Raw genomic sequence first — 57,671 nt, 5'->3', positions numbered from 1 at the left:
TGATTGGTTCTCCTTGTACCCATTTATGGACTTTATTGAAGAAGCGTATGTCGGGAAAGGAGATACTCACATTGGCGATGGCGCCTGGCTCGGTATGCGATCCATGATAATGCCGGGTGTGACTATCGGAGAAGGAGCAATCGTTGCGGCAAACAGCGTGGTGACGAAAGATGTTGAGCCTTACAGCATGGTTGCAGGCTCACCAGCTAAGCATGTCAAATATCGCTTTTCTCGCGAGACGATAGACGAACTGCTCGCCCTTAAAATATATGATTGGCCTGATAAGAAAATCGACAGCCTGAAGAGATTGTTATGTTCAGACGATTTAGAAGGGCTGAAAAAGGCAAGCGCTGAATACGATAGAAATCATTCAGTAGAGTGACGATGTCACTATTTTAAAAAACAGAAGAGGCTCATTATAGAGCCTCTTTTTAGTGTGATGGATATCTGCAACCACCACACTTCCTTATCAACTCATCATTCAGCAAGTCGCCAACTAGAATCGGAAACCTTTTAGTTTCATCTTTGCAGGAAAGGTTACCTCAATAGTTGGCTCTTTCAATTGTTAGCAGAGACGCTCATAACTGTTTTGTTTGAGTAATTCGGTTAAGTCGCCTTGACCATATTTTAGAGTTGCTTGGTGTTTTTGATGTCGAATGACCTGATCAAAAGTAGGTCGAGTCACTGAACGAAAAACGCCCACGGATACGGGAAAGTCTGGATAGCTCAAGTTAGCAAGCGCATAAGCATAGTATGACTCCTCGCATTGACTGGAGTGGAGCAAAAGGTTCGGGGCCTCTGATTCGACAATCTCGAAACCAAACCCTCTATTGATCAACGCTTTTGAGTGTGTTTTACCAAACAATAACGGTTCATTATCTGAGAGATAAAGTAGATGTTCGCTTCTATTAGCAGGGCCGTTGTAAGGTTCGTGCACTTTATCGTTAAAAATGACGCAGTTTTGTAGGATTTCAACCACAGCAGTGCCCGAATGCGCGGCGGCAGCCTCTAACACCATCGTCATGTGTGTAGGATCATTGTCTGATGTTCGTGCTATGAACGTAGCACCTGCGGATGCTGCCAATGCCAAAGGTTTAAGCGCTTGATCGGGAGAGCCTTCAGGGCTCGACTTAGAAATGAAGCCCTGTTCGCTTGTCGGAGAAAATTGGCCTTTGGTCAGTCCATAGACAGCATTATTAAAAAGCAAAATTTTAATGTCTTGGTTGCGTCTAATCGCGTGAATAAAGTGATTACCGCCAATACTCAGTGCGTCACCATCGCCAGTTACAACCCAAACATCTAAATCTGGGTTGCTAGCTTTTACACCAGTAGCGATGGCAGGGGCACGGCCGTGAATTGTATGAAATCCATAAGTATCGAGATAATAAGGAAAACGAGATGAGCAGCCGATCCCTGAGATGAATACGGTGTTCTCTTTAGTTCGACCTAATCGTGCTAGAACGGATTGCATCGTTTTTAACACGTTAAAATCACCACAGCCTCGACACCATTTGACTTCAACATCAGAAGCGAAATCTTTGCGGTTGAGTACCTTAGTCGTCATTTTTCATATCCTTCAGGTGGTGGTTAATAGACTCAATGACCTCGTGAACTTTGAATGGTAACCCCTTAACTTGGGTTACGGAGCGTGCAGAAATGGCATATTGTGAGCGAATCACTTTGACGAGTTGTTGGTTATTCAACTCAAAAACAAGCACATGTTTGAATTGGCTAATGATCTCTTCCAAATTGATTGGAAACGGGTTTAGATACTTAATATGGGCGTGAGCAACCGATGCGCCTTGCTTTCTCAGATGCTCAATTGCGGTCGACACAGAACCTTGCGTGCCTCCCCAACTTAGCACTAGCAGTGAGTCTTGAGTACTGCCTGTTAGCGTTTGTTTAGGGATGAAATGGCAGATGTTATTTATTTTTTTTGCTCTTTCATCAGTCATGCGCTGGTGGTTTTCAGGATCATGAGAAGGGTTGCCTGTAATCGCTTGCTTTTCCAATCCTCCAATGCGGTGCATTTTCTCTTTTGTACCAGGCGTGACCCACTCTCTGCTGTAATACACGTCATCACGGGCATAGGGATAAAACGGGCTTATGTTTGCTTTTGCTGCCTCGGCAGTGAGCTTAATCTCATCAGGGTTGGGCACGAGCCAAGATTCGGAGCCGTTTGCTAAGTAGCCGTCACTCAATAAGATCACTGGCGTCATAAATGTAGTAGCAATTCGACAGGCCTCGATTGCCATGTCAAAGCAGTCTGCGGGAGAAGCAGGAGCCAACACTGGGAGTGGTGAATCCCCATTTCTACCATACAAAGACAAAAGCAAGTCTGATTGCTCTGTTTTAGTCGGTAGGCCAGTTGAGGGGCCTCCACGTTGTACGTTGATAACAACCATTGGCAACTCCGCCATCACGGCAAGGTTAATGGTCTCTGCTTTCAAACATAATCCAGGGCCAGACGTTGATGTGACTCCTAAACCGCCAGCATAAGATGCGCCTAAAGCTGAACAAGCAGCTGCAATCTCATCTTCTGCTTGGAATGTCGTGACCCCAAAGTGTTGATAGGTTGATAGCGTGTGTAGAATATCTGAGGCGGGTGTTATGGGGTACGAGCCCAAAAATAGCTGGCGTTGGAGTTTTTCTGCTGCGCATATTAACCCAAGCGATAATGCTTCGTTCCCTGAAACAGTACGATACAAGCCAGTTTTATCTGCTACGGGAGCAACCTGAAAACAGTCGCTGAATATTTCGGTTGTTTCAGCATAATTAAATCCCGACTTTATGGCTAAAGTGTTTGCCTCTCTCACTTGCGAATTGTCAGTGAATTTATTATTTAGCCATTCAATGGTCGGTTCTAGCGGACGGCTGTAAATCCATAAAACAATACCAAGCATAAAAAAGTTTTTGCTTCGCTTCACTACTTTAGGCGCTATGTTTAACTCAGAAAGAGATTGAACGGTTAAACGCGTAAAACTGTCACTAATCACTCGATAATCTGCGAGGCTACCATCGCTCAATGGGTTCGATTCATAGCCAGCAAGCTCAAGGTTTTTTTTATTAAAACCATCGAGATCAATAAGCACCAAACCGCCTTCAACGAGTTGTGAGATTTTGGTTTTTAATGCAGCGGCATTCAAAGCGATTAAGACTGAAAAATCGTCGCCAGGAGTATAAATCTCTGTTGAGGCAAATTGCATCTGAAAAGCCGATACTCCAGATGTGGTTCCTGCCGGAGCCCGTATCTCAGCTGGATAATCAGGTAACGTCATGACATCGTTTCCTTGTTTCGACGAGTTGTCTGAAAAGCGTTCTCCAAGTAATTGGATACCATCTCCAGAATCTCCAGCAAAACAGATCACTTCGCGTTTAAGTTGAATTATTGTCATTAAAACCTCTTACCGTGTTAGAGCAAGTTCAGTATGTTTCATTGCACTTAATGAGATGCAATGGAATTAAAGGTTGGAGAAAATGCCGTAAGCACGAGCATTTTGAGTGTAGAGTTAATGGTGTTGGCTTTATTTGTCGTCTCTGAGGTCAGTAGAAATATCCATAGCTAGGTATGCTTTTCCGAAATACTAGAAAAGTTTGCATGACACAAAAATACTTTTTCTGTCATATTAGATGTGATTATTTTTCATTAATTGTGAGCGTTATGGATAAGCTGTCATTAATAAAGTTGTTTGTATCTGTTGTGGACTTAGGGAACTTTACAGCAGTCGCGAATCAATTAGGGCAGTCGCCTTCTACTGTTAGTAAAGCGATTGCTCGCCTAGAACAGGATTTGGGTGTTCGTTTAGTTCACCGTACAACACGTCAACTCCAGCTCACTGAAGCGGGGTTTAACTACCTTGAGACGGCAAGAGAAGTGATCAACTTGCTCAAAAGTAGTGAAGAGCAGCTTCATCAAAGTATTGCATCTCCGTTTGGTACACTTCGTGTCAGCCTTCCTTTATCGTTCGGGCAAAACTATATAACTCCGCTGATTCCAGAGTTTTGCGAACGTTACCCTGAAGTGAAGTTGGATCTTAGCTTTTCCGATGAATACACCAGTATATTGGAGAGTGGGATGGACGTTGCTATTCGAAGCGGGAGACTAAATGACAGCAACCTGATTGCGAGGCGATTATGTCCTATTGATATGGGTATGTTTGCCAGTCCGGAGTACATAAAGAAGTTTGGTCGGCCTCAGAGTGTTGAAGCGCTTAACCAGCACAAATGGATAATGTACCGCTATAAACAATCGGGGCGCTTGCTTACCTTGACGATGCCTTTAGATGGGCAATTAGTAGAATTTAGTCCTACACATCAAGTGATAGTAGACAATGGTTATGCGATGGCCTCTTTAGCGAGTTTAGGAGCAGGGATTGCACTGATGCCCCAATATCTTGCTCGAGACTTAGTACAGCAAGGTAAACTGATGTTGGTTTCTGAACCTCAAAGAACCGATGGTCAAGGTGTCTATATATACTATCCAAGTCGTAAGTTTGTACCCGCGAAAGTAAAAGTATTTATCGACTATATTATTCATAAACTGGATGAGCAGGGAGAGGCGATCAACAGCAGTTGGATGCTGAACCATTAAAGCTCTTACTGGAGGATGATAGCTTTTTATGAAGTCTAAGCGTGTTACGTGCCAACAAGTTTGCTACATTCAGTTGTGCCCACAAAAATATTAACTCATGGGTCTGTAAACAAAGATTCGTATCATTAAGAGCCGCATATAGCGGCTCTTTTTATTCTCGATGTATATAATAGTGACTTGGCTGAAACAGTCATAATATAAAATCGGTAATATCACTTGATGATAATGACCAAGCCGTAACTAAAATCCTAGGTAGGGTTCACATATCTCTGGGATCATAGGTTTTCCTAGAGTGTACAAGTGCTTAGTTCCAGATTCTCTTGGGTCAACTAAGCGAGATGAAGTGGACCATAAAATTCCTTTTCCATTACCGTATACTAATGCATCACCTGCAGAGGTGGCACTCTCACCAGTAATTTGTGATATACTTACTTGAGTTATTTTTTCATTAACACGGTCATAATAATACACTTGAGGTCCATAGCCACCAGCAGTGTTATATTCTCTATTTTTTGATGAGAAAGCGATACTTTCAGCATTATTTGATATAGTAGGACTAGAAATGCTATGAATAAGTTTATTGTTTGGTCCTTTTACATATTCAGACATTCCAGTATCTATGTTATAAATTGATAGATAAATGTTTTGGGTAAAGTCTTTATCATTTTCTGTATTTGCTGGTTTTCTAGCTGGATATATTAAGAACTTTCCATCAGGGCTAATTGATGAGTAAAAAGTGCTAGGCTGATGGCTTAAGTCTATCCTAGTTGACTTTATTTTTACCGAACTACTTTTTATTCTATCATATAAATATATTGCAACTTCAGTATCTTGCCCATCATAGACATTGTTTATGTCCATTTGCTCTGTAGAAGTGTATGTCAAATAACGACCATCACTAGAAATGATTCTTGATGGAGATAACCATATATTACCCAAGTTGCCATCTATGTCGATATTTATTACTCTAGATTCTTTATTCTGTATGTCAGTTATTCCAACTACTTTTTCTGTATGGTTTTTTAAACTACTTCCAGTAGAGCAAGGGTATTCGTAGTATGAATATTTTTCATTTATAGGGTAAACGTTAAAATGAGTATGCTTATTTGTGCATTTTCCTTCCATCTCGTCAGGGTATTTTGCAGTAAGTAATTTGTCTTCTAATCTATCCCATATTACTCCACTGTAATCTATCGAGTTGTCAGTATATGTAAAACCAATATATCTCCCGCTTGAGGATATAGCGGGATTTATCATTTTTATATAATTATCTAGACTTGATGGACGCCCTAATCGAGTTGTTTGATTTGTTTCAGTATTTTTTAGGAAATAACCACCATCCATATTGTCATCGGCAAGCGGTATTTTAGGTAATGTGTTGTGAAAAAGTACGTATTTTCCACTATCAGTAATTGACATGCTATGAGGTTTCACGTAGTAGGCTCCGTGACCAGCCGGATTCATATTAGAATCAGAGTTAATGATATACGGAGAAAGTTTTTCCTCATTTTTGATATAGGAGTTCTCGATATTAAAATCAGAAGCATAGGATTGAAAAGCAGAAAAAAATAATAGGGATATTGATAATTGACGCATCGTAGTTCCTCTGTAGTAAACGATCATGTTTATTTGCGACGCATTTTACTTTAAAATTTAAAAATTTATGGTTTATTATATACTCTATAGTTATTCCACTCCTTCATCAGTTCTGCTTTTTCTTTTCTCGCTGCAATCAGCATTTCTATATTAACGTCAGTGTTTGGGTGCTTTTGAATGTATCGCTCGTAATCAACCGGAATACCATTAATGTGCAGTTCAAGGTGTAAATGCGGCCCTGTTGTTCTTCCTGTGTTACCCGTTTTTCCTATCACTTGTCCTCGGCTGATCTTTTCGCCAACGTGGACGTGGCGTTGAGATAAGTGTAGGTAGCGTGATACAGAGCCATTTGTGTGGCGGATATTAATGTAGTTGCCCGCAAAACGGTTGTAACGAGACTTTAAAACGATACCATCAGCAATACTACGAATCGTTGTGCCTACTGGTGTTGCATAGTCAGTGCCTAAGTGTGGAGTCGTTATATTGGTTACTGGGTGTGTTCGTTTTAAGTCATAGCCAGAGCTTACTCTGTAGCTTTTATCAAAGGGATCTGAAAATCGGAGTTTATTTTTTATTGACACGCCATGCTCATCAAATATGTTGCCTTGCCCATCATTGATAATAAATAAATCGGTTTTACTACCTAAATAGTAAAAAGAACTAATATAGGTTTCATTTCTACTATTTAACTTAGTTCTTAAGATAAAATGGTCATCTCTCTTAACTGAATCAATAATATTAAAGTTACTTTTAATGAGGGCCAATAGCAAATTAATCTCTTTTTGACTTATCCCTGATTTTAACAATGAAGCGACAAATGAGTACTCAACCACACCTATGGTGATTTTTTGTCTAAGAGTCCCCTCCTCAAAAGGTGCTTGAACTCCCTCATTCTTGAACTCCAAAGGCTTAACGGTAGGCAGTCTATCCATGGGAGTGAGGATGTGGTGAGAAAGCGACACGCTAATAAAAATGAGTAAGGCAATGGTGAGAAGGGTTGCGGTAGGAGTTCGCACACTCCTTTTTATTATTAAAATAGTCATTAGTTTTGGTGCTTTATCAAGGCTGACAGTTGTGCGTAGAGTATAATATTTTAAATAAAACCTAGCATTAAAGTATGGCTAATTCCTCCGTTTTAACTAAGTGAATAATTATAGGTGATGATTTTAATTTGATAATTTAGTAAAAGTGACGGTTGGTCTGGTGTTTTTGGCTTTTTAAGTGGTGTTATTGTCACGTTGAGAAAATATTTTACAATAATATAATCTCGGCAAAATATATTTTGCCAAATTACTATGTTCGCTAAAAATACGCTGAAATTAACATTAGGTCTTACGCTTACATCTCTTTTGTTGAGTGCATGTGGTGGTGGTGATGGAGGAGACAACACACCTCCAGCTAGAAGCAAAGGAAGCATTTCCGGTATGGTTTTTGACGCCCCTGTAAATGGCGCAAAGATTGAGGTTTTCGAATTCAAAAATGGAAACTTAGGCCGGAAGTTGGCTAACACGACGTCTGATGCGTTCGGAAACTATCTGCTAGAGTTTGAATCGTCTTCAATGCCTCTTTTTGTTGTTGCAAAAGAGGGGAGTTATACCGACCCGTTTACGAATGAAACGGTATCAGTGAGCAATGCGAAGACACTTAAATTTGAAGGTGTTGTGAACTTTAAAGAGGGGAGTGAGCAAAAGTTAATGCTTACTCCGCTGTCGAACTTGGCAGCAGGCTTGGCAAAGTACAAAATTTCTCAAGGATCCACAGATGAGAGTGCCTTTTCAACCGCTTTGGATAGTATCAATAGCATGTATGGGTTTGACGTAAATGAGACCAAACCTATTGATATAACCAAAGGTGGGCAAAGCAGTTTTGCTAGTGCTGGGCATCAATACGGCGCTTTATTAACTGCATACTCGTCTTACTCTTACGATCTTATAAAAAAATACGGCAACAGCGATAACGTCTACACTTCAATGCATTTCGCTGACATCCAATATCGGGATGTTATTGCAGATGGTGTTCTTGATGGTCTTGAAGTGAGCCAGACTTCAGGAGCAGTGACTCCCCTCAGCTTTGGACAGAAAAAGATAAATAGCGACATTTATACACGTGATTTATCTCAGCATGTTCTGATCGTGGTAAACGATCCAAGTGTCAATATCTCTGGTACTGATGCCGCAGACTATGTCGACTTTAGTAAGAAGCTTAATGACCTAGGTACATATGGCAGTACTGATGGCGTCATTCCGCCGCGAGATGGTACGGATATCGATACAGATGCGCCAATAGTTATTCGTACGGACAGTGATGTGCTCGCTGGCACCGATAAAGTTGATCTAAAGATTGTTGATGATATCGGTGTAGAAGACGTATCTGCCTTTATTCAGTATCAGGTCAATGGCTCTTGGTCTGGTGAATTTCAATGTAACGACATACAAGATTTTGGAAGCACATTCTGTTCGGTTGAATTTGATGATTTTGAAGTTGGCCTTCGAGAGACCAACGTTAAAGTTAACATTAATACCAAAGAGATCGATAGTGTGGATATGAACCCTGCCACAGGGCTCTCAAACGTAACAGCAGCACGATTAGTCTTATATACAGCGGATGTACTGGGTAATGAGCTAATTTTAGGTAGCCATTCGGGTCTTCATATCGATTTTGAGTGGGATAACGATGCGCCTGTTATCGATATTACATCGGCGAGTGCAATTAATAACCAACTTAAAGAATACGTTCTGAAAGGGGTTGTAAAAGAAAGCTCGCAAGAGATAAGTTCGGTCAGTATTTCATTTAAAGATGGCTTACATGAGGACGTCACATGTTCTCCTGTCACTGTAGAGTCTGGAAATGCTTGTGAGTTTAGTAAGGCTTACCCAACTGATGAATTCCTATCTACGACGGTATTTGAGGTTCGAGCGAAGGATAGCAAAGGCAATACGGGTGCCGCTCAGCATGCAGTAAGTCGTGACGATCAAGCGCCAGCACAAACGATTACTTATCCTGAAGGTGCGTCAATGACGTACGTAAATGTCGGTTTAGATGGTGAACGAACCACTTACGATGGTATCTACTCTCAAGATACGTATACCCCAGACAATGTTCAAGCGAGCCGCGATTTCTTGAAGATTGACTATGCGTACGCAAGTATAGGGATTCAGAATTCATTAAAAGGGGTAGATTTTAGTAACTTCAACGCTAACTTGTTGAAAGAGAATAAAATCCCTTATGTTCGTGTGAAAGTATCAGACGTAAATACCGATACGGTTTTAGGCTCCAACGCCAATAAACTGAAGCTCGTCGTCAAGTATTATGTCAGCCAAAATAACGATAATAATTACTCACTTCAGCAGGTTATTGATACAACCGCATCGGATGACGACTACATCGCAAAAATTCCGCACGAAACGCTGTTAGACAGCAATGGGCGTGTAGAAGATGTCATCTATTACATTCCATTTGTAAGAGATATTTTGGGTGACAGCTTTAAATCGGTATCAGAAAACAGTAGTCAAAAGCTAGTCATTCAAACCGTCGATGAGTCTGATAACGAAAGCACTCCAAGAGAAGTATATTTTAGAAGTAGCTTTGATCTGCCAACTATAAAAGTGGTGACACCATTTATTGGTGCGCGAGCGCAACTTGAAGGGTTGAGTCCAAATGGTGAATTCACTTCACTTGCGAGTTGTACCACTATCCAACAATTGGAAAGTGATCAATCAATGGCTCTTGACGTCGCGAGTTGTGAAACCACAACTGATGTTGTGAATTATGACTTCATGCGTGTTCGTTTAATTGGTATCGAGGGCAGCGAGCCATACTACTATCAATGGAAAAGAGATCCAGGAACCAAAAAAGTAACGGTTGATTTAAACAAGGCCAATATTGGCGTGTACTTTAAGCTCAATGGCTCTCAAACTTACTATATTACTGAACTATCGACATATCAGACTAGCTTGTTTGATTTCCAGTGGGATCAAGTCACTGCCGGAGAGAAAACTTCTGAGCGTGCGATTCAAATTCTTGATGAGGTGCGCTACGCGTTATCAGGTACGAACAACAATTCATTCTTTGGGTTTGATCCAACGGTTGTGCCTTATGCAACGAACGAAATGCTTGCTACCAAAGCGATTCCAGAAAAGCCATCAAACGATTATCTACACCGATTTCTTGTCGAAGCCATCGATAGTATTGCTCAAGTAATGCCGAGAAATAACTCATTAGATTTTGCCTCCGCTATTTACGATGATTTGAGCTTTGATGGAAAAGCGAATGGTATTGGTGTTGGTGGACGTCAGGTTATGCTCGATTCTTATCAATTCGGTTCCGATACTTATCGAAAGGATTTAGCGCAATCGTATTACGAAATCATGGCGAGCAAATACGGTATTGAGACCAATATCGCGCAGCTCTATGCTGATGATATTTCGATGGCTAATCCTAACTTAAATGGTAAGAACATTTTTGATACAGAGGGTAGCAGTATCGATATCTTGCCTCCACAGCCAAAATTAACGATTGAAAGCGGTCGAGAGACGATGGTTGGCAATAAGCTTTATATTGCTGGTGAAGTTGTTTCTAAAATTGTCCTAGACGATCCTTCTGGTATTGTAGAAACCGACGCTTATGGTCCGAAGTTTAGCACGATGTGGTATCAAGCCAGTGAGCCAAACATTGAAATACCGCTGGACATCAACATTGTAGAGAACCCTGGCAACAGCAATGCTTATCGAAAAGAGTACCTCTTTACCCTTAACTCTCAGTCTAGTGAACTAAAAGATATTGTAGAGTTTGCTGTGGAAACCAGTGCCATGGACCCACATGGTAATGCGTATGGTTACGATGGCAAAGCTCCGTTTATAGAAACGGTATTTATTGATAATGATTTCCCTAAAACGAGTTACTTCCCACCTAATGATGTCGATGGTAAACCTGTAGAAGACGGTATTTATTTAAATGCCAAAAATACCCATGAATTGACCTTCAAGGTTGAAGACGTTGTGGGTGACAAGCTTTCTTCAAGAGGTCTTGTTTTCTACCAGCAAACGGGTGAAAAAGTCACATACACACCAGAGGACTTTGCGAATAACTCGAAAGACGCCTTTAAAGTCAAATTATGTACGGGGGGGCTTTGTTCAAATCAAGGCGCGACGATTTACCCGGGTGATGGTGATTGGTTAGTCGTTGCAGCGGCAGAGGATAATTTAGGTAACTCCGTTTCAGAGTTAACTAGCACGGCTCCGAGATTCAATATTCGTATCGACTCTGAAGCTCCTATTGTAAAAAGTGAGCAGGTTCAAAGTCGTTTAGGCGGTAACAACCAATGGACACCTGTTATTGATTGGGGGACGTTAAGCCCCGGCAATAATGTAAAAATAGATCTTCGCCGAGGATCTGGTCAGGCACTGACATTAGAAAGCTGTGACCCTCTAACAGAGACGTGTGACGTACCATACCTAGTCGGTGAACAACCTGACGTCAAAGTCCAACTGGTTTCAAAAGCATTTGATTACGATGAATGGAATGAATTTTATGTCACTGCGACGGACAATGCTTACCCTGCCAATGTTAGTACAACAGGGAAATTCACATTCCAAGTCGATAACAAAGGCCCAGAAATCATCCTAAATACGCCTTGGGTTGAAGACACATTGTCCAAAGAGAACTATGTTGTCGGGCGTGAGTTCAACGTGCGATTTAAATCTGTAATAGACGATTCAGACATTGAGCAAGTCTCTCTATATCAGAATGGTAAAGATTCGCCAATTAAGACAATTGTGCCAACGGATTCATCTAAAGAGTTTGTAATGTCTCTCATTAAGAGTGACACAGATAAAATAGACATTTCTGAAGATGAAAAAAACACGTCACTGTATGTAAAAGCAACCGATATTTACGGTTTTGAATCTAGTTCTAACACGAGCAAGGTTATTCTTGATCGTGATGGGCCAACATTAGGGTTAAGTGGTTTCAATGCGAATGACTACTACTTAGGAAACTATGTCTTTGACCTAACGGCGCTAGACCTAAATGCAAACGGTGATGTTTCAATTAATGGCGTAAATAGAGAAAGCCTAGAGTATTGGACGTTTAGCGATCTGGAGCCATTACCTGGCTCTCCAGGTAAAAAAATCAATGAAGATCTCAAAGTGAGCCTTGGTGATTTAGGTACGGGTACACACAAGGTTCGTTTAAAAGGGTCTGATGTTCGTGGCAACACAACCTTAACCAGTGGTGAGCAAGATTTTACCGTTAAAGTGTACAATTCCATCCCGCAGGTGACGCTGGCGATGAGTTACACGGATGGAACGCCAATTACAAACAACACCATCTATCAAGATGGGAATATCGTACTTACGCTTGATATTGTTGATGATAGTGGCGTTGATCGAATTGACTCAACGTATAGATTTTCTGGAGAGCAAAACGGGACTAACTTTACGTTCTCAGAAACCGCAGATGGCACTTGGACGGCAACGCTGCTTTCTACACAAATTGCCAAAGATGGTAACTATGAACTTGATATAAAGGTTTACAACAAAGTTCGTTACCTTGACGAAAAAGACAGAAAGGTTGGAAAAGTAAACCAAACCTTTAGCGTACAGCGTGAAGGCGTGGTTCTCTCGGTTGCAAGTCCGCTGGACTTCCAAAACTACTTATCTGATGGTGTTCTTGATGTCACCTTTACTACATTGAGTGCGGTCAAAGCCAAAACGTTAGAGTGTTGGGTTCGTGAAGAGTACAACTCTCTAGATGCACCACCAACTAATGAGCAACCAACTTCTGGTGTTATCAACGTATCGCAAGAACCTTACAGTTGTAGTGTCAATGTTGGGCAAAACATGACAAAGGCACCTGTCACTTTGATCACTAAAACCTTGGGTACAAATGGGCGTGAAACGATCAACAAGTTCAATTTTTCGATGGTGGATATTGATGCACCAACAGTCGTTGATGGTAACTCATACAGTTTTAAAGGAAGTGATGTTTGGTTTGATGAAGCTTTGAAGAAGAAGATGCTGACATTTGAGCTCTCTTTCAATGATGCTTTATCAGGCGTAAATACTGAAAGTTCAGATAAATATCCAAAGTTGGTTCGTAATCTTGGCAACAAAGCTTATACACCAACGACCTGTGCCAAAGGTGTTGGAAATATCAAGTGTACGTACTCTGAATCCTACGCCGATATTATTGATGGTCTGAGTACAACTCAAGAATACAAAATCAAGAACGTATCTGATTTAGCAGGAAACTTGACGCCAGAGCATGATCTACTGCTTGAATTACCTAAAGGTTCGGTAGTCGTTGAAATTACTGATCCGGTCGGAAACACAACCATTAATGGCCAGCAGCTTGTCGCTAAATTCAGAATTAAGTTGTATGAAAACTCTAGGCTAGACAATGTGATGGCCAGATTTGGAACGGAATCCTACAACTATAAAGATAATCCGGAGAAGTTTGCGCAATTGGAAGTGTGTGCAGATGACCCAACCTACAAGTGTTCAACATTTACGAGTGAACTTCCTAGCGATGCTGATGGAAAAACGATCAGGACAATTATTACCGCAACGGATGTGTGGTCGAGAGTCGGTGAAGCGACCGTTGATATTAAAGTTGACAACACACCTCCAAGTGTTGGCGATGAGATTATCGTAACTGAATCGCCAACAAATCCAGATAATGTTCGTTTTCGTTTCGACATAACGGACACTGGTAGCAGCCTCGCAAAAGTAAACTACTCGGTTTTAAACCCGAGTTATCAAGAAGAAAGAGTAGAGGATGGGAATGGTTCATCTACGTACTTTGAACTACCGAAATCTCAGTTAGAGGGGCGTGGTTCAATCACAGTAGACATCAAAGCGACAGATAGCGTCGGACTGTATTCTGATATCAGAAAAGTCATTGATATTAGTGTTCCTAAAGTCACGGTTGATTTCGATGGAATTACGAGTTTGCAGGGTGGGAAACTGTTTTTAACCAAGGCGAGCCAGCCGTTTACGCTATCTACGGTGGAAGGAGAAAGAGTGAAAGCTTCACAATATTCTGTGGAGCTTATTCCAAGCCTCGGTGATTCCTTGCGTTACTCAGGTGATGTTATCTCATCTAGTGGTAATGGAATGATGAACTTTGCCGTCGATAACCAAGGGATATATACCCTTAAGGTGACGGTGACGGACTCAGTTGGAAGAGAGAATACAAGCTTTGAATTACTAGGCAAAAGTTATGATGGACAAGTTATCGAGTCTATTGTTGATTATGACGTTCCAAGTATTTCTGGCTTAAGTGCTAATCAAATCTCTAAGATACCGACAAACGATAAGTATCAGCTGGAAATTAGTGCATACATTACAGATAAAAATTTAAATCTCGTCACTTCAAAAGCGGTGAGTGGTGGCAGCACTGTGGCGCCTCAAGCGATTACTGAGCCGACAACCGAAGCGGGGCCTTATGTCATAAGCTATTTGTTACCTAAAGGCGATCATACGATCACGGTGGCAGCAACAGACAAGGTGGATAACAAGAGTGAAAGTTCTATTGACGCACATGTGGAAGCGGCAACCGTTCCCGGGCTAAGTATCTCTACCGCCTCAAGCGCCCCTCTTTTTGGGGGCGAAGAGATTACACTTACGTTTAACTTTACAGAAGAAGTTACTAACTTTGATATCTCAGATGTCCACCTTCTCGCCAGTGATAACGGCGCAACAGGAACGTTAAAACAAGATACTTGGTCGACTTCAGACAATATTACGTGGACGGTTAATTACATCAGCCCAGAAAAACAAGATAAAAATATCACTATTCAGGTAGAAGACAATAGCTACCAAAGTACCAACACCATTCCAGGAAAGGGAAGCAGCTTAAGTATCGCGGTTGAAGGAACCTTACCAAAACTGACCAATGTGACATTTAACCCCGAGCATCAGATCGTGGGGCAAAGCGTGAGTGTCTCGCTTGAGTTTGATAAAGAGCTCCAAGAGGCGACCGCTACGCTTGGCGGCAATCGCATTAGTTCTCTGTCAGCAACGGCAGATAAAAAGGTCTGGGTTGGTGATGTACAAGTTCCGAGCACCGAGCTGTTAAGTGTCGACTTGGTTGTTAGTCAGTTTAAAGATTTGACTGGCAACATAGGTGAGGATAACACCGCTCACGAATTACCGATCACACCGACCTTAGCTATTACGCCAGTGGGCAGTGTGGATGAAACGCATGCCGCCACGTTACAATTCGAAGGTACGTCGACACGCTTTGACGGTCAGTCCCTTCGTCTTGAAGTGAAAGCACAAGGCAGCGCGACGGTATTGAAAAGCAGCAGTGCAACGGTACAAGCTGGTGGCACTTGGAGCAGTGACGCAATGGACATGAGTCACCAAACCAATGGCACTTACATCGTGATGGTGACGGGGACGAACTCAGCGGGCATTGAAGTGAGTGAAAGTCAGAGCTTTACATTGGCGCAGTCTTTGCCAACGCTGACTAACGTGACGTTTACGCCTGAGCACCAAGCCATCGGCCAAAGCGTGACGGTGACGCTGGAATTCGATAAAGATCTGCAATCCGCCGCAGCGGAGTTAGGCGGTACGATGATCACTTCATTAGTCGCAACATCGGATCCGAGTGTTTGGACTGGTGATGTGGTGGTACCAAGTGCGTCAGAGCTCAATGTGGCGTTACTGGTTCGTGACTACCAAGACTTGTCAGGGAATACAGGTAGCCAGAACACGGCTTACTCCATGCCGATCACGCCGACCTTAGCTATTACGCCAGTCGGCAATGTGGATGAAACGCATGCCGCCACGCTACAATTCGAAGGCACGTCGACACGTTTTGATGGACAGTCCCTGCATCTTGAAGTGAAAGCCCAAGGCAGCGCGACGGTATTGAAAAGCAGCAGTGCGACGGTACAAGCCGGTGGCACTTGGACCAGTGACGTAATTGATATGAGTCACCAAACCAATGGCACTTATACCGTGATTGTGACGGGGACGAACTCTGCGGGTATTGAAGTGAGTGAAAGCCAGAGCTTTACTCTCGCGCAATCCTTGCCAACACTGACTAACGTGACGTTTACGCCTGAGCATCAAGCCATCGGCCAAAGCGTGACGGTAACGCTGGAATTCGATAAAGATCTGCAATCCGCAGCGGCGGAGTTAGGCGGTACGACGATCACCTCATTAGTGGCAACATCGGATCCGAGCGTTTGGACCGGTGATGTGGTAGTACTAGGCTCGTCAGAACTCAATGTGGCGTTACTGGTTCGTGACTACCAAGACTTGTCAGGGAATACAGGTAGCCAGAACACGGCTTACTCCATGCCGATCACGCCGACCTTAGCCATCACTCCAGTTGGCAGTGTAGATGAAACGCAAGCCGCCACGCTACAATTCGAAGGCACGTCGACACGTTTTGACGGTCAGTCCCTGCGTCTTGAAGTAAAAGCCCAAGGCAGCGCGACGGTATTGAAAAGCAGCAGTGCGACGGTACAAGCCGGTGGCACTTGGACCAGTGACGCAATGGATATGAGTCACCAAACCAATGGCACTTATACCGTGATTGTGACGGGGACGAACTCAGTGGGTATTGAAGTGAGTGAAAGCCAGAGCTTTACTCTCGCGCAATCCTTGCCAACACTGACTAACGTGACGTTTACTCCTGAGCATCAAGCCATCGGCCAAAGCGTGACGGTAACGCTGGAATTCGATAAAGATCTGCAATCCGCAGCGGCGGAGTTAGGCGGTACGACGATCACCTCATTAGTGGCAACCGCGGACCCAAGCGTTTGGACTGGTGATGTGGTGGTACCAAGCACGTCAGAGCTCAATGTGGCGTTGCTTGTTCGTGACTTCCAAGACTTGTCAGGGAATACAGGTAGCCAGAACACGGCTTACTCCATGCCGATCACGCCGACCTTAGCTATTACGCCAGTGGGCAATGTGGATGAAACGCATGCCGCCACGCTACAATTTGAAGGCACGTCGAAACGTTTTGATGGACAGTCCCTGCGTCTTGAAGTGAAAGCCCAAGGCAGCGCGACGGTATTGAAAAGCAGCAGTGCGACGGTACAAGCCGGTGGCACTTGGGCCAGTGACGTAATTGATATGAGTCACCAAACCAATGGCACTTATACCGTGATGGTGACAGGGACGAACTCAGTGGGTATTGAAGTGAGTGAAAGCCAGAGCTTTACTCTCGCGCAATCCTTGCCAACACTGACTAACGTGACGTTTACTCCTGAGCATCAAGCCATCGGCCAAAGCGTGACGGTAACGCTGGAATTCGATAAAGATATGCAATCCGCAGCGGCGGAGTTAGGCGGTACGACGATCACCTCATTAGTGGCAACATCGGATCCGAGTGTTTGGACTGGTGATGTGGTGGTACCAGGCTCGTCAGAACTCAATGTGGCGTTACTGGTTCGTGACTACCAAGACTTGTCAGGGAATATCGGTAGCCAGAACACGGCTTACTCCATGCCAATTACACCAACAATACATCTAGATGCTATCAACGATGTTGCTGGAGTGGAAAGCGTGACAGTAAGTGGTAGCAGTGAACGGTTTGAAGATGGTGAGTATATAGATATCAAAGCAGTCGACGCTGATGGTACAGAAGCCACAGGCATGGCTACCGTGTTTTCAGACTCATGGACAACTGATTTAGATCTTTCAGGACTGAAGGACGGAGCCGTAACGATTTATGTGAATGGTACCAACAAGCTGTCTGCCTCTGCCGAAGAGGTCCAAGCAACATTGAACTATGATCGTTTCGCAAGTACAGCCTCCTTAGGTGCTGTCTACAACCGATATTTTAGTGAGAACAAAACTTTAAAAAATGCGGCATAAATAAAGCGAGCGTTTAGCTCGCTTTATTTATTTGGGACTTTTTGTGATATTTATCAAAATAATTGCCTTTATTGATAAGTTACTCGAATTAATGAATCGTCTTAATACAAGGCTGAATAACTATAATAACTAGGCCAATGTTGCTTTTAGGTGTGTATGACGTGATTGTGATGGGCGCTCGGTAGGTGCTGTGGTGAATGTGTCGCGTTGAAAATCTTTTTAAATATTATATATTTACGCTCGTTTCTATACTCTGAGTATAGTGTTCTGCATGAGGTCGATGGGTAATACCTCGCCTCTTTAACTCGCGATGAAGCAAATTTAATCCTAGCAAGCTTCAGAGCAGTTACTTTTGTGAGTGCGTAATGCGCTCACCTTTTTATTTAAACTTCCTCAGTAACAGTCAATTTGTTGTTTGTTGCTGAGGAGGGCACCTCATAAACTTCTGAATTTCCTCGTGCTTACCTGAAGCGCACGTTACTACGATTTTTGTTAACTTCAGTCCATAAATTAAATTTTTTTAGATAGTAAGATTTTACCATTTTGACAGAGTGGGTGATGTTACTGGCTTTTATTGTGGTTAAATCGCATGTTTTGATAGTAAAAATTACCATTTTTTTGGTGTTTTTGATTTCGGGCGATTTTTCTATCTCGTTGAAAATAAATGGCTAAGTAAGTAGGATACGCAGACCAAATCGTACTTGTAAGCCTTATCAGCTTAATTGTCACCGCAGCCATATTTACGATGTTGGTTGTGGAGAATTCAAATGCATTTAGTTTGCAAATTTATACCTAGCTCGAAGCTATCCTCCAACGAGCTATCTTATGTTCTTACACCGGACGAGTGTATAGGACAGCTTTCGCGTTTGCGAAATTCAGATGACATCCTTAGAAACCTCCCTAAAGAATTGGCGCAAAAGATTTCCATCTCTGCCAAAAAAACGACCAGCGCATTGCTAGCTGCTATAAGAATCGAATTGGGAAAAGGCAATTGGGTGTCATTATCTACCGTTGCTCGTCGGTCGCCATTGACGGACTCTCAGCTGCAAAGCTTCCCTAGACTTAAAACACTCGTTGACTCTGTATCTGCTTCGAATGAAAGCAAAGCTTTTAAAGCAGGATACAAGCAGGTTACCGAAGATGTTGCTTTAGTTCGTAGTTACACGCATGTCCCCTCTGAGCCAAGTCCAGATCAAAAAATCGTTGTCGAGTTTGCAGGGCAGTGGTCTAGCAACGCGGCATGTTTGATGTTGGGAAAAACCGAAGCTCAAAAAGAAAAAGTCACAGTAGGCAAGGCTGATACAGAAAACAAACACCGCAGCCTCGCGACATTTAAAGATCTCGAAGCTGAGGGCAAAACGCTTTACATCAAAATCCCTTGCACTGACCAGCCTCAGCCAATTTTGCTTAAACTCGCCGAAGACCTGCAACCCGTTGATAAAGAAACTCAGATGGATGAGTGGGATAACGTGTTGGTGCCTGTGGTTCCGCTGCACTTCCCTAGTAGCGATAAATCAGATGAAGCTGCAGAAGTGTTTACATCAGGCTACGTGTATGTTGTTTGGAACAATAAAATTTGGCGCGAAGTGGCAATTACGGAAAATGGTTACTTTTCAGATACGGACATTAATAGTGTTCGTGAAGGCTCTAGACGCAAAAGGCACGCCGATATCTATATGACCAATCCTGAAACAGGCGGTGTTTTCGCTTATGAGCCTTTCCAAATCGTGCAGAACGGCAAGGTGGTAAGTGAAGGCTCTTTGAATGGTTCTGGAGAGGCTCGAGTGTTCAACTTAGTTGAGGAAGAAGTTGAGATAGTCATGACCGGCTATGAGCCACAAATCAAAGAAAAGATTGAAACAAATTTGAGCCCTATTAATGCTTCTAGCCCAGTGAAGCGGAGCGCGCAAGGTTACCCTCTCCCGCATATATGGCTTCCTTACAAGATTAAAGGTGAGCCTCAAGAAGTATATTTGGCTTATAACAGTAAACGATTGAGCGAGAGTGAACTATCTGAACTAGAGAGTGATCCCGGAACCAAGGCCATAAAAGTCACTGCTCTTAACACTTACAGCAGTGAGAAAAGCTTTAAAATTGGAGACGGTTCTGTTCGCCTGCTCTCAGTATTACCAAGTGCTGCGACCTCAAAACCTGAAAAATACGCAATGTTACGAAGCCAGGTAAATAAAAATGTAGCGGTCGTGTATTTACTTAAATCTGTCGAGATAGTTTTCGAATATCCGGGCTATACGACGCTGGACGAGTCAGATGATTACTTTGAGTTAAGGCAAAGCGATGGTGATTGGTCGCAGCGAGTGTGCTTGCGCCAATGTATAAAAAAAGAGAATGGTTCTAGGTTGATTCGTTTTACTGGTTGGCCTGCAGAGGTTAAAGAAGTGGATCTTCTCCGTGGTTATCAGGGCAATAGTCATCACGGAAGAGATAATAAAACGGTCATTTTTGCTCAAACACCCATTGCGGATTTACTGGCTTATAAGAAAAAAGATCAGACAAGTTAACAAAACAACTTATTCGGGTTGCGTTGTCACACCATTAAACGCGATCGAGAAAGATAACGAAGAGAATATAAGATGAATCTACGTCATACATTATGCTTGATTACTTTAGCGGTCTTATCTGGCTGTAATCAAGAATCGGCCAAGGAACCTGAACAACACGCGCCAAAACCTCAGACGGTTCAAGACCGAATCGCAGAAAAAAATGCTCAACAGTGGGAAGATGGTCGTGTTTATATCACAGAAAACAATTACGTTATTTATGACAAAGAGACGGGTAAACCTAAACACTTTATTTTTAAAGCTAAAGAATGGCCACGTGAAGATCTCACCAATGAAGGCTCTTATGATTTACCACGTGTAGTGTTTCGTTGGGATAACGCCCGAAATGAAGCGAAAGACCACTATGATCAAAGGGATAAAGTGTGGAGTATCAAAACGGATGGGACAGACTTACGTCTGGTCGCAGATGAGTTTGTTGGCAAAGTTCGTCTAATGCGTGTCTCTCCAAATAATCGCTACTTGGCTTTGGCCTATTCGGCCTCAGAAGGGATGTTTAAAGTAATTAAAGATCTTAAGACGGGTGAGTATATTGAACTAGGTCGTTCACGTGGCTACCCAGAGTTTCTATGGGCAGAAGACAGCAGCTATCTTTACTACGTAGACAAGTTTAAAGACTGGAAGTACACCTTAGCGACAGGCGACAAACAGCAAGTAGACACAGAGTTTAATGAGTACTCCGTGATTTATGATGGCAAGCGTTATATGGTCGATGAATATGGGGTTGGTGTCTTTGATGAGCGCACGGGAAAGGAGCTTTACTCGATAGTGCCGGATAGTTCACGTTCTGCAGATGAAGCCCGTTTTCGTAAGAAATCAATTAGCCCAACGGGGCGCTATTCTTGGGCCGAAACTAGAACGCACCGTTATCTTATTGATACCCAAAGTAGAACCTTCCAATCAGAAGAAATCGTACCGCGAGCGGTAGGTAAACTGCGCTATTTTGAGATTTTGAGTAAAGATGCGAATTATGCTCGGGATGGAGCGGCACGGGCCATCCTCAGTAAACTAAAAGAAAATAAAGAATTTGGTTCTTATTTAAAATGGGAGCAAATAGGGACGGGCCACAGTGCCAGTAATTCTTCTCTTTACAATGCCTTTGCCAACAATGGTGATTTTGTTAAAGGGGATGAACTGTGAGCACTCATGATACCTGTAACGCGATACCTTTGCGTGCCAATTACTATTTGTTTGGTGCTTATTTTCCTGCTACTCAGGAGGGTAGAAAAAACGTCTATCCAACTTGGCACGAAGAGCCTAGCTTGCTTAAAAATAAAGACGTGACTAATCTTCGCCCTTTAGCGAAAGTGCCGATGCTTAACGTCACCGATAGCGATAGGCCTAAGCTTTGGGCTACCGACCATAAATTTAAGTTATGTTCACTGGGTAATGGAAAGCCCGATCAATATGGGACTTTTGAGGTTCTGACACCAGAGCACACAATTCATGCTTTAGGTAGGGATCTACCCAAAGAGGGTGAGCAGACCTTCACTTTCCGCTTTCCGCCCTTGCCTTTAATAGCTTCACTTTCTGAGTTAAACCCCAAAGAGTTAGCTACAAAAGTTGCAGAGTTGAGTAGCCAGTTGGAAAACAGCGAAGCAAAACTGACCTTGACAGAGATCAGCATTGAACAATTGGCTAAGCCTTACGAACCAGCTGCGAACGGGGGGCTCAGCGAAGAACAGGCAGAATATAACAAGTGGTATGAAGATGTAAGTGAATCGGGAGAGACACTAAAAGGCTTCGTTTTACCTGTTGTGGCGAGTTGCGCTGTAGTTTTTTCTGATCAAGGTTATGAAAGTGCGACGGTTACTTTGCAAAAATTTGACTCAACCAAAGAAGGTGGGGAATACAAAACAATAGGTTCTTCAGTACAAGCAGCATTACCTGAAGATGAGCATTCAGAAGAAAATGCTAAGCAATACCCATGCGCGATGTTTCACGTTGATCCTGCTGATTTTAAAGAAGGCTTATACAGTATCCGTGTTGAATTTATTCCAAGCCAGATGAAAAATGGCGTTCCACAGTTCATTAAAGACGCTCATATTCAGCAATTTTCTGAAGGCTTAGATACAGTCTACACTTACGAGCTACGTGAACAGATTACCTTTTCTTCAAGCACTCCGTTAGGGAAATTTGCTATTGTCAGTGGCGATATGATCTCCCTTGAGGAATCCTTGATTTATCAATACCCTCAGTACTTTGGAAATATGAAACATTACCTTCACGGTAATGTACAAGGTGCAACTGCCAATACGCCAGCTTCAAGAAGTATTGCGTTACTCAAGAATATCCGAGATGTGTCTGCTCAGCTAGGAGCAGGGCTGCTGAGCGGTAGCTTGCAAGACACTTTAGACCGTGATGGCCGCCAAGCGGTGTTTAATAACGTCTCGAAACTGTATTGGGATGCAGTTAAGTCCGAGATGCCGCCTGCGATGAAAGCGGCGGGCGAATTGTATTACGGTATTTACAGTACGAAAGAAGCGCTTGATAAATTGCAGGAACTCCACAATCCAGCTATCGCGGGTATTGGTTGGAAGGCGCTATTTCACGATAAGGTTTTTAACACCAATGAAGCTCGGGCAAGCGCACTAGCACTTTCTTTAGAATCACGTCTGGGTAACCGACGTGTGGTTGCCGGGCGAGTTGCGGAAGCTTGGCTTTCTGGTGGTAAAACCGTTGGTTTTAATGGCTTCGGAACGGGATTGACAGCACTTAGTTTGTATAAAAAAGCTAAACAGCTGGTTAATCAAAATAAAAAGGTTGATAAAGCAGAGCAAGGAACAGAAGAAGTTACAAAAGACTACCTTGCTCAAATTCCAGTTTGGAAGACAGCTAACCATATCCAGGAAGAAAAACTAGAACAGGCTTTAAAAGATGCGCGTGATCAATCTGGCAATCAGATTGACGCCATTCTCGTAAATAGCTCTAGAGGCGCAGGAATAAAAATAGAATTTGCCTTTAACTCGCGTGAAAAAGAGTTAAAGGATCATGCATCTATATTTAAACAGCTTGCTGCTTCTCTTGCCAACGTTTTAGAGAATGAGCCAAACCTTAGAGTAGAGATAGAAGGGCATGCTTGCCAAGTCGGTACCGAGAAAGCAAATATGCAGGTCTCGGCAGAGCGCGCAGAATATGCGAAAAAACTGCTCATGAAGGAGTTCCCTGTTTTTGAAGGTCGTGTTTCGGTAGCCGCTTTTGGTGAAAGTAAACCTGTCTATGTTCCCAAACAAGGTGAAAAAGTCGACCGCAACAACCCTAATCTAAGACAAAACCGTCGGGTTGTAATCCGTATTTACCTGCAATCCCTGAACATATTCTTTCATCCCAGTCGCTATGGCTCGCATGCAATGGAACGCTCTAGGCTTGCTCTAGAAGCTGAGATGGTTGCGCAAGATAAAGCAGAAGTCGCACTGCGAATGGCGATTTTTGACAGTGTCGTTGACGTCGCTTCCTATATTCCTGCTATAGCTCCTGCGGCAAGAGGGTTTATGCTTGCCATAGAGGGGTCAAAGACAGCAATATCTGCGGTGAAAGTGATTGATAGTTTAATGTTGGACTCCTTCCTAGAAGAGTTAAAGCAAAGCCATGAGGTTGTCAGTGAGCTTGAAAGGCTAGCAAAAATACATATCGAGTTACTTAACGATTTGCGACGCAGTAAGGTAGATGTAGGTATTGAATGTAGGTCTTATCAGGAACTCATTACTCACCTTGAGAGCGAAGAAGTTCGTAAGGAGGTGTTAAAACGCTACCAACTACGAGCGCTTGCTATTAATGGCTTAGTGTTATTACTTGCTGACCTAGGATCTCAAACCAAACGGAATTCTAATATCTCGTTTAGGTTTTTGGTTGAGCGTTACAAGGTGAAGGAATACATTGAGAATTACATTTTGAGCGATGATTGGTCTGTACATACGATCAAAGGAAACACCTTAGCGGCTAACTGGAAGAACCGTTGTGATAACGAGTACTACATCGAATTATCGACAAATATGCCACAAGGTGCACAGCATTGGCCTGCTCCAATAACAACTAATAGCAAAGTTTCTCATCTCTCTATAACCGAAAACAGGGATAGCCTTAAAGCGGCAGGTGCATTTAATCAAATCTTCCCGATACAAACTATGTTGTTTGAACATCCAAATGAAACGATGTTTGATAACTTTACCGAGTCATTTAACCCGCAGGGAAGTGAGTTAAAGAAAGATGAAATCGGCTATTGTCGAATACTAGTTCAGTCAGCTCGCTATGCTGAAAGTGATGAACCGGAATGGATGTCATACGATAGTTGGATTCAGCAATCTAGCAACAGTCGTCTAGGTCCATACGATAAAGTGAAAGTGCAGTTGGTACTTAAAAAAGAAAACAAGTATGCGAAACCAGTTACTATTGGCTACGATCGCGTCGACGGGCTCGAAAATATTAAAGGCCCAGCTTTCAGTGACTGGATGTTGCCAATGAAGGTTAGTGACTTCAAAGCTGATCCTGATGGGCGAATAAGTGCTTTTTACAAGCAACAGGGGATTGATGACGGCGCTACGTTGATTGCTATTGAGCATATTCCCTCATTCCGCTTCGGTGATGTGATGATCGACGGTATGAAACCAATGACCTCTAAAGCAAAGCTAATATTCTCTGATGCAATGTTCAGTATGGCAGTTTCCGGAGCAGCGATATCGGGTCAGCCAAGCGACTATTTTGCAGAAGCGGATTCCTTTAAGCGCTATGTAAAAGGCGGAGGCTTCCAAAATATGCGTTACTGCTTGGGAATTAGAACGAATCAAGGGCAACATAGTTTTTACTTACCACAAGAGTACAGTCTGGGGCAGAAGTTTGATGATGCCGAAGATGAGTTGCAAATTGGCGCTTTAAGTACAGAAACTAGACTGGTTTTGCTTGATACCTATTTGGGAGAGCAGCAACTGCGTCTACGTGAACAGGACCTTATGGTAGAGAGCTTTACCTTAATGGCAAGTGAGGGAGACAAAAATACCATCCCTATACTTCATGGCATTAAACAGCAAGTGGTGGCTATAGACACCAAAGCGTCTGGTTTGAACTTTTTCAGTGAAAGAAAATGGTACCAATCGGCTGATAATATCTGGCGTGATGGTTTCTCATGGGGAAACAAAAAGAAAGACGATCCTGCCAGTATTTATGTACTGATTTTGGGTGAAAGTCATGAAAAAGCACTTTATGAACGTTTGGGTATGTCGTGGGAAGCAGTGAATATGTGTATTCAACTGGCGCTCGACGGAAATGATGGTAAGCCAGTTAAAGGTCCTCTTTACTTCACCGATATGTATCATATTGGTGAGTTTGTTCATAAAAACGAAGAGTGGATGTTTACTGAATCTATTTCAGAAAACCATCGAGAACAAGTTGATGCCATGAGTGAGTTTATAGGTGAAGCAGTAAGCAGCCTCACTAAAGAGAATGAGCTATCTAAGAGCAAAAGCTATACGATGTACTGCATGAGGTTTAACTTGGAATATGTTGCACCAACGGGAGTTAGGTTAAAAGGCCTAAGACCGTTTGGTGGTGTAATTGGTGGTAAAGCGAACTTGGAGCTTTCGGTTGCTCATCTAAAACAAGTCGGATTAAATGGAGTTGATGACTATGATATTGGTCGTGATGCTGTAATTTCTATTCCTTCTTTAAATGCGGATAGTGCTTTGGCAGGTAATTTCTTTAGTGATATGCCTTGGCTAATTGAGAAAGAGTCGACAGAGGAAGGCGTAGACAAGTCTGCGGCTGAAACTTGGAAGCAGTACAATGAATCTCAACGCAAGAAATGGTTGAAAAATTGGATTGAGAAACAACCTGCGGTAACTCAAGCACCCAAGTCCTTGGAAAAGTCACTTGATAACCCTTCCTAGATGCAAAAAAACCGCCTTCGGGCGGTTTTTCTTCTCTTACCAACGGAAACTGAAGTAAAGTTTTCTCGCTTCTCGCTTCTCGCTTCTCGCTTCTCGCTTCTCGCTTCTCGCTTCTCGCTTCTCGCTTAACCAGCTGCAGAAATGTCGTATTTCTTCATCTTATGGTTGAGAGTGCTCATTGGAAGTGCCAATTGTTCAGCGGCCTTCTTGGTGTGCCAATTACACGCATTTAAGCAATCGATGATCACTGTACGCTCGTATTGGCTGACAACGTCCTTAAGACTCTTTGAAGCGTCTTCTAAATCCGCTTGTGCCTGCTGCTCGTAAGCAGGTTGCTCTGGGGTAGGTGAAGCTGCTTTCATGTCGATACTTGGCACACTTTCTGGGATTTGTTCGCCAAACTCAATGTGAGTAATGGTTTCAAAATCGGACAGTAGCACCGAGCGCTCAATGATGTTCTTAAGCTCACGCACGTTACCTGGGTATTGATAGGCAAGGAGCTGTTTACGTACATTGGCACTTAACCCTGGCGCTTGCGGCAAACCTAGCGTGTTAGTCGTGTGTTGCACGAAATGCTCAGCAAGGGGAATAATGTCTGACTTGCGAGCTCTCAATGGTGGTAATGTAATAGGGAACACATTCAAACGATAGAACAAATCGGCACGGAATCCGCCATCTTTGATTTGCTGCATAAGATTACAGTGGGTTGCGGCGATAACGCGAACGTCCACCTCAATCTCTTTGCTGGTACCGATAGGGCGAACTTTGCGTTCTTGCAGTACACGCAGTAACTTTGCCTGCAGTAGCATTGGCATATCGCCAATTTCATCTAGGAAAAGCGTGCCGCCGTTGGCTGCTTCAAACAAACCGACTTTGTCTTTGTCTGCGCCCGTAAATGAACCTTTCTTATGCCCAAAAAGCTCAGATTCCAATAACTGCTCTGGAATAGCCGCACAGTTCTGAACGATCAAAGGCTGTTCTGAACGATTAGAGTTTTCGTGAATGTATTTCGCGATCACCTCTTTACCAGCGCCCGTTTCACCACGCAACAGAACGTCGACAGGAAGAGATAGCACCTTATCAAGACGATTCAAGACATTGAGCATTTCTTCGCTCTCTGCAATAGGACCTTGATAGGCTTTCTGGGTACGTTTTTTGAGCTGAGTGTTCTCGCGCACTAGGGCTTGATTGTCGGCATTGAGATTTTTTATTACTTGCCCGTATTGCTCTAACCACACAGCTTGGCGAATATTACTCGCGGCCATTCGACAAAACTCCGTCAAGGCTGCCTCGTTGTCGATGACGTTCAAATCGAGTAAGACTAACAGCCCAATGGTTTTGCTTTCGCTATCAATCAAAGGCCAAGCCAGTAAGTTCTCGCTTTTTAATCCCAGTGTCTGCTCAGTTTGATAGATGCTTTCGCAGTCATAGCCGTTGTACTTATACAACTCGTTAATCAACACCACTTCACCATTACGAATGGCAAAGTTAAATGGGTCGTTTTCACTGGCTGAGTCTAACTGCAACGCTTCCCAAGGGTGGGAAACGATTGTTTTATCGTTATGGTGAGCGGTACTTGGAATCAACGCCTGGCCAGTCTGGTCCAAAACATAAATGATGCCGTGCTTTGCGAGGGTCATTTGTCTCGCAGCGGTCAACACAGCATCCAACGTTTGGGTAAGCTGGCTGCGATCAGCCAAAGACTGACTGATCGCAAGTAGGGCGTTACTAAGTTCGCTATGGTTAGCTGAACGCATAGGTTAGTGTTCCTTGCTCATCGACAGACACTTCGATTTGCGTATGTGAATCATCCTTGTCATGCACTAATAGCTGAGTCGATAGTTGCGGCAGCAACTGACGGTTGATGACCGCGTCGATATTACGCGCGCCTGTTTCAGCAAGGCGACAGTTACCTAGTACGAACTTAACCAAGCTTTCTTCGTAGCTTAGCGACAACTTGTGATGGCTCTGTAGACGCTGAGAAACTTTGTTCAGCTTGTGGTGAATAATTTCTGTCATTGCTTCATCAGACAGCGGAACAAACGGAAGCACAGACATACGTGCCAATAGCGCCGGTTTGAAGTGTTGGTTCAAAGTAGGGCGAATAGCTTCTGCGATGATGTTTGCATCGATATCTTTTGATTGATGAACCAAAGATTCGATCTCATGCGTTGCAAGGTTACTGGTCATGATGATCAGCGTGTTCTTGAAGTCGATGGTGCGACCTTCGCCGTCGTTCAGCGTGCCTTTGTCGAACACTTGGTAGAACAGGTTCAACACTTCAGGGTCGGCTTTTTCCACTTCATCAAGAAGAACAACAGAATATGGACGTTGACGAACTGCTTCTGTCAGCATGCCGCCTTCACCGTAACCTACGTAACCCGGAGGTGAACCAATTAGGCGAGATACGGTGTGCTTCTCTTGGAACTCAGACATGTTAATGGTCGTCATAAAGCGCTCACCACCAAACATTTGATCAGCAATCGCACGAGCTGTCTCGGTTTTACCCACACCACTTGGGCCAACCAGCAGGAATACGCCTGTCGGTGCGTCTGGGTTACCTAGGCCGGCTTTTGCGGTTTGAATGCCTTCAGACAGTGCATCGATAGCGTATTCTTGGCCTTTGATATTTTGTGTTAGGCTTTCTTTCAGTTTTAGCGTGGTTTCTGCTTCGTCTTGAAGCATCTTACCCATAGGAATACCAGTCCAGTCCGAGATCACGTGGCTGACTTCATCTGGGCCCACTTCAAAGTGAACTAGTGGGTTGCCATTGCGGATTGCATCTAGCTGTTCTTGGCAGGCCGAAATTGCAATGCGAACGGCTTCTTCATCCATTTCTGCATATGGAGAAACGTCTTGCTCTTGTTCTGAATCTTCTTCTGCAACAAGCTCCTCTTCATTTGTTTCGCCAAAGACCAGTTCATGCAAGCGAGAGCGTAGAGCAATCATCTCTTGGATCTGCTCTTTTTCTTTGTGCCATTGCGCTTCTTGTTCTGCTAGCTCTTCTTTCGTTGTTTCCATTGCCAGTTTTAGGTCTGGAATGTTAGCAAGGCTGTGCTTGTCGCCAGTTTGCTGCAGAGCATCACGCTCAAGTGCTTCAAGCTCGCGCTGTTGAGCTGCAAGTTCTTGTTGCAGGGTCTCTACAGAAGCAGGAATAGCATTAAGGCTGATGTTCACTCGTGCACACGCCGTATCTAGTACATCGATCGCTTTGTCTGGTAGTTGACGACCAGAGATGTAACGAGCAGAAAGCGTTGCCGCAGCAGTGATGGCGTCATCACGCACGTAAACGTTGTGTGACTTCTCGTATGCAGGGCGCAGACCACGAATGATCAATGCTGCTTGTTCAGGAGACGGTTCGTCGAGTTTCACCAATTGGAAACGACGCGCAAGGGCAGGATCTTTCTCGAAGTACTTCTTGTATTCCGACCATGTTGTCGCAGCGATGGTTTTGACTTCACCACGTGCTAGAGCAGGTTTTAACAAGTTTGCCGCGTCGCTGCCGCCCGCTTGGTTACCACCACCAACAAGGGTGTGTGCTTCATCGATGAATAGAATGATTGGAGTTGGTGAGTTTTTCACTTCATCCAATACCGCGTTTAGGCGTTTTTCGAATTCGCCTTTTACGCTTGCACCAGCTTGCAGAAGACCCATGTCCAGGCCGTAAAGCTCAACACCTTTGAGGTTGTCTGGTACGTCACCTTGTACAATCTTAAGTGCCAAACCTTCTACTACTGCGGTTTTACCAACGCCCGGTTCACCAACAGCAATAGGGTTGTTTTTACGGCGACGAGCAAGAATGTCCACGATTTGGCGGATTTCTTGGTCGCGGCAGAAAACAGGGTCGATTTCGCCTTTGCGTGCTTTACCAGTGAAGTCGGTTGTGAACTTGCTCAGTGCTGAACCATCTTCACGAGCTTGTGTTTTCTCTGAAGTCGCGACTTGCGCCTCAATAGAGTGGCTTGTTAGCTCTGCAAAGTTACGCTTAAGGCTGTCAGGGTTTACCGCTTCAAGGATAGAGGCGTAACCATGTTGGCCGTAACGGAGAGGGTTGCTAACAAGAGTAAGGAGTAGGGCGCCAGAGCGGATTTGTGTTTCGGATAGATCTAAAGAAGAAACCAGCCAGCTTTCTTGCAACCATTCGATTAATAAAGCAGAAAAAACAGGTTTGCTGCCATTTCCTTTGGCGTTGGTGTCGAGCGTGGATCGAACCGATTGTCTTAATAAGTTCTCAGAACAATCAAAATGACTTAATAAGACGTCAAAATCACTATTTGGCCTTTCTAATAGACTCAGTAAATAATGCTCAATTTGAACTTCGTTTGCTTTTTCAGAGACTGCAAGTGCAGCGGCGTCTTCTAATGCTACTTTTGCAATCGGGTGTAGACGCTGAATTAATGAAGAAAGGTTTATATTTATCATAGCCATTTTATTCTTTAGAGGAAAAGAGGTAGCGGCTATTATACTAAAAGTGATTGCGTTCTTTTTTTATCAAGATATTTTGACTATCGTTTGTTGGTTATTTTTAATGATTATTGTGACATTAATGTTTGTGGTTATTTTAATGGTGTTGTTATTCTAAATTAATTGATAGTAAAAGTGTCGGATTTATTAGTTTTAATGACTTTATTTACACAGTTTTATATGGTTATTTTCACTTTTTAAAGTTAGAACAATTTATTATTATCTTAATCCAACTTTTTGGTTTTTTATCCAATAAATTGTACTCAAGATATTAGTGAATAATGTCTTTTTATTTAAGTTGTTGTTTTTATTCGTTTTTTAAAGTTGGCATGGACTTTGATTATACCAAGTAGTCGCGGTGATAAGCGATTTGGTGATTTAAACAAAACAGATTTTAGAAAAGGAAATAGCGATGCCAACTCCAGCATATATGTCTATCCAAGGTGAGACTCAAGGCCATATTACTAAAGATACTTACTCTGCAGATTCAGTAGGTAACACATGGCAAGAAGCTCACGTTGATGAGTTCCTAGTACAAGAACTTGATCACGTGCTAACTGTTCCACGTGATCCACAAAGTGGTCAGCCAACTGGTCAACGTGTACACCGTCCACTTGTTGTAACTAAAGTTCAAGATCGCTCATCTCCACTACTATTCAACGCACTAGTATCTGGCGAAAAACTTCCTGAGTGTGTGATCCGCTTCTACCGTACTTCAGTTCAAGGTAAACAAGAGCACTACTACTCAATCAAATTGATTGATGCGCTACTTGTCGATATCCAAACTCGTATGAACCACTGTCAAGACGCAGCAACAGCTGACCGCGTGACAGAAGAAGTGCTTAAGTTCACTTACCGTGCGATCGAAGTAACTCACGAAAACTGTGGTACTGCGGGTAACGACGACTGGCGTGCTCCACGCGAAGCTTAATTGCTCATCGCGTAAAGATTCAGGGCCAACGATTGTTGGCCCTAATTCGATTATTTGTATCAGGTAAAAGATATGGTGAATGACGTAGAATTTAAATTTGAAGTGCCTGGATGTGGGCATGAATTTCGGGTTGAGAGCTTTCATGTTCATGAAGAGTTATCTAAGCCTTTCCACATCAATCTCTCATTACTTTCACTTGATCCAGATATCTCGTTCGATGAGTTAATACGTAAAGCAGGAACATTGACACTTTACGGACAAGGTGTTGGGGCTGCGCGTGTGTTCAACGGCGTGGTGAATGAAGTTCGTTACTTAGGGACTGGACGTCGTTTTTCTCGTTATCAATTAGTCTTGGTTCCTCAAGCTTGGTTCTTATCTCAGCGCCAAGATTGTCGTATTTTCCAGCAGAAATCAGCGCAAGACATCATCACAGAAGTACTCGATGATGGGGCAGTCACCGATTACCGATTTGAAGTGTCGGGTACTTATCCTCCAAAAGAATACGTTCTGCAATACCGTGAGTCTGACTTGCACTTCGTGCAGCGTATGATGGCTGAACACGGTATGTGGTATTACTTTGACCATAGCGATTCGAATCATACGATGGTCATTGTCGACAGTAATGACGCGATTGCGCCTTTGATAAGCTCGCCACTAAATGCTTCATACATTGGGCCGATTGTTTATCATGCCGATGGTGGCGGTGTTGCCGATCGCGAACATATCTCTGATCTCGAGTTAGTTAACCGCGTTAGAACGGGACAGGTTACGTACACAGATTACAACTACGAACACCCTAAAATTCCACAAGAGATGACACAGGCTGGCGAGCTCGACCAAGATCTCAAGCAGTTTGATTATCCTGGACGATACGTTGACCCGCTGATGGGTCAGGTGAGAACCACGGAATGGATGTCTGAGCACATTGTCGATAATCAACAAGTGGAAGCAACCAGTGACGTAATGCGCTTAGCATCTGGTTACAGCTTTAACGTCAGTGACCACCCGCGTTCTGAGATTAACCGCGATTACCTCATGTTGTCTGTAATGCACACAGGTCAAGATCCGCAAGTGCATGAAGATGAAGCGAGTGGTATGCCAACGACTTACTACAACCAGTTCTCGTGTATTCCACGTGATGTGGTGTTTAAAGCGCCTAAACTAGCGGCACCAGTAGTGGATGGCCCTCAAACGGCGGTCGTTGTAGGACCAGAAGGTGAAGAGATTTACACCGACAAGCTTGGTCGAGTGAAAGTACAGTTCCATTGGGATCGCTACGGTGATAACAACGAGCATTCAAGCTGTTGGATTCGTGTAAGCCAATCCATGGCGGCGCCAACATGGGGCGCAGTTTATTTGCCGCGTATTGGCCACGAAGTCGTAGTAACTTTCCTTGAGGGGGATCCAGATCGTCCGTTAGTTACGGGCGCAGTTTACAACGGTTTGCATTTCCCACCTTACTCTTTGCCAGAAAACAAAACTCGTACCACGTTCCGCACGCAAACGCACAAAGGAACAGGTTACAACGAGTTGAGTTTTGAAGACGAAGCGAACCAAGAAGAAGTCTATATTCACGCTCAAAAAGACATGTCGACCAAGGTGCTCAACAACCGTTACCGTGATATCGGTCAAGATGAATTCTTGAAGGTTGCACGTCACCAAACGAATGAAGTTCATGGTGACCATAAAGAAACCATTCATGGGCATAAAACGACACAAGTAAACAGTACGTTTACCGAGACAGTCGAGCAAGACGTTACCGTCACATACAACGCGAACGAAGCCCAGTATGTGAAAAACAATTCTGACTTAGAAATTGGTGATAACCGTACGACTAAGATCGGTAAAAATGATGACTTAGATATTGGCGAAAACAGTAACCTTACTATCGGTGCGTCTAAGAGTTCAGATATTGGTGCGGATGATAACCAGACGGTTGGTGGCAATTTAACGGTATCAGTGAAAGGTAACACCGCTTATAAAGCTGATGGTGCAACGCAAATTATCAGTGGCGACAAGATTGTATTGAAAACGGGTGGTTCCTCTTTAGTGATGAACAGTGATGGTTCAATAAAGTTATCAGGCTCGGCTATTACGATCGAAGGCAGTGACAAAGTCGTCGTGAAAGGTGGCAACGTAGTGGTTAACTAACAATGGAAAAACAACCTCTTACAACAGAAGTAATATCAGAGCAGCAAGCCGAATCAACGGCTTGCTTTTCGCGTTTTGGAATAATAGTGGCTATCAATGAGTCTACGGGCAGTGTGCGAGTTGATTTTGATGGTAACCCATTTAAGCAGCCACTCACTGCGAGACTAGGACGTGGCTTTCGTCGTTCTGAACTGCAAATGGCTATCGATAATCGATTAAGTTGTCGAGTTGAGTTTTTGAACGACGACTTAAGCTTGCCTCTTGTGACGGACATTTTCTTCTCCATTCTGGATGACTCTGACGAGTTTGTATTGCGAGCGAAGAAGATGGTTATCGAGACAGAACAAGAGTTGGTAGTCAAAAGTGGTGAGACAGAAACTCGCTATAGCGGGCGCGATGGACGAATTACCACTAAAGCGAAGTACGTCACTTCTCAAGCAGAAAAAGCACAAAAAATTCAAGGCGGAACGATCGCAATTAACTAATTACCTCGCGTTAGCTAATGGTTTTGTGTTAACAAGTCACGCCGAGTGAGCTAATTACTTCGAGTTAACTAATTGCAATCGCGTTATGGCACGCTAATAACGGATAACTAGATGCGACAAAGAATCGGTGTCGAGCACCTAAAGGCACCCATAACCAATCAAGAAGTCGAAGGCGCGTTAGCAAAAGCTGAGCGTGCTGTGAACGACCTTTCCCAATTGCCAGTAACGTGGCTGGATTTCTGTAATGAAAAGCTGTCCATTGCTTCTGAAAGTATCGGGTTTTTAATCAGGCAGCGAGTTCAAATTCACAAAAGGGGTTATCCAAGCCGTGAGTTGGAGTATCTCAAACTTATTGAACGTCAAATTGAAGAACTGAAGCAGGTGTACTTATCGTTTTATCGATTAGCGCCGGGCTTACTCCATCAATTAAGAAGCAAAGAGCCAGAAATCTATATCTGGCTGATGTTACAAGGAGAGCTAGGTTCTGATCTTGATAACCTTTTGTGTGGACTGAGTTTGCTCGAAGATATTGACGCTAAAACTGCAATGGTCGTTGCCGTACAATCTCCGGTTGAATCGATGGATAGCACGCTTTCGGAGCTTATTGAGGGTAATGCGACATCCGGTGCGTTTTACTTTGAATGCTTACGTGTACGTCAAACATTAAGTGTTTCTCTCATCAAGCGCTGGCACAAAGCCAGCATTATTAGCTCTCAAGTTGCTTTGCCACTGCTCGCTTTACAAGACGTAAAAGAGGGGATTGATTGGCTTAATGACAATGCAGGCAGCGAACAATACCTATTTGAACGTTTGATTACCAAACGTGACAGAGGCACTTGGTTCCGTCAGAGCTTTGGCATCGAACCAAATGGATTACCATCAGCGCAAGTGCTCACTTATGCCAAGTTGCTTGAGTTAAAAGAGTTTGAGGCGTTTGATATCTCTTCTTCATTAGCACCTGTTGATTTTGCGCTGGGTGGTGATTGGAAACTGGTACCCCAAATCATCGAGCACTTGGAAAGTCTGGAGGAAGCTGAGGGTGAAATTTGGCTTCAAGCCTTGTATGTCGTCTACGGAAAACTTCTTCCTCTGACTCCGCAAGATGTTGGTGTCGAATATGAATGGGAAGAGATCGTCGATCTTCTCAATGAGTGGGTGGAAGATGAAAAATATATCCAAAATCTACCAAGCCGCTTGGGTTACGTATTGAGCTTCGAGTCTACGTTAGCTGCGATGCAAGATGCTAACGTTGATGTGCTGTTCCGCGATTGGCTATGGCGTCAACTCTGTATTCAATCCAGAGCCTACGTGCCTTGGGATATGGCAATGCCGATTCATCAACAAGACTGGAACTTTAACAATTTAAAGGCCGCACCTTCTGCGAGCGAACGATTCAACTTAAGGAATAGCAATGCAGTTATGGGATATTGAGGCGCACCCTGAGCTATCACTTAAAGGTCGTTTTCAACGTGACGAAAACGGCGATGAAGTCTGGGTTGTGGTCGCCAAACGCACATGGCAATTCGATGGTGTGGTTTGGCACGAATTAGGTGAAAGTGAAATCTTCGATGATCCCCAATATTTGGGCGAAGAAGGCTTCTCTGCGATGAAAGTTGACCACGAGTTCGCGTATACCAAAGAAAACACAGATGTACTTGTTTACGGCAAAGCACGCAGCTACGCGAAAAAGCCAGTGACATACCAAGAGTGTCGCGTGTTGATTGATGGTCATATCGATAAGACTCTCGCTATTCACGGGGAACGCGTATGGGTTGAGCATGCTGGCAGTATCACGCTGAGTAATCCAATCCCATTTATTGAAAAAGACATTGATTACACTTGCGCGGTAGGCGGTGATTTACGTAACCGAATAGGCGGTGGGGTTGCCGATTCCAACAAAGAATTGCTTGAACAGAAAGTACCCTCGGTTTTTTATCCCCGAGAGGACTGGAGTGCCGCCGCGAAAAAACTACGCGTTGCGGGGTTCGGGCCCGTGCCTCCGTTCTTTGAGGCGCGCCAGAAGCTGGCCGGCACGTTCGATGACGATTGGATTGAGAATCGCAAGCCAATGTTGCCACTCGATTTTGATAAGCGTTTCTTCCAAAGCGCGCCTATTGATCAACAGTGCAAAGGCTTTCTTCATGGTGGTGAGCGTTTGATGATGAGTGGCTTCTGCCATGATGACACGCTTTCATTCCGAATTCCTAAAGAGAAATATCGCGCAATCGCGACGTTCAAAGACAACAGCTACCAAGCCGATATGGCGATGTACACCTTATTCGTGGATGCTGAAAAGAAAACCATATCAATCAGTTACACCGCTGCGTTTCCTTGTCAGGGTAAAGAGCATTTGTTGGTGTCGACATCGATCACTAAGTTGGAAGAGGTAAGTGAGCATGCATAATTCAACAGGCCGTTACGTGCTAGGTATGGAAGTGATGACGCCAACCGGTATGAATTTAGATATTGCTAGTGCAGTTTCGTATGCTGATTTAGGAAGATTCGACCAATGTGTAGGGGATGATGGTATCGAGCGTTTTACTTACGCAAAAATCGAATACACCAAAGAAATTGAGCAGTTTGAGAAAACGTGTGAGTTAATAACCCACTTGCTTGATTCATTGTTAGCGCAGTTACCACGTTCATTGAGACCAATACCTTTGCTTATAGCGGTGCCTGCGTCTATTTCACTAGTAAAGGTGCAAGAATGGCTTGGTGAAAGTAACTATGCTGAATTTGTCTCTGTGGTGAATGCCGTTCATGCCAGTGGGCCTAGTTTCGTTCTCCAGGCCATGAAATCATTGGATAAATACGATGCCATGATGTGTATCAGTGTCGATTCCTTGGTGAATTCGATGCAAACACTCATCGACGATGCGATGGTAATGAGTACGAATAATCCATGGGGCGTTATTCCGAGCGAGGGTGGGGCAGGTTTAATTCTTTGCCGTAGAAATACCATAGAGACATTGAAACTTAAGCCTCAAGCGCAACTTGGCTATATTGATACGGAATTAAATACTTCAGACCGAAGAGGTATGTTTCGACTTGTTCAACGTGCGAGTAAAAAGCTCGATTTATTTGGTGAAGTGTATTCCGATATGACGAACCTTCGCATGCACACGGAAGATTACGGCTTTGCTCTGGGGGCTAAAGCAGAACGGTTCACGAATCCAGAACAACCGCAGCTTATTAACGAATTGTGGGGCACATTGGGCAGTTGCTCTTCTCTAGCCTTAATCGCCTTTGCGGTCAGAGATCGCCATTTTAGACAACCAACCACGTTGTTAATGTTTGACTTTCATGGTGACAAGGGGATTCTCCAGTTGCTGCAATGTTAGTAGGCACTCATCGATCAAATGGCAATGAAAATACACTCATATTATTAGGTTTACGTTTGTAACATGAAAAAGCGTATAACTCATGCAGTGAAAGCGTAAGTAAAAAACTCTAATAAGTTAGTAATAATAACTAAAATAATAGGCTTACTGTTTGTTTTAAATACTAGCCTTGATACAAGTATGTTCAAGAAAATATTATTCAACTCTAATAATATTTATTCTATGAAAGAGTACTAAGTGTCTAATAATCAGAGTACAGCCAAAGGATATATCGATCAGTTGGTTGTGAAAGCTATTGAGAAAAAGAAACTGAATGAGCAAAGGCTAGCAGAAAAAAATAAGCCAAAGCTTGAGTACGTGCTTTTTTCACAATTTGATGTATTAGACAAGCTTCCCTCTAAAAATGGTAAAACAACCGTTTATCATCTCGCAAAAAAAGGGCAGCCAGAAAAGCAGATCTGTTGCAAAGTTATCAATGATGATTCGCCAGAATTTGCGAGTAAAATGTTGGTTAACGAAGCGAGTCGATTAGAGCTTTCCCAACATCCTAGCGTGGCTAACTTCATAAAAATCGGCAACGAATTCGAACGCCCATATTTGATGTACGAGTGGATCCAAGGTGAATCACTGGCAGAAAAGATGGAGCGTCACTCTTCTAAAGGTTTCCGCCACGACCATATCGCTTGGTTGGTATATCAACTCGCTGGTGCCTTAGAGTTTATGCACACAAGAGGCATCTGCCATCTTGATATTAAGCCATCCAACGTGCTAGTGAGTGAAGGCGATTACGTTAAACTCATCGATTTCGGTGCTGCTCGTTATATTGGAGAAACGGAACCTTACGCAGAAGCAAGCTTGAACTACGCTTCACCTCTTTATATCGAAACTGGCATCGCGGAACCGCAAGATGATGTTTACTCCCTTGCTTTGCTCGCTGGACATTTATTTTTGGGTTCAATATTTGGTGATACTTGGAATAAACAATTAAAAGACCGAAAGCGTCCTGCATTGATCCCGGCTCATATTTGGAAGTTGTTGAAACAAGTCATCAATAAACCAAGAGGGCATGGCTATACCGCTATTTCTTTCGCCCAGCAGTTAGCACGAATCGATACGCAATCAATTCACTCAAATTCTAACGCACCAATTTTCAGTAGCTTGCGTAATGCGGATCTTCTGCTTACACACTGTAAGTCGAATGATAAAACAGCGTACGGACGCTTCAAACTATTGGAGGCGAGTTTAGTGTTGAGTGTGGTGGCAATGACAGGAAGTTATTTGTATCAGCAAAATTCGGATGCATTGGATGCTGTTTTTGCCAAAGAAACGACACCTTTAAGTCACACAATCACGCCCACAGATACTGCTTCTTTTTTGGCTGAGCCGCCATGGAAAATCAAAGAAGTATTAGCAAAAACTGAGCAGAGCGTTGATACGACTGAAGCCTACCGAGAAGCGTATCGAGTTCAGCAACTAAGCCTTTCGGGTTTATATAATGAAAAACAGACTCAGTTGAAGTCTTACCAAGCTTTAGCTGATGGACTACCACAGACACTAGTGGATTTACGCAAGGAGCTTGTCACGTTGCGAGAGGAACTCGTTCGTGATGGTGCATTGTTTCCCTATGCAGACGAAACACTGACTAAAGTGATGTCGGGTTTGAATGTCGCCTCTGTTGATTCCATGAAAGTATCTGCCATTGCTGGCAGTCGTGATAAGCAGATTGCTCACTTAATTTTAAGCGGTGAAGCTAAGCTCGCAGAAGAAGAAATGAAAGAGGCATGGTTATTAAACCAGTCACAGGCATATTTCTATAGCCAAATCTTACCAAAGAGAGTGATGGAAAATATTAACGACTCCATTGATAAACATGCAGAAGCGCACTTTTATACCAAAGCGATTGAAGAAGCTGAATTAGCCAAAGACTACTTTGGTAATACGCCAGAACTAGAAAAAAAAATAACAGACTTAATCATCGCAAGAAGCGAATTTATTTTGTTTAGTACGGTGATGGAGCAATCCATTTTCGACAAACAGAAATTGCATGAGTCCCTTGCTGATTTAGAACGAAATGCGCCAAGAAAATTTACAGAAATCACAAAAATTCTAGATAGCATGGCGTCGGATGCGATTAATCAGAGTCATCAGTTTTCTAAGCCTGCAAATGGTGCCATTGCCGTAGCTCGTGCATTGAGAGACTACTTGACTGAAGGAGATGCGAATTTTGTCCAACATTGATACTGATCACCTTCTTAAACCGATTTCTGATGAATCTCCTGCGGGTAACGATGCTCGTTACGAGTTTTGCTATGAAATGATGGAAGCCGAGGTAAAAAAGTTCGGTTCTCTATTTGGCGAAACGGTCGACTGGAATGTAGTAAAAACCAATGCGATGGAAGTGCTCGAGCATCATAGTAAAGATTTAAAAGCACTTTGCTATTTAGTACGAGCGCTTGCCGAGGAATCCGGGCTCAAAGGTTTTGAGCAAGGTCTGAAACTGCTTAATGAGGCGTTAGCTTGCTTCGGTAGTGATCTTTACCCGTCACGGAAACGCGGTAGAGACGGTGCGGTGGAGTGGTTGAACCATCAATTTAAATTGATGAGCACTAAGCTTGCGGACAGTGCGCAATCTTGGGAATTAGTTTCAGGCTGTATTTCGGCGATTGAAGAAGTGCAGCGTCAGTACGACGATGTTTACCAAGATTCCGAAGCTGACTTCTTTGAGATTCGCACGCAGCTCAATGTTTTATCTCAACAAGCAGCGGCCGATGACCAGAGCGATGACGCAATAGCTACCATCGAACAAGCGGCACCAGCTACGCAGCCTGCCGCGGTAGAAACGCCAGCACAGAGCGACGTTCAAACCGCTTCAGCGAAGACGGTTCCGCCGGCCCCTAAACCTGCGCCAGTTAAGAAATCCGTAGCAAAAGAAGTCGATGTCGATACAGATTTCTCATCGCCTACGGCTTCAAAACGCACGTTAAAAAAAGTCGCGGAAGTCATGCTTCATGCGAATCCAAGTGATCCGCTGGCTTACCGAATTTATCGTCATCTGACTTGGGATGACATTGATGGTCTACCTGACCACCAAAACGATCAAACGCCATTGAGCTTGGCGGTATCGTCCGATCAACAAGCGGAATACCGCGACAAAGCCAATCAGGAAAGTGACATCGACACGATTAAACGTTTGGAGCGCACGCTAACTGATGCGCCATTTTGGCTCACAGGCCACCATTTCGTGTATTTGATGCTTACTAACTTAGGTTTTGATGACGCAGCACTTGCCGTGAAACAAGAAGTAAAGCGGTTTGTTGAGTCACTGGAGGGCATAGAGCGCCTCTCTTTTAAGAATTCTATACCATTTGCAGATGAAGCAACATTGAGTTGGTTGTCTACTCAATATGCTACTTCATCGGCAGCACAAACTGTCGTACAGACGGTTGTGATCGCTGAAGAAGACTCATTGCTGGTGGAGGATATCACTCTAGAAAATCTAGGGGAATATGCCGCAGAACTCGCCCGCAAACTTGAGCTGGATGGCTCAGGGCGTGGACAGTTCATGCTGTATTTACAATTGATAGCAGCTTACCAGTCTGTTGGATTATACCCGTTGTGTTTGCCGTATCTTGAGAAGGGGTGGGAAGTACAAAATGCGTTTAATCTCGCGAGCTGGGAACCCCACTTATCGTCGCAGTTAGAAGACCTGATTCGAAAAACACTCCATCAGTTATTCAGAAGTAAGGATCTTTTACCTGAGAAGTATGAAGAGTGGAAAGCAATTTATGACTAATTAAAGAGTTAGATAAGGAACGAATTATGTCACGTGACGGCTCGGTGGCTCCTAAAGAGCGAATTAATATCCGTTATGTTCCAGCAACTGGCGATACGCAAGAAGACGTAGAACTGCCGCTAAGCATGATGGTAGTTGGCGACTTTACTGCACGTGCAGATGAGACGCCAATTGAAGAACGCACTCCAATCAATATCGATAAAGACAACTTTAACGAAGTGCTAGAAGGCATGTCTCCAAACGTTAAAGTGAACGTTGAAAACCGTCTTTCTGATGAAGAAGGCGGCCAAATCGGTGTTGATCTAACGTTCCAAAACATGAAGGACTTCTCTCCAGAAGCGATCGCGAAAAGTGTACCTGAATTAAACAGCCTGCTTGAGCTTCGCGAAGCCTTGGTGGCGCTGAAAGGCCCTCTAGGTAATGTTCCTGCGTTCCGCAAGAAGATCGCATCAGTACTTCAAGATGAAGACGCGAGAAAGAAACTGTTGGATGAACTAAGCATTGGTAACGACCAAGAAGCGAAAGAAGAGTAAGGGATATCATGTCTGCAGAAGCACAAGCGCCAGAACAAGAAGCAGCCTTAGTTGAATCAGGCTCACTTCTGGATAGCATTCTTAACGAAACTCGTTTAAAGCCAAGTGATGAAGGTTTTGATGTTGCAAAACGCGGCGTAGAAGCATTCATCAGTGAGCTACTAAGCAGCTCGAACACAGAGAAAGTGGATCAGTCTTTAGTTGATCTGATGATCTCAGAAATTGACCAAAAACTGTCTAAGCAAGTCGATGCAATTCTTCACAACGAAGAAGTTCAAGCGATTGAATCAACGTGGCGTGGCCTTAAGTACCTGGTTGACCACACTGACTTCCGTGAGAACATTCAAATTGAATTGATCTCTGCAAAGAAAGATGAAGTTCTTGATGACTTCGAAGACGCACCAGAAGTGGTGAAGTCTGGTTTGTACAAACAAATCTATACGCGTGAATATGGCCAATTTGGTGGTAAACCTGTTGGCGCAGTCATTTGTGACTACGATATGTCGGCTTCGTCTCCAGACATCAAACTGATGGAGTACATGGCAAACGTGGGTGCAATGTCTCATGCACCATTTATTACATCGGCGTCTGCGAAGTTCTTTGGTTTAGATAGCTATGAAGAGCTACCGAATCTAAAAGATCTTAAGTCAGTATTTGAAGGCCCACAATACACTAAATGGCGTAGTCTACGTGAACACGAAGATGCACGTTACCTAGGTCTATGTACGTCTCGCTTTATGCTACGTACACCTTACTCTGTAGAAGATAACCCAATTAAGGCGTTTGACTACGATGAGCAAGTAACAGACAGCCATGACAACTACCTATGGGGTAACTCTGCGTACGCGATGGCATCAAAAATTAGTGAGTCTTTCGCTAAGTACCGTTGGTGTCCAAACATCATTGGTCCTCAAAGCGGTGGTACTGTGCATGACTTACCGGTTTACAACTTTGAAGCCATGGGTCAAATCGAAACTAAGATCCCAACTGAGATTCTTGTTTCTGACCGTCGCGAGTACGAGCTAGCAGAAGAAGGCTTCATTGCGCTAACCATGCGTAAAGGTTCTGACAACGCGGCGTTCTTCTCTGCAAACTCTGTTCAAAAACCGAAAGTGTTTGCGAACACGCCAGAAGGCAAACAAGCAGAGATGAACTACAAGCTAGGTACTCAGCTTCCTTACATGTTCATTATCAACCGCTTAGCGCACTACATCAAAGTGCTACAGCGTGAGCAAATCGGTTCATGGAAAGAGCGTTCAGACCTAGAAATTGAACTGAACAAGTGGATTCGTCAATACGTTTCTGACCAGGAAAACCCGCCAGCAGAAGTCCGTGGTCGTCGTCCACTACGTGCTGCTAAGGTTGAAGTATCAGACGTAGAAGGCGATCCAGGTTGGTACAAAGTATCAATGTCTGTACGTCCTCACTTCAAGTACATGGGTGCAAGCTTCGACTTGTCTCTAGTTGGTAAGTTAGACCAATAACCCATTGCTGAAACCATAAAGCAGCCAGTAAAGACTGGCTGCTTTTTTCGTAGGAGTGAAGATGGAAAAAGGCTATCGTCTTTTAGAGCGGATTGAGCTTGGTGAACCCAAAAACTGTTACGAGAAAGTCGTTTCTCACAAGCATTTGATTGAATCTATTCATTCTCATCTCGCAGATTTGCTGAATACCCATTCTGGGAATGCAATGATCGACAATGAGTATGGTTTACCAGATTTTAATGACGTACTTTCTAACAACACGAACCTAGTTCGCCACATTCAAAAAAATATCACGTCAACCATAGAACGCTTTGAACCGCGACTGTTGAATGTCGAGGTTAATTACCGTGAAGCTCACCATAACCCGCTACAACTCGGCTTTGGTATTCGCGGCGAAGTTTCCCATAACGGCGGTAAAGTCCCAATGTCGATAGACGTCTACATGGGAACCGACGGCCAATTTAACGTTTAGTAGGTGCCACTTGAGTAACAGTAAATACTTTCAAGATGAACTCACGTATTTGCGTGAGTCGGGTAGTGAGTTTGCCAAATATCATCCGAAGTTAACTCACTTTCTCTCTGAGGGAACCTTTGACCCAGATGTCGAACGACTGCTCGAAGGTTTTGCCTTTCTGACAGGTCGAATCCGCGAGAAGATTGATGATGAACTGCCTGAGCTGACGCAATCTCTGATGACTTTGCTGTGGCCACATTACATGCGTTCGATTCCGTCTTTGTGCATTAGCGAACTAAAACCGCATACCGGAAGTGTTACTGAGAAAACCGTGGTGAAACGTGGCGCAGAAATGGCGAGTGAACAGGTAGAGGGCACGCAATGTTTGTTCCGTACTTGTTACGACGTCAATCTATACCCAATTACGATCACTAACATCGAACAGACCAACAGCCGCACCAGTTCGATGATTGATGTGACTTTATCGACGGAGCATGGTCTTGAACTGTCTCGGATCGGTTTAGACACGCTGCGATTACACTTGCATGGCGAGATTCATATTACTCGAACTGTCTTCTTATGGCTGTTCCGTTACCTAGATTATGTCGAATTAGATGTTGGTGGTGGTTACAAACATCGCTTAGGGCCAGAATACGTTAAGCCAGTTGGGCATGAAGAGGACGAAGCGCTCCTGCCATACAGCAAAAATTCATTTGCAGGTTATCGTTTGCTGCAAGAATTCTTCTCTTTGCCAGATAAGTTCATGTTCTTCGACATTAAAGGCTTAGAGTGGCTAAAAGGCATTCCACAACGTAGCACGGTCAAAATCAAATTCCACTTTAAGCGTGCATTACCGTCAGAAGTGGTGCTTAAAGATAAGCACTTGAAATTGCACTGTACGCCTGCCGTTAATTTATTTGAAAAAGATGGCGATCCAATTCGTTTAGAGCACCGACGTAACGAGTACAAGGTACGTCCGCAAAGCAACACTCAGGAGCATTACGAAGTCTATTCCATTGAGCAAGTGGAAAGCTGGAGTAAAGACGAGCGTCGTCGAAAGTCTCTGATTGAATTTGAATCATTTGAGCATCAAATTAACCAACGAGATAAGCGCGAGTTTTACAAATCTAAAGTCGCTGAGCGTGTAAGCGGTAGAGGTCTTGAGCGCTACATATCATTTCATACTCATAATGGGGACATTGCGGAACTGGGGACAGAAACGGTACTCATGAAACTGCAATGTAGTAACGCAGATTTGGCGGAACGTTTGTCAGTGGGGGACATCACTTACGCGACCCATAAATCACCGACCTATGCGACGTTTAGGAATATTACCAAGCCCACTCAATCGGTCAGTCCGCAAGTGAATGGTGAGCTTCAGTGGCAGCTAATTGCGAATATGTCACTCAACTACTTATCGCTGGCAAATATTGATGTACTTAAAGTGCTTCTCTCTACCTATGATTTCCACTCTCGTGTTGACAGACAAGCGCACCGCGCATCCATTCATCGACTTGATGGGGTTATCTCTTCGGAAATGAAACCAATCGACCGTGTATTTCGTGGCGTTTCGGTACGAGGCAATCAGTTTAAGTTGGTCACCAATTCCAAATTTTTTGTCAATGAAGGCGACATGTTCTTGATGGCGACGGTGCTTAACGAATTCATCCGTTTGTATTCGAGTGTGAACTCCTTTACCGAACTGGAAGTGTTTGATGAAGCGACTGGCGAGGTTTATAACTGGGCAAGTCTTATCGGACAGCAGACGATACTATGATTAATACACTTTCTGATAAGTCGAATGAGTTTAGTTTCTATCAAGCAGTCTTGCTGCTAGAGAAGCATTATCAACTAGAGCCGAACTCTAACTTTGTCGCCGTCGGTGAGAACAAGTACTTCCACCAAGAACGTATTGAGTTCAGCGTTTCGCCAAACTTATCTTTTCCAAAGAGCGATATGGACTTTATTGCTCATATGGAGAGAAATGGCCAGCAGTATTCTAGAGTCGAAACTAACTTTCTTGGCTTGCATGGTTCAAGCTCACCACTTCCTGCTTCTTATACTGAGAAACTGGCAGGGCGAGATCCTGAAGACAATCCGGTAAAAGATTTCTTTGATTTTTTCCATAATCGGTACACCAGTTTGTTGTATCGGGTTTGGAAGAAATACCGATATCACGTGCAGTACCAAAGCGGGGCAAGTGATGCCTTCTCTGGACGTATTCTGCACTTGGCAGGCCTATCTAGCGTAATGCAAGATAGTAAGGTCGCAGAGTTAGATCGAGCGAAAATACTGTCTTATGTAAACCAACTTTCTACGCGTACGCGTTCGCCGAAGCTGATTTCCGGTATTGTTTCGCATTACTTCTCGTTGCCTAGCGTGCGCATTGAAGAGTGGGTATATCGCCGCGTAGAAATCGCAGAAAGCCAACGGAATAAACTCAACCGTGCTAATTGCATATTAGGGCAAAATTTGCACTTAGGACAAAGCATTGCGGACTTAAACGGCAAATTTAATCTCTGCATCGACAGCATCGATTTTGAAACATTTAAGCAGTTTTCCTACGATGGTGAGTTACACAAAACACTGGTTGGCCTGATGCGTTTCATTTTGCGTGACCCGATGTCGTGGGACTTAAAGTTGACAGTTAACTTAGATAGTATTCCAGAGAATAAGCTAGGTAATGGGGAAGGGAACCACTTAGGACAAACATTCTGGTTAGGTAACCCAAGTGATAAAGATGCCAAAATCCGAGTCATCGGAAGCATATAAGAAAGCCGCTCTACGAGCGGCTTTTTATGTTGTCATCAAAAAGGTCAGAAAAGCTTAACGGCTGATCGGCTGGTGAAGTACGACGGTAGTATCAAGCCTTTGAATCCCGTTAAATGACTCAATTTCGTTACAAAGATGATGAATAGACTGCAGATCGGGCGCTTCAATTAGGGCAATAATATCAAAGTTGCCACCAACAACGCTTGTTAAGCGAACCTCAGGGATTTCTTTAAGCGCATTTGTTACATCATTTTTCTTACCCTTTTCACAAGATATCAATAGATAGCTTGCGGCTTTGCGCCCTTCGTTTTCTACACGAATTTGTGCGGTATAGCCTTTGATAATACCGGTCTTTTCTAAACGATTAATCCTTTCTGCTACTGCTGTACGAGACAAACCAATGTTTCGAGATAGATTCGCAATAGACTCACGCCCGTTTGACAATAGACTTGAAAGTATTTTTCGATCTAATTTATCTAAACCTTGTAAAGTCATGTTTGAAATCATGTGTTCTGCCTATTTTGTTTTTATATTGTTATTTAATCGACTCTGGGAGCGTAAAGTTATATAGCTCGGCAAGAGTGAATGGGTTTTTCTGCGTCAATGGAGTGATGCGTAAGCTTAAGTCCCTCCCTGACACTTTTATGTCACTGACAAAGCTGCCGTTATGAGTGTTTGTCAAGGTCGAGTCACCTAGCAATCTGTATATCGCCCATTGACCACTCTTATTTAAAACGTGCTGTCTACCTTCGTCGGTTACATCCTGGAGTGTGATACTAATATTGAAGTCACCATTTTGCGGTGGCCAGGCCATTTCACGAATTCGGCTTGGACCGTGGTAGTAACTCATATTGGTATCCGCAATTTTTAAACTGGCTCTAATTGCACTAGAGTCAAGGTCGAGTACTCTTGCACTAAACGGAATATGAACTCGGTTGGTGCTTTTATTAATTAATGTATCTCGAATGACATTATAGTTGCGTAGTTGCACTAGCAGGGCTGGAGAGATTGGCATCGTCTCACCATCTACCTGCTTTGGCGTCCACAAGTTCGTATCGTAGAACGGTGCAAAGTTTTTCTGAATAAATGTGTCTAACAAGCCACCTGAAGCAAATAGCAATTCGAAATCTTCAATTGAGATTTCCTCGGTCGCTGTTAGGTCAAATGGATATTTCCCCAATCCAATCTCTTTAAACTTGGTATAAATTTCACTGTACCACTGAGTTTGGATGCCTTTTGCGGACTCTGTAATCATTACTGACCAGCTTTGCTGAACCACATCTAGTAACCAGCTGCGAACGGGTTCTGGTGATTTTTGTGCAATCTGTTTAAGCTTGATTAATGGGTCCGCCTCAGTACTGTTCATTCGATGCTGTGCTGCTGCTAGCGCCGCCATTTGTGGATCTGGCGCGTCGGCGATGTCTTTCATGTAGGTGCGAACACGACTCAACGCTGCAACGGTCTCATCCCAAGGAGTAGGGGAGTTTGGTGTCTCACTCACTTGAAGCTGGTTTAATAGGTGAAAGGCTTGCTCAACACGTTGCATTAGCAAGTAATCAGGCTTTACCACTTCTTCTACAGCATCTGATGCCGAATCTGCTGCTGCCGCGAGTTTCGGGTCAAGTTTTGAAATTAGAGCGCTTTTTTCGCCAACGGGTGAAAATTGTGTGTTGGCATAGACCTGCTTCAATACCGTTGTCATTGGTGAAGAAGGGCCAGAGATTAAGTCTATCGCGTTGGTCAGGTCACCAACGTTGTCATAGTTTTGGACTTTGAGCTCACTCAGCGCATTACGCCAGTTATTGATGTAGTCATCAGTATATTTTTTTCGCACTTCTTCTTTAAAGGCTTCTTGCTCTTCGTTGGTAGGGATGACATGTTGCGATAGACCTAGAACCCAGTTGTCGCTGATTACTCGTTGTGACATTAAGTCCACGCGTGGTCGATAAAAGGTGCTAAAACCAGTGGAGGTATAGATCTTATCGACGATTAAGCGTTCGCTATCGATTGGCGTATTAAATACATTGCTAAACTCAAAACCGACGGCTCGTTGCAGATCTAATGTTCCTAAATCAATAGAGCTTGCTTCGTTTAAAATGCCTGCATACACGAGGTCGACATTCGAATTTGCAAGTAATGAGCGACGTGTTGCGCGAACAAGATCCATGTTGATATCGATTGGAGCAAATTGTGTGCGAAAGTAGGCGTCTAAGTAGCGCATGGCCTGATCAACGACGTCACTTTGGTTACTCAAATCACTCATCATTTGGAGTGTTTGATGACGTAAAAAACGGATATCACGCTTAGATGGATCGTTAAGCATTAAATACCCCTTCAATAGAGGTAAAGCGCGCGTGAAAGCGTTTTGATTTTGTGCCAATTGTAGGCGGTAACCTTTCTCAATCAGAGGTATTAGCTGCTGAGCGACTTCCTTAAGTAACGCTTCGTAGGCAATGCGAGTGCTTTGATCCAAACGGCTAATATTGAGTGGTAATATTTCCTCATCTAAAGCCTTAGAACCTTTAAGCCATGCCCCATAAGACGGTTCTATCGCTTTGGTTGCATTTTCTAAAAGCTCACTAAATCTTGCATCGTGCTCTGCTTGTGATTTGTCATCAATACTTAGTAGTTGATTCATCATATGTAAATTACTGTCTAACGTAGTTGCAAAAAAGTAACCACCGCCAGCAAGCAGAATAATGGAGCCGAGTATGGCTAAACGGCTTTGTCTCTGAATTAGACGAAGATACGTCTTGTTTTCTCCCGCAAAATCGCTTTCAGGCAATATTTGCGAATCAATCAGAAAGCGAGAAAAATACGGTGTTTCCGTCAACTGGGTATGCTCAGAGGCGATAATTGGTAAGTTGAAGTAGTTACTACAACTTTTTGCTAGTAAATTGTATTTACGACCGCCTTGTAAACTTGAGCTAAAGAAAATTTCACGGATATCTAGCGAATAAACACCGTTGTTAACATCACACAGACGCTCAAGAACATAGCTGACTTCAGACTGACATAGCTCAAACTGCTTAGGGAAAGCGAGAATTGCCTGTTTCTCGTCGATATCTGTTGAGTTAGCTGATGCATCTAGCGCGTTACTTTCAAGCACTTTAACTAGATTTCGGTAGCTATCACGGTAGTATTCTGAAAAAACACCTTTGGCCTCTTTCAGCGGGATAGAAAGGAACTCTACACGTGTCTTAAGAGAGCTAAAGTGCATGTATTCTTTAAATCCATCTAACTTGTCTAGCTTCGACATAATTAGATAAATTGGTAATGCTGACGACGTTTTAGAGTTGATAGTGCTCAAGCGCTCCAATAACGACGAAATAGTGTACTCTTTTTGTTCTGGCTCAGAGACGATCATGAACTCGAAGTCGATGAAGAATAAACAGCCAGAAAATGGTTTTCTAGGTCGGTGGCGAATCACTTCTTCGATGAATGTATTCCATAAAGAAGCATCACTGCTTGATATTTCTTGAAACACTAAGCGTTGGTCAGGTTTGATGTATACAGCGCTGTCAGATTCGTACCATTCAAAAAAATCATTCTTAGCGGTTCTCGTGCGATCCATTGGTTTAATTGCACTAGAATTAAATAAAAATTGACGTCGTCCTGACCCTTTATTTCCAAGCATCAGGTAAATTGGTTTCTTGCCTGAGTTAGCAAGAAGAGGTTGGATAACCATAGAAAGAGCTTCTTCCTCAGTTTCCAAATTTTGAGCTTTAGCGCTGTTCTTTTTTTTCAACCATAGTGTGAATTGAAAAGTGACGTAGAAAATGGCGACAACACCAAGGCTCAGCCAAAGATACAGTTTATCTGCATCTTTTAGAAAAAGAAGATAAATAGCGGTAATGGTTATCGCCACTAAAAGCGTTAATATAGTAGAAATCACAACTGGATTTCTAAACAGTTTTTGTTTGAACATAAGCCTAAAACTTCTTTAATTGTATTGTTATTTATTGTCAGTTTTTTCAGCTTGTAGCTGACTCAATTTATATAGGTAGATGTTCAGTAAAAGGGTTGCGCGGTCAATTTCCTTTTGCTGTGAATACTTTTCAGCGTATTCAATACGACCTAGAAGCGGGAATAGTGAGTTACTATATTCGTACGCCGTTTTAGAGTTCTTATCTACATTCTGTCTAGCTACGTTGGCAAACACCGTTCTTGCGTCTGAGAATCGCTTATACACATCCATAAACTGGTCTTCTAAATGAGCGCTCTGTGTCAAAAAGTTTTGACGTAACTGCTGGGCAGAAGATGAATCTGGATAGATTGCGATTAATTCATTGGTCAAGCTATCGAGCTCGCTGACGTTACTTACTTTGGCCGAGTCTAAAAACCAGTTATTCATCATAATATCTACGCGATTAATAGTTGGTGTTTTTAGTGACTGGGCATATTTTTTATTTTCGTAATCTAACGAGGCGACCAACTTTACAAGTTCATTAAGTGAAGCTTGACTAATTTTTTGCTCCAGCGTTCGATAGCGTTGTTGTTCGTACACAAAATGTGAACATATCGCCGTAACAATCAAGCCAATGATGAAGTAGATCATAAATCGGCCGGACTTTGTTGGGTTCGTTTTTTCACTGTTGTTGAGGGGGAATGGCGAGTCCGGGGCAGGAGAGGGAGATACATTCACTTTAATTTCAGGTGTTGCCTGTGCGGAAGCTGAAGCGTTAGTATTTGCTTGTTTTTTCTCGCGTAACTCTATGGCATGTTGTTGTTCTTTTATCTGTTCAGCCCATTGATTTAAGATACGACGAATGCGACCAAATGAAGGCGCTTGAATACCGTAATGAAGGCGAAGCTCTTCCTCTATTCTTAAACACAACTGGTGCGCAGCTTCAATCAGTGGAAGTTCTTCCGGCAACGCACGGTGCTTATTAATACGTTTTTCAGTATGCTCCACCATCCATTCAATTGCGCTCATTCGTGCTTTTGACTTTGAATGTTCAGGGTATGCGGTGTTCCAATAGACGACACACACATCAAGCAATGAATTTAACCCTTCAACAAGGCCTCTTAGACCATCGTTATATGTTGATGCGACCGTGAAGTAGCAGCAACAACGTAAGTCTTTTGCGTGAGTGCTCAAGATTTTTTTTGAGAGTGTTTGAACCGTTTTCCAAGAGACTCTTCCGGTGACTTTATTAAGATTATTTATTTGACGTTTTATTTCGTCAAAGTCTTCAGAGCCATTAGGGTTAGAGCCGCTTGGGTTATTTTCATCGATTGGTCTTCGAGCGAAGTCGCTAAAAAACATAAGGCAAATTCCAACTGATCATATAGAAGTATTAAGGTATATAGGACTCCACTGCTGTTATATTAAATTGTAAGCAGTGCATTACCGAAGTGATTCTATAGATAAAAGAAGTTGTTTAGATAATAAAAACACTTAAAAAATAAATTAAATTATCCTTAGTGTGATCTTTGTTCATAATATTAATGTCAATAGTTCGATTTGTTTTTAAGGAGAGCCTTATATATGACGAAGTCGATCTTTTGAGTTAATAAATGTGACTAAATTGTTAACTTTGTCTGTTTTTTGTTCGCCTGTGTTCTTTAAATTAGCCCTCTTAAATTGGTGGTAGAGCCTTCTTAATTTTTATTTAATTAAATAGGTTTACAGGCTCATTGCTTTAACTCAGTTCGGTCCATTAGTTTTTGTTTGTAGGTAAAATAACCAACCCTATAGTTGAAATGTATTAAGTTATAGGTGTTTTTTTAGGCTTATTGAAAAAGAGAATATAATTGATATCTTTCGCCTCTAAGTAGAATATCGGTTTTCCTAGAGGGACGAAATGCTAAAACCAAGTCAAATCGGGCTGATTTCAGCCATGTGTCTATTTTCTTCTTTTGCAGTAGCAAAGGGAGAGCGTTATGGACTCTCTGCCAGTATGTTGACTATCGATAGCATTAATTACGAAGAAGGTAACAGTGGTGAACAAGACACTCTAAGGTTTGGCTTGGTTCATTCTCGCCCTATTGATGAAAATAATAACCGTTGGCGCTGGTGGTTAGGGCTTAACTACCTAGCAGAAGATATCGAAGCGCCAGCTAGCGGTCTATATCAAGAAGTAACTAACTATGAACTTCGTGTTGTACCGCAATATGCGCTGGCTTCTTGGAGCGTTTTCACACCGTACGTAGGTGCTGGTTTATCTGCAGGTTACTCACAATATTCAAACCGTTGGCAAGTTGACCCAGAAGGTTACCGCTATAAGAGTGTCGAGGACATCGATCAGTTCGAGCTGGGTGCAGTTATCGCCGTTGGTACAGTCATTAAGCTAGGTAGTAACCCAGATGCTCATATACAAATCATTCCTCAAGCCTCTTATATTCTCCCAGTTATCAATGATGGGATAGGTGGGCTTGAACTGTCTGTTTCTATGCTATTTTGAGGTATATAGATGCACTCAAATCAGCTAGTTCTATTTATTTCTAAATGCCCAGAGGAATACACGGGTGCTAAGCACATTGAAATGCCCGAGAGTGGCGGTTCAATGGGGCGTTCACCAAGTTGTAGTGTGTCTTTAACCGATCACAACCGCTTTATATCAGGCACTCATTGCCTAATCAGTGTGTATGGAGATACCTACTATATTAGTGACGTATCCACCAATGGCACTATGGTTAACGGGAACAAAATACTAAAAAATCAACCTGTTGCGATAGTCGATGGCGATATCATTTCTTTAGGGCAATATGAAATTGGCGTTTCTCTGGAGCATGTTACCTCGACACAAGACATTGCCGCTGATATAGCCCCTGAGCGAGTATCCAATGATCCTTTGGTTAGCCTCGGAGACGCAGTTGTCGAAGAAGAAGAAAAAGTAGGCGCTTTAGAAGATTTGTTTATGGAGACTAAACAGGATGACATTGATTGTCATGATCCTGTTGCGCACCTTAACTTTTCAATGCAGCGAGATGATGATTATTTAATTCGTGACGATGAGCATCCAGAACCTGAACAGCCTAAAACGGTGGAAAGCACACGTCAGGTGGTCGATGACAGTTTCAGCATATACTCCGAGTTCGATCAGCCAAGCCTCATCCCTGAAGATTGGATGGCTACGGAGACCAAGAGTAACGCATCAATAAAGGGTTCGTTAGGGATAGAGGTAGAGAACGGTACGCCACATAGAGAAGATATTGTCTCAGAAGAGACGGTTCAACCCCAAACGACGATTCTAGATAGGGCAGTTCAAAGACAGCATCATGCACCTAACTCCACAGAGGAGATCGTCGAACATACTGCTAAAGGCTCAAAATGGGAAGAGATGACACAGTCATTTACTCCCTCTTCTCAAGCTAATCAGCAACTGCAAATGCCTGCGGTAGAACCTACGATAAACAGTACGACTAAAGAGCAAGCGGGTATCGAAGCAACCGCCTGTTCTCAAGATATAGCACAAGCGTTCTTTGATGGTTTGGGGATTCGAAATTCTGAGCTAATGACGAATGAAGCTCAGTTATTCAAACAAATGGGCACTTGTTTGCGCTTATGTATTGATAACCTGCAGAAAGAATTACACGAAGTAGAGTCCTTGAAAGAAGAGCAGAGTACGAGTGAGTCTAACTCTAACATTGCGGAGCTGATGCTGACTCTCAATAGCCAACATCTACTGGCTCCAAATGAACTGGTAGAACAAATGCTTGATGAGTTGAATGACCACCAAGTCACGTTTAATAAAGCGCTTAATGAGCTCATTTTAGAACAATCAGAGACGAACGATCCCGTTGCATTTGCTAACAAAGTGGCGAGTCAATCTTTGTTCTCAACGAAGTCAAAACTGTGGGGCGAATATTTAGATTTCTACTCTAACAATCGTCGCCTGCTCAACGAAACATCCTTAAAAGGGCTGATTAAGAAAAACTATAACAAAGTGATTAAGGGAAACCATGCGTAGTATCGCCGTATTACTCGGATTTGCCATGTTGTCCGGTTGTTCCATGTGGGATCAATTTAAAGAGTCCACGGGTATCACACCAGAAACTTCGTCCATTGAATTGGTTATTGAGGCGTCACCTGTACTCAATGTGAGAGATGGGGGGCAGTCATCTCCGGTCATTCTCCGTCTTCACGAATTAAATTCGCCAGTTCTATTCCGAAGCTTAGATTTTTTTGCGCTGTTTGAAAACGATAAAGCGTCGTTGGGTGATGAGTACATCAAACGTTATGAATATCAAATACAGCCAGGTGGAAAAGTTCATGAAATGCTAACGCTAGACCCTGACACTCGTGCCGTCGGTTTTTCTGTGGCCTTTCGTGATATTGATGGTTCGTCATGGCGTAAAGTTGAAGTCATTGAAGAGAAGAGCGAGTACTACATCAAGCTCAAGTTAGAAGGCAGTGAGTTAATTTCTGATAATACTCGCGGCATTGAACAGGTTTACTTTTAAGGGATAGAAACATGTCTTTATACAATCCAGTTGTTTGGCAAGATGGAATGTTCATGAAGCCGCAGCATTTTCAACAACTCGATCGTTCGCAAAGTAAACTGTCGAGTATGTTGAGCAGCAACGCATCTCCTTTACATTGGGGGATTAAGCGTTTGGAAATAAATTCACAACTGCTAGCCCTCGGTAAAATTGGTATTACGCGTGCAGAAGGTATCCTACAGGACCGCACGCCATTTGAACTTCCACTGCTCGCTGAACTACCAGAAGTGAAAGATGTAGATCCTTCGATTGCCGATAAAGTCGTTTATTTGTGCTGTCCGTTACCATCGGAACGTTCTGAGTTGTTTGGTACCAAAAAAGACGGTGCGCGCTATACGATGGAATCTCAAGAAGCGGTTGACGCTTGTTATGATTCGGAAGACATGGCAAATATCGTCGTCGGTAAGCTTAACTTTTGCTTAATGTACGATCATGAAGATAAGAGTGCTTACACGTCTATTCCGATCTTAAAGATCTCAGAAGTGAAGCCTGATGGCAGCGTGATCTTAGATGATAGTTTCATTCCTACCTGTATCGATATTCATGCGTCGACAGTACTGAGTAAATTTGCGACCGAGTTTGCTTCTATGTTGAAGCATCGCGCGGAATCGATAGTCCAGCGATTAGGGGTGGTGGATCAACAAGGCGTATCATCGGTTTCTGACTTTATGCTATTGCAAGCGCTCAACCGATACGAACCCTTATTTTGGCATTTCGCCAGCACAGAAGCTGTGCATCCTGAGTCTTTGTATCGAATTCTTCTTCAGGCAGAGGGTGAGCTTTCGACGCTGTGCTCAACGACACGCCGACCTATTGAGTTTACGAAGTACAATCATGGTGATCTTACTAGCTGTCTTTCTCGCGTCCTAGACAGTGCGAAAATGACATTGAGCGTGATGTCTGAGCAAAGAGCAATTCCACTGACCTTAAAAGATCAGAACTATGGCATCAGAACGGCAGCAATCCCTGACAATAAGATCATTGATACGACAACCTTTATCCTCGCAGTTAAAGCCGACGTGACCTTGGATGTTCTGCATACCCAGTTTGTCAGCCAAACGAAGATCGGTTCTATCGATAACATACGTGACTTGATTAACCTTCAACTGCCTGGGATTGAGATCAAACCAATGCCAGTTGTGCCACGCGCGCTGCCGTATCACGCTGGCTACACCTATTTCGAGCTCGATAAAACGGGCGAAGAGTGGATGGCATTGAAGAACACTGCTGCGATTGCGATTCACGTTGCGGGCGATTTCGCTAACTTATCATTGCAACTTTGGGCCGTTCGTCTATGAGTTACGCAGAAACAGACGTCACCGTAGTCTTATTCCAACCAGAGCCTGGCAAACCAATGGAGGTAATGCCAGCGCCTGACTTATCGAGAAACATCGCAGTACAAGATCTATCTATCGACAACATGGGTATTAACCCGCTGGTAGATCAATTCTCATGGTTGATCGCCAGTCTGTCTTGTATGTCTTCGATCCCTTGGCTTGATGACCCGATGCCATTTCGTGAACAAGTGGCACGTGAGATTCGAAAAGGTGAACGAAAACTTAATGAAATGGAGCTCGATCGTGCTTCGGTTCTTGTTATTCGTTACTGCTTGTGTGCGGCGATTGATGAATCTGTTTGTCGGCAAGAATGGGGGGCAAATAGTCACTGGAGCCAGAACAGCTTACTGTCTGAATTCCATAACGAAACATCTGGTGGTGACAAGTTTTTCGTTATTCTCGACCGCTTAAAAGCCGACCCTCGCAAATACCGTCACGTTATAGAGTTTCTCTATTTATTGCTCCAACTTGGTTTCCAAGGCAAGTACGGCCGTGAAGAGCGTGGTAACGAAAAGTTAGCGGAAATTGGCAGCACCATTTATCGATTAGTGCGAGATGACCGCCTAGCAGAACAAGAAAAAGTTTCTTTAATCAACCTTAAAGCTAAATACCTAAAGAAGCCGTTAAAAAGGGTAATTTCACCCAAGCTGATCTTGAGTCTTAGTGCGATTACGTTTGCGCTTATGTATGCGGCAACCTACATCGTCATAGACTTAAAATTCCAGCAACTGCTTGAAGTGTATAGATAACCAGAAATCTAAAAATGAGATCTTCTGCCAGTTTTAAGGTTTGCTGTGAATATCACTGGTCTTTTAGTGAAATTCACTAGTTATTTAGAGAGATTGCAGTTTGCGATCTCTTTTATCATTCAATCAATAAAATTCAAATGGATTGGTTATGGGCGTAACAGTTGGTGCGAATGGACTTTCGATAGTTCATAAAGGCTCAGGTGGTGAAGCGAATGCAACGCTCCCAGATGTTTGTTTAACTAAGGTCGGC

33 protein-coding genes and 1 pseudogene (2 of these 34 cut by a window edge) are annotated in these 57,671 nt (G+C 43.3%); 25 read left to right on the top strand and 9 right to left on the bottom strand.

Features of this window, described 5'->3' with window-relative positions:
- Window positions 1-382: the 3' portion of a CatB-related O-acetyltransferase gene (locus MTR11_RS15165; protein WP_243327980.1), read on the top strand. Its footprint begins 263 nt before the window's first position; only the last 382 of its 645 coding nucleotides appear in the window; the start codon falls outside the window, past its left edge; it ends in the stop codon at window positions 380-382.
- A gap of 183 nt (window positions 383-565) precedes the next feature.
- Here MTR11_RS15165 and MTR11_RS15160 read toward each other — a convergent pair whose 3' ends face one another.
- Window positions 566-1,564 carry a 2-oxoacid:ferredoxin oxidoreductase subunit beta gene (locus MTR11_RS15160; protein WP_243327979.1) on the bottom strand — a complete coding sequence of 333 codons (999 nt, stop codon included), beginning with the start codon at window positions 1,562-1,564 and terminating at the stop codon, window positions 566-568.
- Window positions 1,554-3,395, bottom strand: coding sequence for a 2-oxoacid:acceptor oxidoreductase subunit alpha (locus MTR11_RS15155; protein ID WP_243327978.1), 1,842 nt, complete (start codon window positions 3,393-3,395; stop codon window positions 1,554-1,556). The genes MTR11_RS15160 and MTR11_RS15155 overlap by 11 nt, the downstream gene beginning before the upstream one ends.
- Before the next feature lie 266 nt (window positions 3,396-3,661).
- On the opposite strand from MTR11_RS15155, the gene MTR11_RS15150 reads away from it, so the two are divergent.
- Entirely contained in the window at window positions 3,662-4,591 is a 930-nt protein-coding gene (locus tag MTR11_RS15150) for a LysR family transcriptional regulator (RefSeq protein ID WP_238991570.1), read from the top strand.
- 240 nt (window positions 4,592-4,831) lie between these two features.
- Here the strand turns inward: MTR11_RS15150 and MTR11_RS15145 are convergent, their stop codons facing one another.
- Together MTR11_RS15145 and MTR11_RS15140 are read right to left on the bottom strand one after the other, a co-directional pair.
- Window positions 4,832-6,187, bottom strand: a complete 1,356-nt coding sequence (locus tag MTR11_RS15145) for a hypothetical protein (RefSeq protein WP_164665494.1) — start codon at window positions 6,185-6,187, stop codon at window positions 4,832-4,834.
- Between the two features lie 65 nt (window positions 6,188-6,252).
- Window positions 6,253-7,230 (bottom strand): M23 family metallopeptidase, encoded by a 978-nt coding sequence (locus MTR11_RS15140; protein ID WP_243327977.1) that lies wholly within the window; start codon window positions 7,228-7,230, stop codon window positions 6,253-6,255.
- A 381-nt stretch (window positions 7,231-7,611) separates the two neighbouring features.
- Between MTR11_RS15140 and MTR11_RS15135 the strand changes: the two genes are divergently transcribed.
- From MTR11_RS15135 to MTR11_RS15120, 4 genes are all read left to right on the top strand, one after another.
- Window positions 7,612-18,024 carry a tandem large repeat gene (locus MTR11_RS15135; RefSeq protein ID WP_243327976.1) on the top strand — a complete coding sequence of 3,471 codons (10,413 nt, stop codon included), beginning with the start codon at window positions 7,612-7,614 and terminating at the stop codon, window positions 18,022-18,024.
- A 767-nt stretch (window positions 18,025-18,791) separates the two neighbouring features.
- Window positions 18,792-20,543 (top strand): hypothetical protein, encoded by a 1,752-nt coding sequence (locus tag MTR11_RS15130; RefSeq protein ID WP_243327975.1) that lies wholly within the window; start codon window positions 18,792-18,794, stop codon window positions 20,541-20,543.
- Window positions 20,544-20,615: 72 nt separating this feature from the next.
- A complete protein-coding gene (locus tag MTR11_RS15125; RefSeq protein WP_151515697.1) occupies window positions 20,616-21,740 on the top strand; it encodes a Tricorn protease domain-containing protein in 1,125 nt (374 codons plus the stop codon).
- Entirely contained in the window at window positions 21,737-26,479 is a 4,743-nt protein-coding gene (locus MTR11_RS15120) for an OmpA family protein (protein ID WP_243327974.1), read from the top strand. Before MTR11_RS15125 ends, MTR11_RS15120 begins: the two co-directional genes overlap by 4 nt.
- Before the next feature lie 125 nt (window positions 26,480-26,604).
- Here the strand turns inward: MTR11_RS15120 and MTR11_RS15115 are convergent, their stop codons facing one another.
- Window positions 26,605-28,236, bottom strand: a complete 1,632-nt coding sequence (locus MTR11_RS15115; protein ID WP_243327973.1) for a sigma-54-dependent Fis family transcriptional regulator — start codon at window positions 28,234-28,236, stop codon at window positions 26,605-26,607.
- Window positions 28,223-30,901, bottom strand: coding sequence for a type VI secretion system ATPase TssH (gene tssH, locus MTR11_RS15110; RefSeq protein WP_243327972.1), 2,679 nt, complete (start codon window positions 30,899-30,901; stop codon window positions 28,223-28,225). The genes MTR11_RS15115 and tssH overlap by 14 nt, the downstream gene beginning before the upstream one ends.
- Window positions 30,902-31,355: 454 nt before the next feature.
- Between tssH and MTR11_RS15105 the strand changes: the two genes are divergently transcribed.
- From MTR11_RS15105 to tssG, 13 genes are all read left to right on the top strand, one after another.
- Window positions 31,356-31,874 (top strand): Hcp family type VI secretion system effector, encoded by a 519-nt coding sequence (locus MTR11_RS15105; RefSeq protein WP_005373415.1) that lies wholly within the window; start codon window positions 31,356-31,358, stop codon window positions 31,872-31,874.
- A 72-nt stretch (window positions 31,875-31,946) separates the two neighbouring features.
- On the top strand, window positions 31,947-34,025 hold the full coding sequence (tssI, locus tag MTR11_RS15100; RefSeq protein ID WP_005373412.1) for a type VI secretion system tip protein VgrG: 2,079 nt from the start codon (window positions 31,947-31,949) through the stop codon (window positions 34,023-34,025).
- A gap of 2 nt (window positions 34,026-34,027) precedes the next feature.
- A complete protein-coding gene (locus MTR11_RS15095; RefSeq protein ID WP_064376245.1) occupies window positions 34,028-34,510 on the top strand; it encodes a hypothetical protein in 483 nt (160 codons plus the stop codon).
- A 111-nt stretch (window positions 34,511-34,621) separates the two neighbouring features.
- A complete protein-coding gene (locus MTR11_RS15090) occupies window positions 34,622-35,941 on the top strand; it encodes a hypothetical protein (RefSeq protein WP_243327971.1) in 1,320 nt (439 codons plus the stop codon).
- Window positions 35,922-36,914, top strand: coding sequence for a DUF2169 domain-containing protein (locus MTR11_RS15085; RefSeq protein ID WP_243327970.1), 993 nt, complete (start codon window positions 35,922-35,924; stop codon window positions 36,912-36,914). The genes MTR11_RS15090 and MTR11_RS15085 overlap by 20 nt, the downstream gene beginning before the upstream one ends.
- The gene (locus MTR11_RS15080) at window positions 36,907-37,851 is read left to right on the top strand and encodes a hypothetical protein (RefSeq protein WP_243327969.1); all 945 of its coding nucleotides are present in this window, start codon (window positions 36,907-36,909) and stop codon (window positions 37,849-37,851) included. The genes MTR11_RS15085 and MTR11_RS15080 overlap by 8 nt, the downstream gene beginning before the upstream one ends.
- 237 nt (window positions 37,852-38,088) lie before the next feature.
- A complete protein-coding gene (locus tag MTR11_RS15075) occupies window positions 38,089-40,089 on the top strand; it encodes a serine/threonine protein kinase (RefSeq protein ID WP_243327968.1) in 2,001 nt (666 codons plus the stop codon).
- A complete protein-coding gene (gene tssA, locus MTR11_RS15070) occupies window positions 40,076-41,644 on the top strand; it encodes a type VI secretion system protein TssA (protein ID WP_243327967.1) in 1,569 nt (522 codons plus the stop codon). Before MTR11_RS15075 ends, tssA begins: the two co-directional genes overlap by 14 nt.
- A gap of 26 nt (window positions 41,645-41,670) precedes the next feature.
- Window positions 41,671-42,177: a type VI secretion system contractile sheath small subunit gene (tssB, locus tag MTR11_RS15065; protein WP_006741091.1), complete on the top strand. Its 507-nt coding sequence runs from the start codon at window positions 41,671-41,673 to the stop codon at window positions 42,175-42,177.
- A gap of 8 nt (window positions 42,178-42,185) precedes the next feature.
- Window positions 42,186-43,661, top strand: a complete 1,476-nt coding sequence (gene tssC / locus MTR11_RS15060) for a type VI secretion system contractile sheath large subunit (RefSeq protein WP_005392635.1) — start codon at window positions 42,186-42,188, stop codon at window positions 43,659-43,661.
- A 61-nt stretch (window positions 43,662-43,722) separates the two neighbouring features.
- Window positions 43,723-44,133, top strand: a complete 411-nt coding sequence (tssE, locus tag MTR11_RS15055) for a type VI secretion system baseplate subunit TssE (protein ID WP_243327966.1) — start codon at window positions 43,723-43,725, stop codon at window positions 44,131-44,133.
- A gap of 10 nt (window positions 44,134-44,143) precedes the next feature.
- Entirely contained in the window at window positions 44,144-45,892 is a 1,749-nt protein-coding gene (gene tssF / locus MTR11_RS15050) for a type VI secretion system baseplate subunit TssF (RefSeq protein WP_006741090.1), read from the top strand.
- A complete protein-coding gene (gene tssG / locus MTR11_RS15045; protein WP_006741089.1) occupies window positions 45,889-46,887 on the top strand; it encodes a type VI secretion system baseplate subunit TssG in 999 nt (332 codons plus the stop codon). The genes tssF and tssG overlap by 4 nt, the downstream gene beginning before the upstream one ends.
- 54 nt (window positions 46,888-46,941) lie before the next feature.
- Here the strand turns inward: tssG and MTR11_RS15040 are convergent, their stop codons facing one another.
- From MTR11_RS15040 to MTR11_RS15030, 3 genes are read right to left on the bottom strand one after another with little or no spacing between them, the layout of a single operon-like run.
- On the bottom strand, window positions 46,942-47,394 hold the full coding sequence (locus tag MTR11_RS15040) for an Lrp/AsnC family transcriptional regulator (protein WP_005373369.1): 453 nt from the start codon (window positions 47,392-47,394) through the stop codon (window positions 46,942-46,944).
- A 28-nt stretch (window positions 47,395-47,422) separates the two neighbouring features.
- Window positions 47,423-50,815 carry a type VI secretion system membrane subunit TssM gene (gene tssM, locus MTR11_RS15035; protein ID WP_243327965.1) on the bottom strand — a complete coding sequence of 1,131 codons (3,393 nt, stop codon included), beginning with the start codon at window positions 50,813-50,815 and terminating at the stop codon, window positions 47,423-47,425.
- Window positions 50,816-50,842: 27 nt separating this feature from the next.
- Window positions 50,843-52,156: a type VI secretion system ImpA family N-terminal domain-containing protein gene (locus tag MTR11_RS15030; RefSeq protein ID WP_243327964.1), complete on the bottom strand. Its 1,314-nt coding sequence runs from the start codon at window positions 52,154-52,156 to the stop codon at window positions 50,843-50,845.
- Between the two features lie 538 nt (window positions 52,157-52,694).
- Here MTR11_RS15030 and MTR11_RS15025 point away from each other — a divergent pair.
- The 6 genes and pseudogenes from MTR11_RS15025 to MTR11_RS24220 all read left to right on the top strand — a co-directional run.
- Window positions 52,695-53,294, top strand: coding sequence for a hypothetical protein (locus tag MTR11_RS15025; protein WP_005392629.1), 600 nt, complete (start codon window positions 52,695-52,697; stop codon window positions 53,292-53,294).
- A 9-nt stretch (window positions 53,295-53,303) separates the two neighbouring features.
- On the top strand, window positions 53,304-54,803 hold the full coding sequence (locus MTR11_RS15020) for a type VI secretion system-associated FHA domain protein (protein ID WP_243327963.1): 1,500 nt from the start codon (window positions 53,304-53,306) through the stop codon (window positions 54,801-54,803).
- Entirely contained in the window at window positions 54,796-55,296 is a 501-nt protein-coding gene (gene tssJ, locus MTR11_RS15015; RefSeq protein ID WP_005392625.1) for a type VI secretion system lipoprotein TssJ, read from the top strand. Before MTR11_RS15020 ends, tssJ begins: the two co-directional genes overlap by 8 nt.
- A gap of 11 nt (window positions 55,297-55,307) precedes the next feature.
- Window positions 55,308-56,633: a type VI secretion system baseplate subunit TssK gene (tssK, locus tag MTR11_RS15010; protein WP_243327962.1), complete on the top strand. Its 1,326-nt coding sequence runs from the start codon at window positions 55,308-55,310 to the stop codon at window positions 56,631-56,633.
- Window positions 56,630-57,421 carry a type IVB secretion system protein IcmH/DotU gene (gene icmH / locus MTR11_RS15005; protein ID WP_006741083.1) on the top strand — a complete coding sequence of 264 codons (792 nt, stop codon included), beginning with the start codon at window positions 56,630-56,632 and terminating at the stop codon, window positions 57,419-57,421. Before tssK ends, icmH begins: the two co-directional genes overlap by 4 nt.
- Before the next feature lie 148 nt (window positions 57,422-57,569).
- Window positions 57,570-57,671, top strand: a pseudogene (locus MTR11_RS24220) (DUF4150 domain-containing protein) (its annotated part continues 379 nt past the right edge of the window); the annotation flags it as partial.

Source organism: Vibrio sp. CCB-PB317, from assembly GCF_022808245.1.
Lineage (GTDB): Bacteria > Pseudomonadota > Gammaproteobacteria > Enterobacterales > Vibrionaceae > Vibrio > Vibrio diabolicus.
Note: the sequence above shows the minus strand (reverse complement) of the source record. Positions and strands in the feature narration are given on the sequence as shown.

Excerpts from the sequence above, each read along its gene's own strand:
- MTR11_RS15160 (WP_243327979.1), bottom strand. The coding sequence starts at position 1,564 with ATGACGACTAAGGTACTCAACCGCAAAGATTTCGCTTCTGATGTTGAA.
- MTR11_RS15155 (WP_243327978.1), bottom strand. The coding sequence starts at position 3,395 with ATGACAATAATTCAACTTAAACGCGAAGTGATCTGTTTTGCTGGAGAT.
- MTR11_RS15150 (WP_238991570.1), top strand. The coding sequence starts at position 3,662 with ATGGATAAGCTGTCATTAATAAAGTTGTTTGTATCTGTTGTGGACTTA.
- MTR11_RS15145 (WP_164665494.1), bottom strand. The coding sequence starts at position 6,187 with ATGCGTCAATTATCAATATCCCTATTATTTTTTTCTGCTTTTCAATCC.
- MTR11_RS15140 (WP_243327977.1), bottom strand. The coding sequence starts at position 7,230 with ATGACTATTTTAATAATAAAAAGGAGTGTGCGAACTCCTACCGCAACC.
- MTR11_RS15135 (WP_243327976.1), top strand. The coding sequence starts at position 7,612 with ATGGTTTTTGACGCCCCTGTAAATGGCGCAAAGATTGAGGTTTTCGAA.
- MTR11_RS15130 (WP_243327975.1), top strand. The coding sequence starts at position 18,792 with ATGCATTTAGTTTGCAAATTTATACCTAGCTCGAAGCTATCCTCCAAC.
- MTR11_RS15125 (WP_151515697.1), top strand. The coding sequence starts at position 20,616 with ATGAATCTACGTCATACATTATGCTTGATTACTTTAGCGGTCTTATCT.
- MTR11_RS15115 (WP_243327973.1), bottom strand. The coding sequence starts at position 28,236 with ATGCGTTCAGCTAACCATAGCGAACTTAGTAACGCCCTACTTGCGATC.
- tssH (WP_243327972.1), bottom strand. The coding sequence starts at position 30,901 with ATGATAAATATAAACCTTTCTTCATTAATTCAGCGTCTACACCCGATT.
- MTR11_RS15105 (WP_005373415.1), top strand. The coding sequence starts at position 31,356 with ATGCCAACTCCAGCATATATGTCTATCCAAGGTGAGACTCAAGGCCAT.
- tssI (WP_005373412.1), top strand. The coding sequence starts at position 31,947 with ATGGTGAATGACGTAGAATTTAAATTTGAAGTGCCTGGATGTGGGCAT.
- MTR11_RS15095 (WP_064376245.1), top strand. The coding sequence starts at position 34,028 with ATGGAAAAACAACCTCTTACAACAGAAGTAATATCAGAGCAGCAAGCC.
- MTR11_RS15090 (WP_243327971.1), top strand. The coding sequence starts at position 34,622 with ATGCGACAAAGAATCGGTGTCGAGCACCTAAAGGCACCCATAACCAAT.
- MTR11_RS15085 (WP_243327970.1), top strand. The coding sequence starts at position 35,922 with ATGCAGTTATGGGATATTGAGGCGCACCCTGAGCTATCACTTAAAGGT.
- MTR11_RS15080 (WP_243327969.1), top strand. The coding sequence starts at position 36,907 with ATGCATAATTCAACAGGCCGTTACGTGCTAGGTATGGAAGTGATGACG.
- tssB (WP_006741091.1), top strand. The coding sequence starts at position 41,671 with ATGTCACGTGACGGCTCGGTGGCTCCTAAAGAGCGAATTAATATCCGT.
- tssC (WP_005392635.1), top strand. The coding sequence starts at position 42,186 with ATGTCTGCAGAAGCACAAGCGCCAGAACAAGAAGCAGCCTTAGTTGAA.
- tssE (WP_243327966.1), top strand. The coding sequence starts at position 43,723 with ATGGAAAAAGGCTATCGTCTTTTAGAGCGGATTGAGCTTGGTGAACCC.
- tssG (WP_006741089.1), top strand. The coding sequence starts at position 45,889 with ATGATTAATACACTTTCTGATAAGTCGAATGAGTTTAGTTTCTATCAA.
- MTR11_RS15040 (WP_005373369.1), bottom strand. The coding sequence starts at position 47,394 with ATGATTTCAAACATGACTTTACAAGGTTTAGATAAATTAGATCGAAAA.
- tssM (WP_243327965.1), bottom strand. The coding sequence starts at position 50,815 with ATGTTCAAACAAAAACTGTTTAGAAATCCAGTTGTGATTTCTACTATA.
- MTR11_RS15030 (WP_243327964.1), bottom strand. The coding sequence starts at position 52,156 with ATGTTTTTTAGCGACTTCGCTCGAAGACCAATCGATGAAAATAACCCA.
- MTR11_RS15025 (WP_005392629.1), top strand. The coding sequence starts at position 52,695 with ATGCTAAAACCAAGTCAAATCGGGCTGATTTCAGCCATGTGTCTATTT.
- MTR11_RS15020 (WP_243327963.1), top strand. The coding sequence starts at position 53,304 with ATGCACTCAAATCAGCTAGTTCTATTTATTTCTAAATGCCCAGAGGAA.
- tssJ (WP_005392625.1), top strand. The coding sequence starts at position 54,796 with ATGCGTAGTATCGCCGTATTACTCGGATTTGCCATGTTGTCCGGTTGT.
- tssK (WP_243327962.1), top strand. The coding sequence starts at position 55,308 with ATGTCTTTATACAATCCAGTTGTTTGGCAAGATGGAATGTTCATGAAG.
- icmH (WP_006741083.1), top strand. The coding sequence starts at position 56,630 with ATGAGTTACGCAGAAACAGACGTCACCGTAGTCTTATTCCAACCAGAG.